This is a genomic window from Streptomyces sp. NPDC059850, from assembly GCF_042731515.1.
Taxonomy (GTDB): Bacteria; Actinomycetota; Actinomycetes; order Streptomycetales; family Streptomycetaceae; genus Streptomyces.
The window spans coordinates 1-57,671 of record NZ_JBHWJI010000041.1; the positions used below are offsets into that span (position 1 = coordinate 1).

The 57,671-nt window shown below is 73.4% G+C and carries 29 protein-coding genes (1 of these 29 running past the window's edge); 8 read left to right on the plus strand and 21 right to left on the minus strand.

The genetic code is table 11. The annotated features are described in order from the left end of the window. The 6 genes from ACFV9T_RS28900 to ACFV9T_RS28925 all read right to left on the minus strand — a co-directional run. A partial coding sequence (locus ACFV9T_RS28900; protein ID WP_385445346.1) for an amino acid adenylation domain-containing protein occupies nucleotides 1-11,548 on the minus strand: 11,548 nt, incomplete at its 3' end. Nucleotides 11,549-11,580: 32 nt separating this feature from the next. Next, entirely contained in the window at nucleotides 11,581-11,859 is a 279-nt protein-coding gene (locus ACFV9T_RS28905) for an acyl carrier protein (RefSeq protein WP_385445348.1), read from the minus strand. 25 nt (nucleotides 11,860-11,884) lie between these two features. Continuing rightward, entirely contained in the window at nucleotides 11,885-13,597 is a 1,713-nt protein-coding gene (locus ACFV9T_RS28910; RefSeq protein WP_385445350.1) for an acyl-CoA dehydrogenase, read from the minus strand. After that, nucleotides 13,594-15,303 (minus strand): acyl-CoA dehydrogenase family protein, encoded by a 1,710-nt coding sequence (locus tag ACFV9T_RS28915; protein ID WP_385445352.1) that lies wholly within the window; start codon nucleotides 15,301-15,303, stop codon nucleotides 13,594-13,596. Before ACFV9T_RS28915 ends, ACFV9T_RS28910 begins: the two co-directional genes overlap by 4 nt. Further along, nucleotides 15,300-17,075, minus strand: coding sequence for a fatty acyl-AMP ligase (locus ACFV9T_RS28920; protein ID WP_385445354.1), 1,776 nt, complete (start codon nucleotides 17,073-17,075; stop codon nucleotides 15,300-15,302). Before ACFV9T_RS28920 ends, ACFV9T_RS28915 begins: the two co-directional genes overlap by 4 nt. 204 nt (nucleotides 17,076-17,279) lie before the next feature. After that, a complete protein-coding gene (locus ACFV9T_RS28925) occupies nucleotides 17,280-18,047 on the minus strand; it encodes an ArsR/SmtB family transcription factor (protein ID WP_385445356.1) in 768 nt (255 codons plus the stop codon). 429 nt (nucleotides 18,048-18,476) lie between these two features. Here ACFV9T_RS28925 and ACFV9T_RS28930 point away from each other — a divergent pair, with 429 nt between their 5' ends. From ACFV9T_RS28930 to ACFV9T_RS28950, 5 genes are all read left to right on the plus strand, one after another. Further along, nucleotides 18,477-19,661 (plus strand): LeuA family protein, encoded by a 1,185-nt coding sequence (locus ACFV9T_RS28930; protein WP_385445358.1) that lies wholly within the window; start codon nucleotides 18,477-18,479, stop codon nucleotides 19,659-19,661. Further along, complete coding sequence (gene leuC, locus ACFV9T_RS28935; protein ID WP_385445360.1) at nucleotides 19,658-21,058, plus strand: 3-isopropylmalate dehydratase large subunit; 1,401 nt, start codon at nucleotides 19,658-19,660, stop codon at nucleotides 21,056-21,058. Before ACFV9T_RS28930 ends, leuC begins: the two co-directional genes overlap by 4 nt. A gap of 32 nt (nucleotides 21,059-21,090) precedes the next feature. Continuing rightward, nucleotides 21,091-21,690: a 3-isopropylmalate dehydratase small subunit gene (gene leuD, locus ACFV9T_RS28940; RefSeq protein WP_385445362.1), complete on the plus strand. Its 600-nt coding sequence runs from the start codon at nucleotides 21,091-21,093 to the stop codon at nucleotides 21,688-21,690. Then, the gene (locus ACFV9T_RS28945) at nucleotides 21,687-22,715 is read left to right on the plus strand and encodes an isocitrate/isopropylmalate dehydrogenase family protein (protein WP_385445364.1); all 1,029 of its coding nucleotides are present in this window, start codon (nucleotides 21,687-21,689) and stop codon (nucleotides 22,713-22,715) included. Before leuD ends, ACFV9T_RS28945 begins: the two co-directional genes overlap by 4 nt. Nucleotides 22,716-22,778: 63 nt before the next feature. Beyond that, nucleotides 22,779-23,807 (plus strand): MupA/Atu3671 family FMN-dependent luciferase-like monooxygenase, encoded by a 1,029-nt coding sequence (locus ACFV9T_RS28950; RefSeq protein WP_385445365.1) that lies wholly within the window; start codon nucleotides 22,779-22,781, stop codon nucleotides 23,805-23,807. Nucleotides 23,808-23,884: 77 nt separating this feature from the next. On the opposite strand, the gene ACFV9T_RS28955 is transcribed toward ACFV9T_RS28950, so the two are convergent. The 15 genes from ACFV9T_RS28955 to ACFV9T_RS29025 form a co-directional block, all read right to left on the minus strand. Next, on the minus strand, nucleotides 23,885-26,164 hold the full coding sequence (locus ACFV9T_RS28955; RefSeq protein ID WP_385445367.1) for a pyridoxal-phosphate dependent enzyme: 2,280 nt from the start codon (nucleotides 26,162-26,164) through the stop codon (nucleotides 23,885-23,887). 37 nt (nucleotides 26,165-26,201) lie between these two features. Then, on the minus strand, nucleotides 26,202-27,731 hold the full coding sequence (locus tag ACFV9T_RS28960) for an argininosuccinate lyase (protein WP_385445369.1): 1,530 nt from the start codon (nucleotides 27,729-27,731) through the stop codon (nucleotides 26,202-26,204). Then, a complete protein-coding gene (locus ACFV9T_RS28965) occupies nucleotides 27,728-29,101 on the minus strand; it encodes a phosphotransferase (RefSeq protein WP_385445371.1) in 1,374 nt (457 codons plus the stop codon). The genes ACFV9T_RS28960 and ACFV9T_RS28965 overlap by 4 nt, the downstream gene beginning before the upstream one ends. A gap of 59 nt (nucleotides 29,102-29,160) precedes the next feature. Then, nucleotides 29,161-30,597: an adenosylhomocysteinase gene (ahcY, locus tag ACFV9T_RS28970; protein ID WP_385445373.1), complete on the minus strand. Its 1,437-nt coding sequence runs from the start codon at nucleotides 30,595-30,597 to the stop codon at nucleotides 29,161-29,163. Between the two features lies 1 nt (nucleotide 30,598). Then, nucleotides 30,599-33,115, minus strand: coding sequence for a lantibiotic dehydratase (locus ACFV9T_RS28975; RefSeq protein ID WP_385445375.1), 2,517 nt, complete (start codon nucleotides 33,113-33,115; stop codon nucleotides 30,599-30,601). Between the two features lie 59 nt (nucleotides 33,116-33,174). Further along, on the minus strand, nucleotides 33,175-34,086 hold the full coding sequence (locus ACFV9T_RS28980) for a PHP domain-containing protein (RefSeq protein WP_385445376.1): 912 nt from the start codon (nucleotides 34,084-34,086) through the stop codon (nucleotides 33,175-33,177). Continuing rightward, nucleotides 34,083-35,093: a radical SAM protein gene (locus tag ACFV9T_RS28985; protein ID WP_385445377.1), complete on the minus strand. Its 1,011-nt coding sequence runs from the start codon at nucleotides 35,091-35,093 to the stop codon at nucleotides 34,083-34,085. The genes ACFV9T_RS28980 and ACFV9T_RS28985 overlap by 4 nt, the downstream gene beginning before the upstream one ends. Nucleotide 35,094: 1 nt before the next feature. Then, on the minus strand, nucleotides 35,095-36,690 hold the full coding sequence (locus tag ACFV9T_RS28990; protein WP_385445378.1) for an ATP-binding cassette domain-containing protein: 1,596 nt from the start codon (nucleotides 36,688-36,690) through the stop codon (nucleotides 35,095-35,097). Nucleotides 36,691-36,737: 47 nt separating this feature from the next. After that, nucleotides 36,738-38,516 carry an ABC transporter ATP-binding protein gene (locus ACFV9T_RS28995; RefSeq protein ID WP_385445379.1) on the minus strand — a complete coding sequence of 593 codons (1,779 nt, stop codon included), beginning with the start codon at nucleotides 38,514-38,516 and terminating at the stop codon, nucleotides 36,738-36,740. Further along, nucleotides 38,513-41,017 (minus strand): lantibiotic dehydratase, encoded by a 2,505-nt coding sequence (locus ACFV9T_RS29000; RefSeq protein WP_385445380.1) that lies wholly within the window; start codon nucleotides 41,015-41,017, stop codon nucleotides 38,513-38,515. Before ACFV9T_RS29000 ends, ACFV9T_RS28995 begins: the two co-directional genes overlap by 4 nt. A gap of 143 nt (nucleotides 41,018-41,160) precedes the next feature. Beyond that, entirely contained in the window at nucleotides 41,161-41,625 is a 465-nt protein-coding gene (locus ACFV9T_RS29005) for a ribose-5-phosphate isomerase (protein WP_385445381.1), read from the minus strand. Next, on the minus strand, nucleotides 41,622-43,367 hold the full coding sequence (locus ACFV9T_RS29010; RefSeq protein WP_385445382.1) for a dihydroxyacetone kinase family protein: 1,746 nt from the start codon (nucleotides 43,365-43,367) through the stop codon (nucleotides 41,622-41,624). The genes ACFV9T_RS29005 and ACFV9T_RS29010 overlap by 4 nt, the downstream gene beginning before the upstream one ends. After that, complete coding sequence (locus ACFV9T_RS29015) at nucleotides 43,364-44,824, minus strand: FGGY family carbohydrate kinase (protein ID WP_385445383.1); 1,461 nt, start codon at nucleotides 44,822-44,824, stop codon at nucleotides 43,364-43,366. The genes ACFV9T_RS29010 and ACFV9T_RS29015 overlap by 4 nt, the downstream gene beginning before the upstream one ends. Beyond that, entirely contained in the window at nucleotides 44,821-45,912 is a 1,092-nt protein-coding gene (locus tag ACFV9T_RS29020; protein ID WP_385445384.1) for a 2-hydroxyacid dehydrogenase, read from the minus strand. Before ACFV9T_RS29020 ends, ACFV9T_RS29015 begins: the two co-directional genes overlap by 4 nt. Nucleotides 45,913-45,917: 5 nt before the next feature. Continuing rightward, nucleotides 45,918-46,610, minus strand: coding sequence for an HAD family hydrolase (locus ACFV9T_RS29025; RefSeq protein ID WP_385445385.1), 693 nt, complete (start codon nucleotides 46,608-46,610; stop codon nucleotides 45,918-45,920). Nucleotides 46,611-46,718: 108 nt separating this feature from the next. Between ACFV9T_RS29025 and ACFV9T_RS29030 the strand changes: the two genes are divergently transcribed. From ACFV9T_RS29030 to ACFV9T_RS29040, 3 genes are all read left to right on the plus strand, one after another. Next, on the plus strand, nucleotides 46,719-47,519 hold the full coding sequence (locus ACFV9T_RS29030) for a DeoR/GlpR family DNA-binding transcription regulator (RefSeq protein ID WP_385445386.1): 801 nt from the start codon (nucleotides 46,719-46,721) through the stop codon (nucleotides 47,517-47,519). Nucleotides 47,520-47,632: 113 nt separating this feature from the next. Next, nucleotides 47,633-48,892: an MFS transporter gene (locus ACFV9T_RS29035; protein WP_385445387.1), complete on the plus strand. Its 1,260-nt coding sequence runs from the start codon at nucleotides 47,633-47,635 to the stop codon at nucleotides 48,890-48,892. Nucleotides 48,893-48,997: 105 nt separating this feature from the next. Next, on the plus strand, nucleotides 48,998-57,671 hold the 5' portion of the coding sequence (locus ACFV9T_RS29040; RefSeq protein ID WP_385445388.1) for an amino acid adenylation domain-containing protein. It continues 3,602 nt past the right edge of the window; only the first 8,674 of its 12,276 coding nucleotides appear in the window; it begins with the start codon at nucleotides 48,998-49,000; its stop codon lies off the right edge, out of view.

Below are 57,671 nucleotides of genomic sequence, written 5' to 3' on the forward strand. Positions count from 1 at the left end.
GCCAGGCGTCCGCGGCGGCCTGACGGTCCTGCCCGGCGAGCCACCGCAGATGGTCGCGGAACGGCCGCACCGCGGGCAGCAGGCCCGGGTCGCCCATCCGGTACAGCTGGAGCAGGTCGTGGAAGAGCACGGGCATCGACCAGCCGTCCAGCAGGATGTGATGAAGCGTCAGAATCAGCCGGTGCCGGTTCTCCCCCGTGCGCAGCAGCGCGAACCGCAGCAGCGGCGGCCGGTCCAGGTCGAAGCCCCGCGCGCGCAGCCCATCGGCGGTCTCCTCCAGGGCCGCCGCGCGGGCAGCGGGGCCGAGCGCGGTGAGATCCGTGTACGTCCAGGGCACGGGAACACTCCCCGGCAGGACCTGTACGGGCCGGTCGAACCCTTCGTGCCGGAACCCGGCCCGCAGGTTGGCGTGGCGGTCCAGCAGCGCCCCGGCGGCCGCCCGGAACCGGGTGACGTCCAGCGCTCCGTCCAGGTCCACCGCGCACTGCACGACGTAGTCCTCGTCGGTACGGGCCTCGTCGGCACGGTTTTGGTCGGCACGGTTTTCGTCGGCGGATGCGTGGTGCACGTGGTGGAACAGCAGCCCCTGCTGGAGCGGCGAGAGCGGCAGCACGTCCGCCAGGTCCGGGTACCGCGCCCGCAGCGTGGCGAGGTCACCCGTGGTGAGCCCCGGGGCGGCCACGTCCGGGGGCGCCAGCACCCCGTCGTGGGCGGCCAGTTCCCGCAGGGCGACGAACCACAGCTCCGCCAGGCGCCGGGCCGCGCCGGGCTCCAGCAGCTCCCCCGCCCAGGTCCAGGTGGCGGTCAGGACCGGGCCGTCCGCGCCGTCCAGCACGACGGCGTCCACGGCGAGGGGGTGCGACAGCGCGGTGGCCGGGTCCTGCTCGTCCAGGGCGGCGCCCTCGTCGGCGCTCGACGTCCAGAACCCGCCGGGGGCGGCACCGACGCGTCCGAGGTAGTTGAAGCCGATGTCGGGGCGGGCCAGTGCGGCGAGCCGGGGGCCGGCGGACGGGCTGAGGTGACGCAGCAGCCCGTGGCCGATGCCCTGGTCGGGCACCTCCCGCACGCGCTCCTTGACCGCGGTGAGGACGTCGTCCAGGTCGGTTCCGGCGGGCAGCAGCAGGGGGTGGAGCGAGGTGAACCAGCCGACGGTCCTGGAGAGGTCCGTACCGGGCAGGATGTCCTCGGCCCGGCCATGGCCCTCGATCTCGACCAGCACTCCGGGGCGCTCGCGGTCCCACCGGGAGACCGCGACGACCAGTCCGGCGAGCAGCAGTTCCCGCTGGTCGCAGCGGAGCCCGGCGGTCGCGTCCAGGAGCCTCGCGGTGTCCTCGGACGGCAGCTCCAGCACCAGCCGTCCGGCCGTCGCGAGGACATCGCGGGCGGGGTCGAGCGGCCGTCCGCCGACGGGTTCGAGGTCCGCGTCGGCCCGCTGCAGCCAGGGGCCGAGTTCCGCCTCGCGGGCCGGTTCCGCGGCCAGCCGGTGCAGGCCCGTCGCCCAGGCGCGCAGGGACGTCGGCACCGGTGCGAGCCGCACCGGGCGGCCCTCGCGCACGGCCTGCCAGGCCTCGGCGAGGTCGGGCAGCAGGATGCGCCAGGACACCGCGTCCACGGCGATGTGGTGGGCCACCAGCAGCAGTCGGCCGGGCTCGGCACCCCGGTCGAGCCACACGGCCTGGAACACCTCGCCCCGGTCGGGGGCGAGCCGGGCCCGGGCGGCGGCGGCTTCCCGGGCGAGGAGGTCGCGCAACGCGGTGTCCCGGACGCCGGAGGCGTCGACCCGGCGTACCTGGCGGCCCGCGTCGCGCGCGCCGGGCTCCGGCACCCGCAGCTGCCACCGAGGCGAGGTCGTCAGGGTCAGCCGCAGTGCGTCGTGGTGGTCGAGGAGCGCCGCGACGGCGGCGGTGAGCGCGTCGAGCCCCAGCGCGGGCGGTACGGGGACGGCGACCGACTGGTGGAAGGAGGCGGTCGGGCCGCCCAGTTCACGCCACCGGTGCACGACGGGCGTCAGCGGTACGTCGCCCGTGTCCGGGCCGGTGGCGGTGGCCGACGGCGCGGGCACGAGGGCGGCGAGAGCGGCCGGGGTCCGGTGTTCGAAGAGGTCCCGGGTGCTGAGGGCGAGTCCGGCCCGGCGGGCCGCGTTGACCAGCTGGATGGACAGGATGCTGTCGCCGCCGAGGTCGAAGAAGCCGTCGTCGGGTCCCACGGGACCGGTGGACAGCACCTGGCCGAACAGGTCGCACAGCAGCTGTTCCCGGGCGTCACGGGGTGCTCGCCCGGCCGTGTGGACCGTCTCGGGGCGCGGCAGCGCGCGCCGGTCGACCTTGTCGTTCACGTTCAGCGGCAGGGCGTCCAGCAGCATGCAGGCCGAGGGCAGCAGATAGGCGGGCAGCCGCTCGGCGAGCCAGGTCCGCAGTTCCTCGGGGTCGGTGCGCCGTCCTGGTTCGGGTACCACGTACGCCACCAGGCGCCGGTCTCCCGGGGTGTCCTCCCGCACCACGGCCACGCTCTGCGCCACGGCCGGGTGCGCGGCGAGCGCGGTCTCGACCTCTCCCAGTTCGATCCGGAAGCCGCGCAGTTTGACCAGGTCGTCGGTGCGGCCGAGGAATTCGATCGCACCGTGCCGGTTCCAGCGGACCCGGTCGCCCGTGCGGTACATCCGCTCGCCGGGCGCGTCCGGCGCGGGGAAGGGGCAGGCGACGAAGCGCTCGGCGGAGAGCGCGGCCCGGCGGTGGTATCCGCGGGCCAGGCCTCCGGCGATGTACAGCTCGCCCGGGACACCGGGCGGCACCGGGCGCAGCCGTTCGTCGAGGACGTACAGCCGCTTGCCGTCGAAGGGACGGCCGATCGGCACGGGGCCGCTGCCCCGCAGCTGCCCGCAGTCCCAGATCGCGGCGCCGACGGTGGCTTCGGTGGGTCCGTAGCCGTTGAGGATCCGGCGCCCCGGCAGCCAGCGGTGCACCAGGCCGGGCGGCAGTACGTCGCCGTTGAGGGTGAGGGTCACGCCCTCGCGCAGGCTGTCCGCCGGGAGGTTCGCGACGACGGCGGGCTGCACGGCGACATGGGTGACCGCGGCGTCGCGCACGAAGTCGGCGAGGTCCTGGCCCAGGGGGGTGTCCTGGGGTGCGAGCACCAGGGTCGCGCCGGAGAGCAGTGCGCAAAAGGAGTCCCACAGCGAGGTGTCGAAGCTGGTGGACACCAGCTGGAGGACCCTGCTGCCCGCGCCGAGGCCCAGCACCGACCGCTGGAGTGCGGACAGGGCCGCGATCCCGGTGTGCGGGGTGACGACTCCCTTGGGTACTCCGGTCGATCCCGAGGTGTAGATGACGTAAGCGGCGTGCGCGTGGCGCAGCGGCACGGTCCGGTCGGCGTCGGTGAGGTCGCCCGCCGGGAGTTCCCGGAGGGTTTCGGCCAGGGCGTGGCTGTCGACGGGCAGGCAGTCGGCTCCGGCCGCGCGCAGCGGCGGGGCCAGTTCGGCCAGGGTCAGGACCGGGTGCGGTCGGGCGTCGCCGAGCATGAAGCGGATGCGCTCGGCGGGGTAGGCGGGGTCGATGGGCAGGAACGCGGCCCCGGTCTTGGCCACGGCGAGCCAGGACACGACCCACTCGACCGAGCGTGGCAGGGAGACGCCGACGAAGCGGTCGGGGCCCGCGCCGAGGGCGACGAGGTGGCGCGCCAACTGGTTGGCCCGCTCGTTGAGTTCGCGGTAGGTGAGCGTCTCGTCTCCGAGGCCCCGCACCACGGCGGTGGCGTCGGGGGCCCGCGCCACCTGGTCCTCGAAGAGCGCGGGCAGGGTCCGGGGGGCGGGGCCGGGGGCGCCGGTTCCCCACCGCGACAGGATCGTGGCCCGCTCCGGCTCGCCGAGCACCTCGAACGTGTCCACGGGGGCGTCGGGTTCGGCGACGGCCGCGTCGATGACGCGGACCAGGCGTTCGGCGACGGACCGCGCGGTGGCCTCGTCGAACAGGTCGGCACGGTACTCCAGTTCACCGCGCAGCCCGCCACCGCGGCCGGTGTTCTCGGTGAGGGTGAAGCCGAGGTCGAACTTGGCCAGCCCGGTCGGCACCTCGTGCGCGGTGACCGCCAGGCCGTCGAATCCGGCCAGCGAGTCCACGACGGCCTGGGTCGGTGCGTCGTCGAAGGCCAGCATCACCTGGAACAGCGGGTGCCGGGAGAGCGACCGGGCCGGGCGCACCACCTCCACCAGCCGTTCGAACGGCAGGTCCTGGTGCGCGAGCGCCCTCAGGTTGGTCTCCCGGCCCGCGCTCAGCAGGTCACGGAAGGTGGGTCCGCCGGAGAGGTCGGTGCGCAGGACCACGGTGTTGACGAACGCGCCGACCGCGCCGTGGAACGCCTCGTCGGTGCGGCCGGCGACCGGGGCGCCGACCGGGATGTCGGTGCCGCCGCCGAGGCGGGACAGGAGCACCGACACCGCGGCGTGCAGCACGACGAACGGGGTGGTGCCGACCGACGCGGCCAGTGCGGCCAGCCGTCGGCGGGACTCCTCGGGGACGTCGAAGAACACCTTGCCGCCTCGGTCGGACACCGCGGGGCTGCGGGGCCGGTCGAGCGGCAGGGCGATCTCCTCGGGCAGATCGGCCAGGGCGTCCCGCCAGTACGCGAGCTGCCGCGAGGCGACGCTGTCCGGGTCCTCCTCGGAGCCGAGCAGCGCGGCCTGGGAGAGCGTGAAGTCCGCGTACTGCGCGGCGGGTGCGGTCCAGACCGGGGCGGTGGAGCGCCTGCGGGCGGCGAAGGCGTGCGCCAGGTCGGCCAGCAGCGGGGCGATGGACCAGCCGTCACCCGCGATGTGGTGGGCGACCAGCAGCAGCACGTGTTCTTCCGGTGCCAGGCGGAACAGGGCGGCGCGGAAGGGGGGTTCGCCGGAGAGGGTGAAGGGGCGCAAAGCCTCCTGGCGCAGCCGTCCGGCCAGTTCGCCGGTGCTCACCTCGACGGGTGTGAGCGGAAGCGGCCCGGGGGTGTGCGGGCGCACCACCTGGTAGGGCCCGTCGCCGTCCTGGGCGAACTCGGTGCGCAGGATCTCGTGCCGGTCGACGACGTCGGCCAGCGCGGCGCCGAGCAGGCCGGTGTCCAGCTGGCCCGCGAGGCGCAGCGCCATGGGCATGTTGTAGGTGGTGCGGGAGGCTTCGAGCTGGTGCAGGAACCACAGTCGGCGCTGGGCGTGCGACATCGGGACGCGCCCGGGGCGCCGGGCCGGTGCGCGCGGCGCCGTCGCGGCCGTTTCCGCGCCGGCGAGCCGGGCGGCCAGTGCGGCCGGGGTGGGGGCGTCGAACACATCCCGGACGCTGATCCGCACACCGAGGGCGGTACGGACCAGGCCTGCCAGCCGGGTGGCCATCAGGGAGTGGCCGCCCAGCTCGAAGAAGCTCTCGTCGGGCCCCACGGAGTCCGCTGTGAACAGTTCCGCGAACAGGGTGCACAGCACCTCTTCCCGGTGGCCGCGCGGTGCCCGCCCGGCGGGGGGCGGCGTCGCCGCGGGGGTGGGGAGTGCCGCCAGGTCGAGTTTGCCGTTGGGTGACAGCGGCAGTTCGGGCACGAGCTGGAAGGCCTGCGGGACGGCGTAGCGCGGCAGCGACCGCAGGGCGTGGGCGCGCAGTTCCTCGGGGCCGGGTGCGGCGTCCTCGCGTACCACGACGTAGGCGACCAACCGGTCCTCCCGGACCGTCACGCCCGCTCGGGCCACCCCCGGGTGCTCGCCCAGCACGGCCTCGACCTCGCCGGGCTCGACCCGGAAGCCCCGAATGTTGATCTGGTTGTCCGCGCGGCCCAGATACTCCACCAGCCCGTCGGGGCGGCGCCGCACCAGGTCACCGGTGCGGTACGCCCGTGCGCCCGGCGCGCCGAACGGGCAGGCCACGAACCGTTCGGCGGTCAGGTCGGGGCGGCCCAGATAGCCGCGGGCGAGCCCTTCCCCGGCCAGGTACAGCTCCCCGGGCACCCCTGTGGGCACCGGCCGCAGCGCGCTGTCCAGGATGTGCGCCCCGGTGGCGCGCACCGGCGCGCCGATGACGGGCCCCGCGGCGTCGGCGAGGTTGGCGGCCAGGGCGTCGACGGTGAACTCGGTGGGTCCGTAGAGGTTGTGTGCCTCCAGTCCCGGAATCGATCTCAGCCGGGTCCACAGCCGCTCCCCCGCGGCCTCGCCGCCCAGCAGCAGGATCGAGGGGGCGGCCGGGCCGTCGAGCAGACCCTCGTCGAGCAGGACTTCCGCGTAGGAGGGGGTGACGTCCAGGACATCGGCCCCGGTGGTCCGCAGGTAGCTCACCACCGCCGCGGCGTCGCGCCGGGTGGTGTCGCCGAGCAGGTGGAGTTCGTGCCCGGCGAGCATCCAGATCAGCGCTTCCCACGAGGTGTCGAAGGACAGCGGCGCGGTCAGTACGAAGCGCAGCGGACGTCCGTGGGGCCGCTGGATGTGCGGGCCCGCCAGCGCCTCGTGGTGCTGGGCGACGAGGTTGCGTACGCCCCGGTGTTCGATCACCACACCCTTGGGGCGGCCGGTGGAGCCCGAGGTGAAGAGCACGTACGCGGCGTCGGCGGGGGTGAGGGGGCGGAGGCGTTCGGCGTCGGTGACCGGGCCGTCCGGCAGGCGCTCCACGGCGGCGCGGGTGTCCGGGTCGTCGAGGTCCAGGGCGGTCACGTCGCCGGTGTCATGGGCGGTGCCCGCCGTGAGCACGAGCACGGGGGCGGTGTCCGCCAGCAGGCGCCCGACGCGGGCGGGCGGCAGGTCGGCCTCCATGGGCAGGTAGGCCGCACCGGACGTGAGCACCGCGAGCAGTGCCACGACCAGGTCCGCGCGGCGGGGCAGCAGCAGGCCGACGACGGTTCCGGGCCCGGCGCCCCGGGCGATCAGGTGGCGGGCGAGGCGGTTGACCCGGGCGTCCAGCGCGGCGAAGGTCAGCGGGGCCTCGCCTTCGCCCACCAGCGCGATGGCGTCCGGTGTGGCCGCGGCCTGGCGTTCCAGCAGCTCGCCCACGGTGAGATCGAGCGGCGGATGCGCGGTGTTGTCGCCCGCGGTGAGGGCCTGGTGGTGTTCCCGGGGGGTGAGGATGCCGAGCCGCCCGAGCGCGGGCGAGGGGGTTTCGGCGAGCGCGGCGAGCACCCCGGCCACCCGCTCCAGCAGGGCCTCGGCCCCGGCCGGTCCCTCGGGGTCCGCGCGGCGCTGGAGCTGGAGGACGAGTTCGTCGCCCAGCAGCACGGTCAGGGTGAGGGGGTAGTGGGTGGCGTCGCGGAATCCGGTGCCGGTGATACGTACCGCGGCCGCGTCGGCGGCGGCGGCCAGCTCGCCGTGTCCACTGGGTTGGTTCTCCACCACCAGCAGGGTGTCGAACAGCTGCTCCGCACCGACGGCATGCTGGATCTCCGCGAGGCCGAGGTGCTGGTGCTCCAGGAGCGCGCTCTGCTCGGCCTGCGCCCTGACCATGAGGTCGAGCAGGGTCTCCCGTGGGGTCCAGGCCACGCGCACCGGCACGGTGTTGGCGAAGAGGCCCACCATGCCCGCGTGGCCGTCGAGTTCGGCGGGGCGGCCGGACACGGTGCTGCCGAAGACGACGTCGTCGCGGCCGGTGAGCTGGCCGAGCACCAGCGCCCAGGCGCCCTGCACCACGGACGCGACGGTCAGTCCGGCGGCGCGGGCACACCGTTCGAGGCGCTCGGTGGCCCGTGGTGTCAGCCGCGTCTCCGCGGTCTCCGACGGGTACCGCACGCCGTCGGCGCCGGGTGCGACGAGGGTGGGTTCGGCGGGGCCTGCGAGGGCCTGCCGCCAGGCGTCGGCGGCGGCGGCGCGGTCCCTGGCGCCCAGCAGCCGCAGGTGCTCGCTGAAGGGTACGGGCGGGGCGGGCGCCCGCGCCGCGTCGCCGTCCGCGGCGTACAGCCGCAGCAGTTCGCTCAGCAGGATGGGCAGGGACCACCCGTCGAGCAGCAGATGGTGGTACGTGAGCACCAGTCGGTGGCGGGTGCCGTCCAGGCTGATCAGACGCAGCCGCAGCAGCGGGGGCGCGGCCGGGTCGAACGGTTCCGCGCGGTCCGCGTCGGCGGCGCGGCGCGCGGCCTCCTCGCGCTCCGCCGCGGTGAGCGCGGAGAGGTCGCTGTGCCGCCAGGGGACGGGGACGCGGGAGGCGCAGAACGCCACGGGCGCGCTCAGTCCCTCGTACAGGAACGCGGCGCGCAGGTTGGCGTGGCGGTCCAGGAGCCCGGCGAGCGCGCCGCGCATACGGTCCGCGTCGACCGCGCCGTCCAGGTCCAGCGAACTCTGCACCACGTACACGTCGGAGCCGTCGAGGAGGCCGAGAAACAGCAGGCCCTCCTGGAGCGGGGTCACGGGCAGGATCTCGCCCTCCCCGCGCTCCGCGAGGACCGCCGCGGTCTCGTCCGGGGACAGCGGGCCGCGCAGCTCGGCGGCGGGCTTCTTGGTGTCCGCGTCACCGGACGCGGCGACGACGGCGAGCGCGGCGGGCGTCCGGTGCTCGAACACCTCGCGCGCGCTGAACACGATCCCCGCCCTGCGGGCCCGCCCGACGAGGCGCAGGGCCTTGATGCTGTCTCCGCCCAGGTCGGTGAAGCCGTCCTCGGCGGAGACCGGGCCCACGCCGAGGACGTCGGCGAACAGCTCGCACAGCGCCGTCTCCGCGCGGCCGGAGGGCGCGCGCCCCGATCGGGTGGTGAACTCGGGAGCGGGCAGCGCACGCCGGTCGGTCTTGCCGCTGGGGGTGCGCGGCAGGGTGTCCAGTACCACGACCGCGGCGGGCACCGCGTAGTCGGGCAGCACGGTGGCGGTGTGCCGCTTGACCTGCTCGGGGTCGGGCCGGCCGGCCGCCGGGGTGACGTACCCGACCAGTCGGCCGTCGCCGTCCGCGCCGTGCACGACGGCGGCCGCCTCGGCGACGCCCGGCGCGCCGCGCAGGGCGGCCTCCACCTCGGCCAGTTCGACCCGGTTGCCGCGCAGTTTGACCTGTGCGTCGGCGCGGCCCACGTAGCCGAGGTGCCCGTCGGGGCGCAGGCGTACCCGGTCGCCGGTGCGGTACATACGGGTGCCGTCCGCTGCGGCGACGAACCGCTCGGAGGTCAGATCGGGGCGGCCGAGGTAGCCGCGGGCCAGGCCCGCACCGGCCAGGTACAGCTCTCCCACCTGCCCGGGGCGCACCGGTGCGAGCCGGTCGTCGAGGACCAGGGCCGTGGTGTTGTGGACGGGTGTGCCGAGGCTGACGTCGCCGTCCGCGCAGACGGCGGCCAGGCTGTCGCCGGTGGCCTCCGACGAGCCATAGAGGTTCAGCAGCCGGGACCCGGGGAGGACGTCGGCCACCCGGGCGGCCAGCTCGGCGGGCAGCGCCTCACCGCTGCTCACCCACACTCCGCAGGCGCGCAGACGATGCGCCTGGTCGCTGTCGAGCAGCGCGGACAGCAGGCTGGGGACGAGGCTCACCCGGCCGATGCCGTGCCGGTCGACCAGCTCGATGATGTCCTCGGCGGCCGACAGCGCGGTGTCGGCGGCGAGGACGAGCGGGGCACCGTGCAGCAGCGCGCCGAAGAGTTCGGTAGTGCCGTCGATGAAACTGAGCGAGGTCTTGCCCAGCACGGGACGGCCGGGCGGGAGGGGGTGGGCGGCGGCGAACCAGTGGACGCGGTTGAGCGCGCCGCCGTGCAGGCCCACGACGCCCTTGGGGTGCCCGGTGGATCCGGAGGTGTGGATGACGTACGCGGCCGACTCCGGGGTGACGGCGGGGCGTTCCGGCCCGGCCGGGTCGGTGGCGGACGAGGCCGCCAGCTCGCTCCGTACCCCGGGGTCGTCCAGCACGACCAGGTGGGCGGGGCCGGGCGGCAGCGCGTCGGCGAACCGGGCGGTGGTGATCACGAGGGACGGCTTCGCGTCGTTCAGGACGTACGCGGTGCGCTCGGCCGGATAGGCCGGGTCCAGGGGCAGGTAGGCGGCTCCGGCCTTGAGCACGGCGAGCACCGCCGTCACCTGCTCCGGGGAGCGCGGCAGGTAGAGGCCCACCAGCGACTCCGGGGCCGCCCCCCGCGCGCGCAGAAGGCGGGCCAGCTGGTTGGCGGCTGCGTTCAGTTCGCCTGCCGTGGTGGAGCCGGTGCCGTGGATGAGGGCGACCGCTCCGGGCGCTTCGGCGGCCCGTTCCTCGAACGCCCCGGCGAGACCGCCCGCACCGGGATCCCGGGGGACGGTCTCGCCGCGCAGCGGCTCGGTCCTGGTGCCGTCGGGCCCGGTGCCGAGGGAGCCCAGCGGGCGGCCGGGGGCGGCGGCGACGTGCTGGAGGCTGTGGATGAGTCCGTCGCGGAAACCGGTCAGGTCGTCTTCGGTCCACGCGTCCGGATCGGCGTGCAGGTCCAGCGCCAGGCCACCGTCACCGTCCGCCTCGCCGTGCAGGTTGACGGTCAGTCCGCGCACCGGACCGGTGGACAGCTGGTCGGTGACGGCCTCGGCCGCACCGAACCGGATGACCCGGGCGAAGGCCATCACATTGAGCATCAGACCGCCGAACCCGCCGCTCTCCCCCGATCTGCCGAGGTCGCGGTGGAGGTCCTCGCCGCGGTAGCGCTGATGGCGCAGGAGTGCTCCCACCGAGTGCCGCACCTGGCCCACCAGCGCGTCGAGGGTGGTCCAGCGGCCGACGGTCAGGCGCAGCGGCAGCTCGTTGGCGAGCATGCCGGGGGTGGTGAGCGCCGCGCGGCCCAGCCGGGCGGTCACCGGCAGGCCGAGCACGATCTCGTCCTCGCTCGTGGTGGCTCTCCGGTGCGCGGCGGCCAGGGCGATGGCCATCGCGGTCCACGGGACGCCCGCCGCCCGCGCGGCCTCGGTGAGGGGGCGGGTCTGCTCCTGGCTCAGGCGGCCGCGGATCCGTAGCGCGGGCCCGGCCTGCCCGGCCGCCCGCTCCTGGGGCGTGTCCAGGCCCGCCATCGTGGTGAGCCAGTACCGCCGGTCGCGCTCCCGGGTGGTGGAGGAGACGTACGCGAGGTCCTGTTCGACCAGTTCCGCGAGGCGGCCCACGGTCGGCGGCGGGACGGGCGCGCCCGTGGCCAGCGCCGTGTAGATCTCGGCGATCCTCGCGGTGTGGAGGCTCTGGCCGAAGCCGTCGAGCACGGCGTGGTGGTAGCTCAGGAAGAGCCGTGACCGGTCGGGCCCGAGGAGCAGCAGGGCGTGGGAGACGAGCGGTTCCGGTCCGAGCATCGCCGGTGCCGCGGCCATCCGGCCCGCCGCCCAGGCATCGGCGGCGGCGGCCGGATCGGGCCGTCCGCTGAAGTCGACGACGGTCAGCCCGCCTTCCTGGGCGGCCTCTTCGGGGGCCAGGATGTGCTGGAGCAGCCGGTCGTCATCGGCTGTGAACCGCACGCGCAGTGCTTCGGCTTCCTCCACCGCGCGGGCCACGGCCCGGCCGAGCACCTCGGCGTCGATGGATCCCGCGATGTGGAGTACGGCTCCGCAGTGGAAGCTGGTGGTGTCCGCGTCGAGTTCCTCGGCGACGCGGACGCCGCGCTGCGCGGCCGTGGCGGGCAGGGGGGTGGGGCCCGTGCGGCGAGTGTTCACAGTGGATGCTCCAGGTCGGCGTCGGCGGGGCTTCAGGACGTGGCGGCCTGGGCCTCGATGAGATGTGCGGCGAGTGCGTCGATGCTGGGGTGGTCCCAGACGACCGTGGGGTCGAGTTCGATCCCCAGGTGGTCCTCTATGGCGGCGGCGAGCGTCAGCCCGGAGATGGACTCCAGTCCGTACTCGCCGAACCGGGCCGACCGGTCGACGGTCTCCGGTTCGATGCCCAGGAGCACGGCGACCTCGGCGGCCAGCCACTCCCGCAGCGCGGCCTGGTCCGGCACGGTCTGCTGTTCGGTGGAACCCGGCATGGCGATCTCCTTGTGTGGGTCGGGGTCATGGCCTCGCCACCGGCGCTCCGTCGGGCAGGAGCCGTGCGGTGAGGTCGAAGGAACGGCCGGTGTGGAACCGGTCGGTCAGCTCGGCGTACAGCGCCTTCTCGGCGGCCGGGGGCAGCACGGCCGGCCTGCCGCGCAGGCGTCCCTGGAGGCGGGCCAGCAGGGCCTGCGGCCAGATGGGGTCGCCGGGCAGGGCGCCGCCGGAGTTGTGCCGCCAGACACCGAGCACGGCGGCGGCCGCGAGCACGTGTCCGGTGCGGGTCACCAGGCGCGAGGCCTCGGCGGGTGCCGTGACGGTCAGGTCCGCGGGCCCGAGACCGCGGCAGTCGCGGGCCAGTGCGGCGTGTTCGGCGAGGAACGCCTCGCCGAGGGCGGCGGCGGGGCCGCTGAGCCGGGAGACGGACTCGGCCAGCGAACCGCTCAGCGCGTCGCGCCCGCCGGCGGTGAGCTTCAGCCGGTCGAACACCAGCGGCCCGGGGTCGGCGGCGAGGTCGAAGAGGTTCGCTGGCGCGTCAGCGGCCGGGGCGGCCGACCAGGAGCGCCGGGCGAGGACGGGCAGCTGTGGCAGTACGGCCGACTCGCAGGCGCCTCGCGCGGCGTGTCCGAAGCCCACAAGACGCACGTCGCGCAGCAGCTTCTGGAAGATCGCCGCGGGTCCGGTGCGCAGGTAGAAGTGGGCGCCGAGCAGTTCGGACAGGTTGTTCATGGCGTCGAGCAGCACCGCCGAGCCGAAGTGCTTGTAGACCGAGGACAGCACGCTGGCCTCGCCGGGAAGCACGTGCACGGCCCTGATGGCGGCGGCCCCGAAGCACTCGACGAGCAGCAGGTCGGCGAAGACACCGGCGAGCGCGGACCGTACGAAGGGCAGCTCCGCCGCCGGGGCTCCGTAGAGCCTTCTCGTGGTCAGGTGGTTCAGCGCCACCCGCAGTCCGGTCTCCACCGGCCCGCACATCACGGCGGGCAGCACCGTCCTGGTGATCTGGAAGGAGCGCATCGCGGTTTCCAGACCGTCGCCGGGGCGTCCGAGGATGCTGTGCGGCGGCAGCGGGCAGTCCACGAACTCGATGCCGTGCAGCTGCACTCCCCGCATGCCCGAGCTGGGGAAGCGGGGCAGGTCGCGCAGCAGACCGCGGTCGAGGGCGCGCTTGTCCAGCAGGACCTGGGAGTGGCTGCGGCTGCCGGGCCGCTCGTCGGTGCGGGCGAAGACGACCAGCCCCTGGGCGCGGCGCACATTGGTGACGACTTCCTTGCGTCCGCGCAGTACGGGCACGCCTTCGGCGTCGATGACGGCGCACTCCGCGCCCGCCATGTCGTTACCGTGCGCCAGCTCGTGGTAGGCGGCCGCGATCCGGTGATTGCCGAGCAGCAGGTCGGCGGCCATGAGGCGCTGCTTCTCGTCGCCCGCGAGCCACACGTTGACCGAGGAGATGAACGAGCTCATGCCGTAGCCGAGCCCGAGGGAAGGGTCACGCCGGTAGAGGGCGCGCAGGGCGGCGACGACCTCGTCCAGCCGGGACAGCCGACCGCCGAGTTCCACCGGGACGAACTCCGCGTTGAACCCGTACGCGTCGAGGGCCCGCTCGCTCTCGGCGCACATCTCCCCGCGTTCGTCCGCCCGGAGCAGCGCGGCGAACCCCACCGGGTTGGTCCCGTCGAAGGGGTTCCCGAGGTGGCGTTCCAGCTCCTCGATGCGGGAGTGGCCGACGGTCATGAGGCCTCCAGGCCCGAGAGCAACGAGAATTCGCCCTCGACGAGACCGGCGGCGAGCAGGTCGTCGCAGAGCAGGTCGCGGGCGTCGGGACCGGCGGGCGCGTCGAGGCCGAGCCGGGTGAGGGCCGCGGTCAGGGCCGCGCGCACCCACAGGGCGTCGCGCCACCACCGCGCCCCGGGCGCGGGCTCGTTGTGCAGCCAGAGCACGAGGCAGGCCGCGCCCGCGAAGCAGAGTTCGTAGCGCTGCGCCAGGACGAACGCCTCGGCGGAGGCGGCCCCGGGGGGCTCGCGCCGCTGGGCGATCTCCTCGTGCAGCCGTGTCGCCTCCTCGGCCAGGAGGCGGGCGGCGGCGGCGATGTCCTCGTGGCCGCGGGCCGCGGCCTGTTCGGCCGTACGCGGCAGGGACTGGACGACGCCGCACCCGCCGCCGCTGATCAGCGACAGCCGGGCCGGGTCCAGCGGCGGCTGTCCGGCGCCGACCCGGGCGGCGGCCAGCAGTCCCGGCTCATCGCAGGCTCCGGTGGCGTAACCACGGGCCAGCAGCGGGAAGTTGGTGATCAGCGCATGCCGGTTGACCGCCGTACTGCCGTCGAAGACGGCCACGATCCGGTGGTCGCGGTCGAGCTTGGCGAACGCCCCGTGCTCCAGGACGGTGGTCAGGAAGCCGCGCACACCGAGCAGGTCGGCCAGGGCGTCCACCGCGCGCTGCACGGTCGTCGGTACGAACGCCTTGGTCACGGCGGAGATCAGGGCGAGTTCACCGGGCAGCGTCTGGGCGGCGCGCCCGGCCAGTACGGCGACCGCCTCGGCCAGCAGCACCGCGGCCGCCGCGTCGCCCAGGATCCGGCGGACCCGGGGCAGGTCGGCGAGGCGCTGCCCGTACAGGGGGCGGTCGGTGAGGAAGCGTACGGCCAGCGGCAGGGCGCGGTCCGCGGCACCGAGCGAGAGCGAGGTGGCGAAGATCCGGGTCAGCTGGAGGGACTTGAGGACGACCTCGAAGCCGGAGCCGTCCGGCCCGACGAGCGCCGAGCCGGGCACCTTCGCCCCGGTGAAGGCGATGCCGCTGATGTCCGCGCCGCGGACTCCGTGCGTGGCCTCCTTGGGGAGCGTGTGGTACGCGCCCGGGGGCAGGGTGTCCTTGTCCACCAGGACGAACCCGAAGCCGCGCGGCCCGCCTTCGGGCCGGGTGCGGGCCAGGACGCAGGCGAACCGGGCCCGGGTGGCATTGTTGATCAGCCATTTCCCGCCGTCGAGTTCGAAGCCGCCGGCCACCCGCCGCGCGGTGAGGCGTCCGGCGAGGAGATCGCTGCCGCTGCCCGCCTCGGTCAGCCCCCAGCACACCTCGGCACCGGAGGTGATCTCGTGGGCCAGCCGGTCGGCCTGTTCCGCGTCACCCGCGACCCAGACGGGCATGGCACCGAGGAATGTCTTGCCGTGGGCGATGGCGACGGTGAGGTCGCGGCGGGCGACGGTCCGCAGCGCCGCCATCGCGCCGTCCAGGCCGTGCAGCAGGCCGCCGTGGCGCACCGGGACGTAGTGGCCGCCCATGCCCGCGTCGGTGAGGAGCCGGTGGGCGGCCCCGGGAAACTCCTCCGCCTCGTCCAGCCGGGCGAGTTCGGCGGGGTCGAAGGCGCCGCCGGGACCTGCGGCCCGCGTCAGCAGATCGTCGAGCCGGGGCGCGTCGAGCGCGATCAGGGGGCGGGTCATGCCGTGCTCCCCCGCCCGGCGAGCCCGGCGAACCGGGGGTCCAGATCCGCGAAGAGCGGTTCGACGCCGCCGGAGAGGAACAGCTCCCGCATGGCCGCACGCTGGATCTTGCCGCTGGTGGTGCGCCGGACCCCGGCCCGGCGCATCAGCAGCACCCCGGCCGCGCGCACCCCGAACTCGCTGGAGACGGTGTCCCGCATGGTGCGGGCGAGCGCTTGTGCCCGGTCCGGGGAGGGGCGCCCGCGGACTTCCTGGACCACGATGAGCGCGTCGTCGCTCAGGCCGTCACCGTCTTGCGCGGGCACGGTGAAGACGGCGCCCGGCAGTCCGTCGAGTTCGGCGTGGCGGTCGCGCAGGACGTGTTCCACGTCCTGGGGGTGCAGATTGCGCCCGTTGATGATCATCAGGTCCTTGCGGCGCCCGGTGATGTACAGCTCGCCGTCCAGGAAGCCGCCGAGGTCACCCGTGCGCAGGAACGGTCCGTCACCGTCCTTGGTACGGGCGTGGAAGGTGTCGGCCGTGGCCTGCGGATTGCCCCAGTAGCCGCGGGCGACACTCGCGCCGCGCAGCCAGATCTCTCCGACCGACCCGGGGGGCAGCTCCGCGTGGGTGTCCGGGTCGACGATCCGCGCCTCCACGTCGCGCACGGCACCGTTGCTGGGCATCGGACGCCCCGGGGCGTCCCCCGTCACCCGCCGCAGCTGCCCGCGCTCCAGCAGCGCCGGGTCGAGTTCGGCGACGACCTGCTCGCGTCCGGGCGAGCCGGAGACGAAGACGGTGCTCTCGGCCAGGCCGTAACAGGCCCCGAACGCGTCGGCGGCGAGCCCCGCGGCGGCGAAGCGCGCGGTGAACCTGCGCATGGTCGACACCTGCACCGGCTCGGCGCCGCTGAGCGCGTAGCGCCAGCGGGACAGATCGAGGGCGGCCAGCTGCTCATCGGTGACCTTGACGGTGCACAGCTCGAACGCGAAGTTCGGCGCGGCGGAGAACGCCAGGTCATAGCTGTCGATCAGCTTCAGCCACTGGACGGGGCGCTTGACGAACGTCACCGCCGACATCAGCACCACCGTGCTGCCCATGGCCAGCGGCGCGAGTGTCTGCAGGATGAGTCCGAGGTCGTGGTAGAGCGGCGCCCAGCCGCCGGTCCTGACCGGCTCGTCGGCGCCGAGGGCTTCGATGAACGCCGCGATGTCGTGCATCAGGTTGCCGTGGGTCACCTCGACGCCTTTGGGGTCGCTCGTGGAGCCCGAGGTGTACTGGAGCATCGCCGTCGTCGACCAGTCGGCCGGTGCGAGCGGCACCGGGCCGCCCTCGCCGTCCTCGACGGAGTCGCTGGCCAGGACGGACAGTCCGGACAGCGCCCCGGCGTCGATCCATTCCCGGACCGCCGGGAGATTGGCGGTGTCCGTGAGCACGACGGAGACCCCGGCGTCGACGACGATGGAGCCGACGCGCTTGCGGTCCTGCTGGTAGCTGCCGGGCATCGGCGCCACGACGGCCGGCATGCCCGCGTACAGGCAAGCGGCGAAGGCCGCGACGCACTCCGTGCCCTGCGGGTACAGCAGCAGCACCCGGTCACCCTGCCGGGCCCGCGCCCGCAGGGCCGCCGCGATGGCGCCGGCCCTGCGGTCGAGCCGTGTGTAGCTGAGGGTGTCCGCGTCGGCCGTCTGCGGGTCGCGTACGAACACCACGGCGTCCTGGTCCGCGCGGTCGCGCGCGTGCCCACGCAGGACGGCGCCAAGCGAGGACGCCTGCCTGAGGTTCTCGGTCATCTCGTAGCCCACTGAATGCCTCTCGGGAAGGGAGGACGGGTGACACCGCGGCGCTCCGGGCAGCACGGTGCCGCCCGGATTCCGCAAACATCCGGGAATTTCACGGGGATTGGTGATGCGATTGCTTGAATTGGCGCCTGCGCCGCTGCCTTCGACCAGAAGGGGGCACCATCCGGCGGTAGCCGGGGGAGCTGTCGGCGGTGGTCAGGAAGCGCGGCAGCACTCGGAGAATTCGTCGCTCTCCCGGAGCAGGGTCAGCCCCAGGTCGGTGAGCGAGTGGACCACCGCGTTGAGCTTCCGGCGGCTGGTGATCAGCCCGGCCGCCCGCAGTACGGTCGTGTGCTGGCTCGCGGCGGCGGCCGAGATGCCGAGCCGTCGCCCGAGTTCGGTGGTGGTGCAGCTCTCGGTCAGCGCGAACAGGACGCTCGCGCGGGTACGGCCCATGAGGGCGCCCAGCGCCCGGTCCTGGTGCTCGGGCTCGTCCCACATCGCCGCCGCCGTCACCGCGTCCAGCGGCACCGGGTACACCAGGACGGGCGGGGTGTTCCCGGTGCCCGACCCCGTGTAGACCACGGGCCTGCTGTGCAGGAACAGCGAGGGCACGATCATCAGGCCCGCGCCCTCGGGCCGGACCTCCCCCTCCAGGTCGTTGTCCAGCTCCAGCACCGGGGAGTTCCACTCGATGCGTGCGTGCAGGGTGCCGAGCAGGGCCTCCACGCCGCCGCCGAGGAAGATGCGGCTGCGGTGCTCGGCGTCGGCCTTCAGATAGGCGTTGACGCGCTCCCAGTACGGGGCCAGCACACACTCGTAGAAGCTGTCCGTGACGGGCTCGGGCTCTCCCGCCCAGTCGCACAGCACGGCCGCGTCGCCGGCCTGCGCGAGAAGCGTGAGGTGGTCGGGCACCCGGGGCCGCGGGGGAAGCCGGAATGTCGCCGCCTGGCTCACCAGGTCGCGCCAGCGCCCGAAAATCATCCCCCCGCTCCTGCGTCTCAGAAGATCAGCCGCCAATGTCGTCTCCACCGCTGGGTCACCGGCGGGTGCGATGGTGATGCGCGTCAGATCCTGGACCGTGAAATGAATCCGCTGCACGGAACTCCCCCAAGCTCATGGTCGAAAGCTACTGGAGTGTCGTCCGGCAACTCGCGGGTGGCAACGAGTTTTAGAGCAAGGCGAATGATGGCTGTCACACCCTTCCGATTTTGTCACGCACAGTAACCGAAAGACCGCGTACAGTTTCTTTACATTTTATTCATCTGGGACATTCACGCGAGCATGAAAGCGCTACCCGGCCCGCCACCAGGGGAATTACTGTTCCGACGGTGCAAAAATCGGAGGAGGCTGCGCGGCAGCGAGACTCGTCCGCCTGAAAACGGCACTCAACACCGCCCAGGGGGCGACCAGGTGACCATTGACAGCACATACCCCCGGCGCCGCATCTCTGTATTCGATGCCACATTGCGCGACGGAGAACAGGCACCCGGAAATTCCATGTCGCCGGAGCAGAAATTACCGCTGGCGCTGGCGGCACAGGCGTACGGCGTGGACATCGTGGAAGCCGGTTTCCCCGGCTCCTCCCCCGCGGACGCCGAGGCGACCCGGCTGATCGCCGAATCGCTGACGACCGCCCGCTTCGCGACCTTCAACCGCGCGTCCATGTCCGACGTCCGGGCCTCCATGGCCGCGGGCGGCGCCCGCCCCAACCACCAGGTGCAGATCTGCGGCACCGGCAGCGACTTGCACCTGGAGCACAAACGGGGCATCACCCGCGCCGAGTCCGTCCAGGAGGTGCGCGACGCGATCCGGCTCGCCGCCGAACTCGGGGCGACCGACATCTCCTTCGGCGTCGAGGACGCCAGCCGGGGCAGCAAGGACCATATCGAGGCGCTGGTCACCACAGCCGTGGAGGAGGGCGCCACCACGGTGATTCTCGCCGACACGACCGGGTGCGCGATGCCCCAGGAGTACGGCGATCTGTGCGCGTCCGTACGATCGTGGATACCGGACGACATCGTCCTCTCCACTCATTGCCACGACGACATGGGCCTCTCCCTCGCCAATGCGCTGGCCGGAATCCAGGCGGGCGCCAACGAAGTGCAGGCCACGCTCGGCGGAATCGGCGAACGGGCCGGAAACACCCCGCTCGAAGAGCTGGCCGCCGTTCTGACGCACAAAGGTGATCATTTCGGCGCCACCATCGACGTGCGGCTGAGCGGCCTCTATCCGGCCTATCTCCTGCTCGCGGAGACCATCGCGCTCGCGCCGAACCGCAACAAGGCGGTCTTCGGGATCAACGCGTTCGCCACGGAGGCCGGAATACATCAGGACGGAATCCTCAAGAACCCGATCAACTACGAATACCTGAACCCGCACCTCTTCGGACGCGAACGCTCCCTGCTGGTCGGGCGGCATTCCGGGAGATCCATTCTCCGGTACCTGCTCGACCGAATGGACATCACCCCCGGCGACGAGCTGGTGGACGCGCTGTACGAGGAGTTCGTGGCCTCGCGGCCGGCGGGCGAATGCGACGAGCTGAACGATCTCGCCGAGCGGCTCGCGGTCCGTTTCGCCGAGGCGGCGACGGCATGACCGCGCCCGCGACGCTGGTCGACAAATTGTGGGACGCACACGTCGTCCAGCGGGAGGAGGACGGGGCCGACCTCCTCTACATCGATCTGCACCTCATCCACGAGGCCACCTCGGCCCAGGCGTTCGACGGGCTGGCCCAGGCGGGCCGCCGCGTCCGCAGGCCCGATCTGACCCTGGCGGTCGAGGACCACAACGTTCCCACCGACTCCCTGACCATCAGTGACCCGGTGGCCTCCCTCCAGGTGGAGACCCTGCGGCGCAACTGCGCCGAACAGGGCATCCGGCTGTTCCGCCACGGCGACGACCGGCAGGGCATCGTGCACGTGGTGGGCCCCGAACTCGGGGTCGTGCTGCCCGGAATGACGGTCACCTGCGGCGACAGCCACACCTCGACCCACGGCGCGTTCGGCGCGCTCGCCTTCGGAGTCGGCACCAGCGACGTCGAGCATGTGCTGGCCACCCAGGTGCTCGCGCTGCAGCGGCCACGGACCATGGCGGCCGAGTTCACCGGCCTGCCGCGCCAGGACGTCACCGCCAAGGACCTCGCGCTGGCGCTCCTCGCCAAGCTGGGGGCCAACGGCGCGCACGGACACGTCCTGGAGTACCGGGGCGAGGCGGTACGCGCGCTCTCCGTCGAGGGCCGCATGACGCTGTGCAACATGAGCGTCGAGGCCGGGGCACGGGCCGGTGTGGTCGCACCGGACGAGACGACGCTCGCGTATCTGCGCGGCCGTCCCGAAAGCCCGCGGGGCGCGCTCTGGGAGGAAGCCACCGCCGCCTGGCGGGAGTTGCGCACCGACGAGGACGCGACCTTCGACCGCACGGTGGTCATCGACGCCTCGTCCCTGACCCCGCACGTCACCTGGGGCACCAACCCGGGCCAGGCGGTGGGGATCGGCGACCGGGTGCCCGACCCCGAGGCGCTCACCGACGCGGTCGAACGCGCCGTCGCCCGCAAGGCGCTGGAGTACATGGACCTGACACCGGGGACGGCGATGCGGGACATCCGGGTCGACTCGGTGTTCCTCGGCTCATGCACCAACGGCAGGCTGGAGGACCTCAGGGCGGCGGCCGACGTGCTGCGGGGCCGGGTGATCGCGTCCGGCGTCGAGATGCTCGTGGTCCCCGGCTCGATGGAGGTCCGGCGGGCGGCCGAGGAGGAGGGGCTGGACAAGATCTTCACCGAAGCGGGCGCGCAGTGGCGGTTCTCCGGCTGCTCGATGTGTCTCGGGATGAACCCGGACCGGCTGACCGCCGCACAGCGCTGCGCCTCCACGTCCAACCGCAACTACGAAGGACGCCAGGGCACGGGGGCCCGCACCCACCTCGTCTCCCCCGCGATGGCGGCCGCGACGGCACTCGCCGGACGGCTCGCCGCCCCCGCCGACCTCGACTGAACGCCGCGCACCGGCAGGAGGAACGAGCAACCATGGACGCGCTCACCGAGCACACCGGCACCTGTGTGCCGCTGCGCCGCAGCGACGTGGACACCGACCAGATCATCCCGGCCCGGCTCTGCCGCAAACTCACCAAGACGGGTTTCGCGGACGCCTTGTTCAACCGATGGCGCAAGGACCCGGAGTTCGTGCTCAACCAGCCGGAGCGCACGGGAGCCGACATCCTGCTCGCGGGGCCGAACTTCGGCACCGGCTCCTCCCGCGAACATGCGGTGTGGGCGCTGCGGGACTACGGTTTCCGGGCGGTGATCGCCCCCAGCTTCGGCGACATCTTCCTGCGCAACGCGCTGCGCAACGGCCTGCTCGCCGTGGCGCTCCCGCCGGACGTCGTGGAAGGGCTGCTGGAGCGTGCCGACGCGTCGCCCGCCTTCGCGCTCACCGTCGACCTGCGCGCCCAGCGGGTCGTCGACGGCGAGCGACACTGGCCGTTCGATGTCGCGCCCCGCGCCCGCTGGCTGCTGCTCAACGGACTCGACGACATCGAGGTGACCCTGAGGTCCCATGAGGTGATCGCGGGGTACGAGCGGACCAGACCTCTGTGGATGCCCAGGCCTTCCGGAGGAGCGCTGTGAGGCGCATCGCCGTCCTGCCGGGGGACGGGATCGGGCCCGAGGTCGTCGCGGAGGCGCTGCGCGTCCTCGAGGCGGTGGCGCCCGAGCTGGAGACCGACGTACTCAGCCACGTCAGCGCGGACACGTTCCTGGCCACCGGCACGGCCCTGTCCGACAAGGACTTCGCCCGGGTCGCCGACAGCGACGGCGCGCTCCTCGGCGCGGTGGGCGACCCACGGGTCACCGATCCCGGCTACGCCCGGGACGTCCTGCTGCGTCTGCGGTTCGAGCTGGACCTGTACGTCAACCACCGTCCGGCCACACTGCTGCACGACCGGCTCAGCCCGCTGCGCGACGCGGCGCGCAGAGCCATCGACTGCACCGTGGTGCGCGAGAACACCGAGGGCCTGTACGCGGGCATCGGCGGCGCCCTGCGCGGCGGAACCGAGCACGAGACGGCCGTCGACACCGAGGTGAGCACCCACCGCGGGGTGAGCCGGGCGATGGATTTCGCGTTCGCGCATGCCACCCGATCGGTCACCCTGGTCGACAAGGCCAACGCCGTTCCGAACAACGGAGCGCTGTGGCAGCGCTGTTTCCGCGAGGCCTCGGCCCGTCGGCCGGAACTGCCCACCCGGCATCTGTACATCGACGCCGCGGTGATGCACCTGGTGGAGGACCCGACCGCGTTCGACATGATCGTCGCCAACAACTCCCACGGCGATGTGCTGAGCGACCTCACCGCCCAGTTGGCGGGCGGCATGGGCACCGCGGCCTCGGCCAACCTCAATCCGGAGACCGGTTTCGTCCTGTGCGAGCCGGTCCACGGGTCCGCCCCGGACCTCGCGGGCACCGGTACCGCCAATCCGCTGGCCGCCATCCTCAGCGCCGCGCTGCTGCTGGACCGCGCGTCGCGCGGCACCGAGGCGGCGGCGGTCCGGGACGCCGTCGGGCGGACCATCGCCAAGCGGCTGTGCACCCCGGACCTCGGCGGCTCGCTCAGCACCTCCGAGGCGGGCTCCGCGGTACTCGACGAACTGTCCTGAGCCGCGGCCGGAGGCCCCGGACCGCAGTCCCGACCCGACCACCCCACAGACAAGAGGAATCCGGTGGATTTCGGCCTGTTCTACTTCGCCAACAACTCGGCCGGCACGGACGGCTACCGGCTGCTGCTCGAAGGGGCTCGCTTCGCCGACGCCCACGGGTTCACCTCCGTATGGACGCCGGAGCGGCACTTCCACCCCTTCGGCGGGGCCTACCCCAACCCGGCCGTCACCGGCGCGGCCGTGGCGGCGGTCACCGAACGGGTGCAGATCCGTTCGGGCAGCGTGGTGGCGCCGCTGCACCACCCCCTGCGGATCGCCGAGGAGTGGTCCGTGGTCGACAACCTCTCGGGCGGCCGGGTGGGGCTTTCCTTCGCGTCCGGTTGGCACGCCGCGGACTTCGCGCTGGCGCCGCACAACTACCACGACCGCAAGGCGGTGCTGGCTCGGACGATCACCGACGTACGGGAACTGTGGCGCGGTGGCACCATCTCGGTGCCCGACGGGGACGGCGAGACCCGCGAACTGCCCACCTATCCGGCGCCGGTACGGCGGGAGCTGCCGGTGTGGCTGACCGCCGCGGGCAACCCCGAGACGTTCCGCGAGGCGGGCGAGATGGGGACCGGGCTGCTCACGCATCTGCTGGGGCAGTCGGTCGAGGAACTGGCGTCGAAGATCGCGCTCTACCGCGAGGCGCTGCCGGAGGCCGACCGCCCCGGCCATGTGGTGCTGATGCTTCACACCTTCCTCGGCACCGACCGGGAGGCCGTACGCGAGATCGTGCGCGAGCCCTTCTCCGCCTACCTGCGCAACTCGCTCGGACTGCTCCTGAAGGCCGCGGGCGACATCATGCCCGACCTGGCGCCGGAGGACCTGACCCCCGAGGACATGGACTTCCTGGTCTCCCTCGGCTTCGACAAGTACTTCGAGACCGGTGGCCTCTTCGGGACCGTGGAGGAGAACGCGGACCTCCTGCAGAGCGTCAAGGCGGCCGGAGTCGACGAGGTGGCCTGCCTGATCGACTTCATCGACGACGCCGACACCGTGCTGGGCGGACTGGAGCACCTGGCCCGGCTGCGCCGCGCCTGGGCCTGAACGCCCCGCCGCCCCACCCCTATTGAAAACGGTAACGACGCGGGGACCGGCGGTCAGACGGCCGGTCCCCGCGTCGTTCAGCCGACGGTGTCCCCGGACGGTTCGTCCGCCACCTCGATCCGGAGGGCGGCGACGGCGCTCTCCAGGGCCCCGGCCACCTCGGCCGGGCTCGACGCCCTCACGATCACGTGGCCCAGCCGGTCGTAGGCGTTGCGGGCGGGGCGCACCCCGGCCCCGGCCCGGCCCGTGACCTTCACCTGCTCCACCCCGGCGACGCCGGTGGCGGCCGCGAGCCCGCCGACGTCCGTCAGCGTGCCCTGCCGGTCCGCCATCAGGAACCGGATCCCCGCGTACGCCGAGAGGTTCGGGGTCAGCAGGGGCGCCAGGCCGACCGCCGCCCGCAGCTGCTGCTCCAGCAGGTCGACACCGGTGGCCAGCCGTATCAGTTCGGGGATCATCCCACCGGCCAGCCGTGGGTTGATCTCGATGATCACCGGTCCGTCCGCCGTCAGCCTGACCTCGGTGTGCGTGGGGCCCAGTGCGATTCCGCAGGCCGTCAGCGCCCGCCGCACGGTGTCGGTGACCGCGGCGCGGGTGTCGTCGGGCAACTCGGCGGGAAAGGTGTGGCCGGTCTCCACGAAGTACGGTGCGCCGCCGACCCGTTTGGCGGTGATGCCGACGCATTCCGCCTCGCCGTCGAGGCTGAACATCTCCACGCTGTACTCGGGCCCGTCCGCGAACGCCTCGACGAGCACCGTCCGGGCGGTGGGCATGCCGCGGACGTTGGTGTGGATGCCCAGAATCAGTTCCACCTGGGCCGCCGCCTGTTCCCGAGTGTGGCAGAGCAGCACGTTGTTGGAGCCCGAGTCGTCGGTGGGCTTGACCACGCAGGGCAGGCCCACCTCGGCCACGGCACCGGCCACCTCGCCGGGATCGGTCACGACCGCGTACGCGGGCTGGGCCACCTTCGCCTCGGTGAGCGCGGCGCGCAGCGCGGCCTTGTCGCGGCAGGTGGACACGGACTCGACGGGGCTTCCGGGCAGGCCCAGCCACTCCGCGAGGTCGGCGACCGCCGGTACGTAGAAGTCACTGGTGGTGGTGACACCGGCGATCTCCTCGCGCGTGAAGCGCCGCTGGATGGCCGAGCGGAGCGCGTTCGCGGAGTTGGTGTCGCACAGCAGGACCTCGCAGCCGGTCTCCTCGACGCCCGCGTAGCGGCCGGGGTCTCCGGTGAGCAGCACGGGCCGCAGATCGAGTCCGGCCGCGGAGCGCATGGCGATCATGCCCGTCCCGGTGGTGTTGGACTCGATGAACAGCAGGTGGCGGGGCGTGTCGACGTCCCCCTTGGTGACCGCGCGCGACCACGAGCGGACCGGTGTCCCGTAGTCGACCGCCTCCGGCGAGCGAGACAGTTCCAGCTCGTCGAGCCGCTGCGCGGCCCAGTAGTCCGGATCGTGCACGGTGTCCGCGTAGCGATCGCCGCGGTCGGGGAAAATGCCCACGACGGTGGCGCCCGGCTGGGCCCGTGCCGCGACATCGCCCAGCACCCGGTAGACCGACCCCGAGGTGTTCCCCGCGAAGATCTGCTGCTCGCGGGCGAGGGCGGCGGAGGCCTCGAACGCCTCACGGTCGTTGAGCCAGTGGACCTCGTCGATGACGCGCCGGTCGAGGTTCTTGGGCTGCAGGCTGTTGCCGAGACCGCTCTGCAGCCGCTTCGGCTCGTCCGGCTGCTCGAAGAGAGCGCTGCCCACGCAGTCCACCCCGACGACCCACAGGCCCGGCTGGGTGCGGCGCAGCGCGCGGGCCGATCCGCACAGCGAGCCCCCGGAGCCGACGGCGCCGACCAGCATGTCGACGCGGCCCAGGTCCGAACGGAGTTCGGCGGCGAGTTCGCGGTAGGCACCCGGGTTGTCCGGGTTGCTGTACTGCTGCGGCCAGAAGGCTCCGGGTAGATCCCGCATGAGCTGATCGAGCCGTTCCAGCCGCGCGCCCTGCCAGCCCTGGGACGTCATCTCGGGCACCACGTGCAGTTCGCAGCCCAGGGAGCGGAGCTTGGCCTTGGTGACCGTGTCGATCCTCGGGTCCGTGACGATGTGCACATCGTGCCCGAGCGCGCGGCCCACGAGTGCGATGCCGAGCGCCATCGTGCCGGAGGAGCTTTCGACGATCGGGGCTCCCGGCCGCAGCACTCCCTGCTCCCGGGCCCTGAGGACGATGTGCCGGGCCACCCGGTCCTTCATCGCGAACGGATTGGCCAGCTCCAGCTTCGCGTAGACCGTGACGTCCTGCGGCGCGTCCATCCGCAGCCGAACCAGCGGCGTCCGCCCGATCGCGTCCTGCATGCTGCCGTATATCACGGCGTCCCCTCCGATGTGTTGGGTCGTCTGGTGAGGTTCACGGCCGGATCCCCAGCAGGCCATCCGTCTCCGCCAGACCACCGGTGATCAGGTCGGCGCGGTCGGCCCACTCGGCGCCCAGCCGTTCGTACTCGTCCTCCTGACCCCGCAGGACGGCCGCGGTGGAGTCCGGATGGGCGGACCCGGCGGACGCCAGCCGCCGCAGACCAGCGTCGACGTCTCGTACGGCCGAGAGCACCGTCGCGGGGTCGGCGAGGGTGAACCCGCGCTCCCGCGCCACCCGCCGCAGCAGTTCGGCGTCGGGCTTGTCCGGTGGCAGCCCGGCCTCCATCGCCGCGACGATGTAGGCACCGGCCACCACCTGCGCGCGCCGCCACGGCACGCCCTCGTCGAGGGTCAGCGCGTTGGCGAGGCTGAAGCCGCCCAGGTACTCCCGCTCGCAGGCGGCCCGCATCCGGTCCGCGCGGAAGCTCAGCCTGCCGATGACCTCGCGGAACAGCCTGAGCACGCTGCGCAGGGTGGCGTAGGCGGTCGACAGGTTCGCCCCGGCTTCCTTGCCCACCTCGACGAGGTTGGTGTACGGGGTGTTGCGCTGTCCCAGCACCGCGTCCAGGTGGTACGTCGCCAGGTGCGCGGTGCGCCCCCGGATGCGTTCGAGCACCGGGAAGTTCTTCTTCTGCGGCATCGCCGAGGAGATGCCGCACAGCTCGTCCGGCAGGTCGATGAAGCCGAACTCGCTGCTCCCCCAGGTCAGCAAGTCGGTGACGAAGCGGCTCAGCGCGACGGAGAGGATCCCCATCTCCGCGGTCACCTCGGCCACCCAGCCGCGCGAGGCCACCGCGGTCAGCGCTACCGGCTGGGGCCGCTGGAAGCCCAGCAGCCGCGCCATCCGGTCCCGGTCCCAGCCGAGTTCCTGTCCGGCCATGGCCCCGGAGCCGAGGGGAGAGGCGTTCAGACCGTCGTAGGTCGACAGCAGGCGGCGCAGTGTGTGCAGGATCTGCTCGGAGACGGCGGACAGGTAGTAGCCCGGCGTGATGATCTGCGCCGCCTGGAAGTGGGTGTGACCGGGCATCGGCAGCTCACGCGTGTCACCGGCCAGCCGGTGCACGGCCTTGCCGAAGTCCAGCAGCGCGGCACCGGCCCCGGCCAGCTCGTGGCGTCCGAACATCAGCTGCGCGGTGGCCTGGAGGTCGTTGCGGCTCCGGTCGACGTGCCAGGACGGAACGGGCCGCGGCAGCCGCTGTTCCACGTACCGTTCCAGGGCGAACGTGATGTCCGACATGTTGGACGCCGGATCGGCCACGAGCGCCTCGGCGTCGGCGGTGTGCAGGGCCCGGCCCAGGGCCCGGGCGTCCGCGTCGCTGATCAGGTCCAGCCGCGCGTACTCGGCGGCCAGGACCTTCTCGATCACGATGTACCAGGGCAGCAGGTGTGTCACCTCGTAACGGAAGTGCGGGCCGAGCACTTCCTCGTGCCACAGGGCGCTGGGGCTGCCCGCTATCCGCCCGCTGAGCGGGGCGGGGGTCCGGCCGCTCTCCGCCGCACCGGAACCGGCGTTCTCCGTCACGCTTGTCTCACCTTCTCTGCGAGTGCCTCGGCCCGCTCGACGAGCAGTGCCATACGTTTCTGGTCGGGGTCGGCACCGCTGCCGAAGACGACGCAGAGCATCGTCACGCCGTCCAGGCGCAGCAGGGCGTCGACGACGGGAGACAGCCGCGGCTCCGGGGCGATTCGGCGGTATCCCGCCAGGAACGCGTCGATGTCCAGGTCGTTCTCGGGCAGGGTGTTGTTCTCCCGGAGCCGTGCCAGTTCCAGGGCGGGGTGCCCGATCATGGCGCAGCCCCAGTCGAACAGCCCGGTCGGCTCTCCCCGGGAGGCGGCCATGTTGCAGGGGCGCAGATCCAGATGGAGCAGCCTGGGGCGGGCGGCCAGCGGAGCCAGCAGGGGGATCAGCCGGTCGAGACCGGGGATCGGCGGGAGACCGGGCACGAGCCCGGCCAGCCATGCCCACCGGGTGGCGACTCTGCGGGCCACTCCTACGTCGATCGGCCATCCGTCGTGGTCCATCGGGCGGATTCTGGGCGGTGCGGGATGCTGGTGCAGTCGTGCCATCAGTTCGCCCAGCCGGTCGGGCGCGGGGGCTGTTCCCGCTCCGGGGACGAAGCGGGAGGCCAGCACCGGCGCCAGGTCCGTCTCCACCAGCGCGAGCGGCTGGGGGACCGGCATTCCCCGGGCGTGCAGATGCGCCGCGATGACGCGCTCCTGCTCCAGCGCGTCGCGGGTGAAGAACGGATCGCGTCCGCCGTAGCGGATCACTTCCTTCCGGGGCACCCGCAGTGCCACATCGCCGTGTTCCCGGCCGTGCGCCCGGAAGACCGCGAACTCGAACCCCTCCCCGGCCGGAACCGGTGTGCCGAGCCCCAGCAGCCGCGCCGCCCGGGCGGCGATCTCCTCGACCGGCAGGGGGTCCTCGCCTCCCGGTCCGGCATCCGGGCCGGGCTGGCCAAAGGCGGGCCTGATCCTGCCCAGCCGGTCCGCCCTGAGGACCGCCCGGTCGTCGGCGTATGCCTGGACCAGCCAGGGGATCGCCTGCTCCGGCGCCCCCGGCAGACTGCCGTCCGCCCCCAGGACGTCGCGGGTGCCCAGCGGGTCGAGGCTCGCGGCCGGGCCGGCCGCGACCACGGGGACCCCGGGGTGCGCCCGGCGCGCCGAGGCGACCAGGCGCGCCGCGGTCGTCTGCTCCGCCGCGCGCGGCGGCTGCCCGGTGAATACGACGAGGAGGTCGGGCCGCCGCGTTCCCGGCGCCGTATCGCCGGGTCCGGCCACGGACACGTCGTGTCCCGCGCCCTCCAGTGCGGCGGCCGCCCGCGGCACGCCGGTCTCCTCGGTTCCCCCGGTCACGGGTGGTCGCGCGAGGTCGAACAATCGGATGTACAAGGTCTGATCCTGTGGGTCGGGTGGTTCAGGGACGCCCGCGGCCCGGGCAGCGGCGGTGCTCAGTAGCGGTAGTCCTGCCGCTTGTAGGGGCCGTCGACCGGAACACCGGCGTACCGTGCCTGGTTCGGGGTCAGCCGGGCCAGGCGGACCCCGAGGGCGTCCAGGTGGAGCCGGGCGACCTCCTCGTCCACGTGGCGCGGGAGGGTGTGCACACCGTCGGGGTATCTGCCCCGGTTGTCGGCGAGTTCGAGCAGGGCGAGCGCCTGGTTCGTGAACGACGCCGACATGACGAAGGCGGGATGGCCGGTGGCGTTGCCGAAGTTGAGGTCCCGGCCCTGCGAGAGCACCAGCAGGGACCGGCCGTCCGGCCAGATCCACTCGTCGACCTGCGGCTTGAGTTCCCGCTTGCGGATGCCGGGCACGGCCGCGAGCGCGGCCACGTCGACCTCGACGTCGCTGTGCCCCATGTTGCCGAGGATCGCCTGGTGCTTCATCCGTTCCATGTGCTCGGGGCGGATCACCTCGCAGTTGGCCGCCGCGGTGATGAAGATGTCGCCGCGCGGGGCGGCCTCTTCCAAGGTGGTCACCTCGTAGCCGTCGAGCGCCGCCTGGAGTGCGCAGATGGGGTCGATCTCGACGACGATCACCCGGGCGCCCAGCCCCTTCAGGGCGGAGGCGCAGCCCTTGCCGACGTCGCCGTAGCCGACGACGACGCCGACCTTGCCGCTGATCATCCGGTCGGTCGCCCGGTTCAGGCCGTCGATCAGGGAGTGGCGGCAGCCGTAGACGTTGTCCAGCTTTGACTTGGTCACCGCGTCGTTCACGTTGATGCCCGGGAACATCAGCTCTCCCGAGTCGGCGAGTCTGCGCAGCGCCCTGACACCGGTGGTCGTCTCCTCCGCCACGCCCCGTATGCCCGCGATGACGCCGGTCCACCGCCCGGCGTCCTCGGCCATCGAGTCGGCGATGAACCGCAGCAGCGCGGCGCGTTCGGCGTTGTGCCCGGTCGCCGGGTCGGGTGCCGTGCCGGACTTCTCCCACTTCACCGACTCGTGCAGCAGCAGGGTGGCGTCGCCGCCGTCGTCCTGGATGAGGTCGGGGCCGCCGCCGTCCGGCCACCGCAGTGCGCGGGAGTGGCACCACCAGTACTCGTCGAGGGTCAGCCCCATCCACGCGAAGACCGGGATGCCGCGCGGCGCGTCGGGGGTGCCGTCCGGCCCGGTCACGATCGCGGCGGCCGCGTGGTCCATGGTGGACAGCACGTTGCACGTCGCCCAGCGGACATCGGCACCGAGTTCGATCAGTGTCTCGATGAGCACGGCCGTCTCGACTGTCATGCCGAGCGACCCGGCGACCCGCACCCCGGCCAGCGGTCTGGCGGCTCGGTACCGGTTCCGGAGCGCCATCAGGCCGGGCATCTCGTGCTCGGCGAGCCTGATCGCCGTCCGGCCCTGCTCGGCCAGGTTGATGTCGGCGATGCGATAGTCGAAGGACACGTCATTTCTCCGGTGTCGAATCGGCGCGGACAGTGTGTACGGCACAGCGAAGCTCGGTGGTGAACCTTCCGCCGTCCCGCCGCAGCCACAGCTGGTCCGGGCCGGGCAGCATCTCGCTGAAGGTCGCCAGTCCGCTCGCGCCGTGTGCCAGGCGGAACATCTGCCGTACGAGGAGAGGTGAGGTGAAGTCCACGTACAGCGGCTTGGGTTCGCTGTCGAACTTCACGAAGGTGTGGCGTGGCAGGCCGTGCCGGAGGCGCAGCTCGGCGGCGGCGTAGAACTCGGCCGCGTTGCCCTTGCGCTGCGCACCGTCGGGCCCGGTCCCGGTGAGTTCGGCGACCGGGACCCGCCACAGTTCGCGCTGGAGCACGATCCGGCCGGTGCGGATGCGGGGCACATGGGTGTGCCGGTCCGCCTCGAGCACCAGGCCGCCGAGCCGGCGCGGGAAGGCGAACGGGGCGAGCGGGTCGAGCCGGATGGTGGGGCCTCCCGATGGCGGTGCGAGCAGCCGCAGCCGGCCCGCCACACCGTCGGCGTGCAGGCTCAGCCGCCCGCCTTCGGCCCGCAGGCGGAGCGCGGAGGGCTGGATCACCTGTCCCCGGTCGCGGCTGGAGCGGCCGTAGATCTCCAGGTCGAGCATGTCGAGGGGGCTGCGGGAGGCCGTCTTGTCGGGGTGGCTGCGGGCCAGGTCGCAGAGCACCTCGTCCTCGTCCACGAGCTGCCGGTACGCCGCCGTGGCGTCGGCCGTGAACCGCGGGTACTCCTCGGCGATCAGCGGCGCGAAGCTGGAGTGGCTGAGCAGTTCGCGCGTACCGTGGCAGTCGCCGACGACGGCCAGGAACTCACCGCGAGCGAGCGCCTCGGTGTCCGCCGAGGCGAGCATGACATCGGGGTTGACCAGCGCGGGCGGCCCGTCGGGGCAGCGCCTGAGGAAGTCCGCGAGCCGCTTCGGATCCACGGTGACCTCGGACGCGCCGAGGTCCGCCTCGCCGATGAGCAGGTCGGTCAGCTCGGAGTCCAGCCCGTTCATCTCGTCGTCGATCTTGTCGACGTCCGTGAGCAGCTGGTCCCGGTCGGCGAAGTAGGCGGCGTAGAACCGGTCCAGGGGGATGTCGGTACCGGTCCCGAACCGCCGGGTCACCCACCGGGTGAGCAACTCGCCCTCCCGGACGATGCGGAGCCGGGGGACGGCGAAGGCCAGGGCGTACACCGGTGCCAGCTCGTCCTCGATCAGTGCCGCGATGTCCGCGCCGAGCCGGAGGCTCCCGACCTGGCCGTGGCACTCCTCGTAGAAGACGCTGCGGTCGGCGTAGTGCATTCCGGTGCCGCGGTTGGCCTCGGCACCGGTGATCCCGACGAAGGACTCTTTCAGGGCGGTGATCGCCGTCGGCCGGTCGGCGAGACCGGCCTCGGGGATCGCGGCCAGATCGCGGGCCAGCCGTTCCATGTCCGGGACATCGCCCACCTGGCCGCGAAGGGCCGCCAGCGGGTCGGTGACCCCGACCGGGACCTCGAAGCGGGCCACCACGAGCCCCTTGTCGACCAGTCCGGCCAGCGTGTCGGTGACGCTCTCGCCGAGGTCCGCGCGCAGCCGCTCCAGCGTGGTGGTGCCGTCGCAGCGGCGGAACACCTCCAGCTCGTCGGGGGCGAGTCGGCGCGGTGCGGCGGCGCGGAACTCCCAGTCCACCGAGAAGCCGTCCTCGGTGGTGAACTCGTACAGCCTCACCTCCCCGTCGCGCTCGAACGCCCAGGGGCGGCGGCGCGGCCGGATACGGGACGCCAGCGCGGGGTCGGCCCCGAGCGCTCCGGCCACCTTCTCGGCGGCCCAGTGGGCCAGGAACACGCGCCGCCGCAGGGTGTCCCGCTCCCAGGAGACGCCCCGCGCCGTGCGGTCGACCAGCCCCACGCTGAGCGGCCCGAAGTGGGAGGCTGTCTCGTTCTTGGTGGTCACCCGCTGGAGGTAACGGATGAGCAGGTCGGTCATCTTCCGTCCGCGCGGGCCGCCGACGCCCTCCGCGCCGTCCAGCCAGGCGGCGAACAGCGGGTAGTTGGCCTCGTTGGACAGCAGGAGCGCGTCCCTGAGCAGCGGGTTGTCCCGGAAGGCGGCGCGCAGTCCGCCCTTGGCCCGGTGCATCCGCGCGTCGTGCCCTTCCTCCCACGCCTGCCAGGCAGCGGCCAGGCCGACCGCGGTCTCCTGGTACGCGCGCAGGACGGGCACGGCCGGCGCGGGCAGCCGTGTCCCCAACAGCCGTAAGGTCTCCTCGGACAGCGGGCGCAGGGTGCCGACCGCGGAGGCCGACGCCCCGTTGTCGCCCAGCCGGGCGTCTTTGATCGAGGATTTGAGCTGGGGCGCGAGACTTCTCAGGCGGCTGCCCGCTTCGGCCATGCGGGCGGCCTCGGCGACCGCCTCGGGTTCGGCGTACGGCTCCAGCAGTTCGAATCCGAATCCCGATTGCCGCAGCGCGACCACCGGGAGCAGCCGCCAGTTCCCGGTCGTGCGGTTGTCTTCTGGTGTCACTGGCTTCCGCTCCCGTCGCTTGTGGTTCGTGCAGGTGCTCCGCCCGTGGCGGGCCGGGGTCAGTCCCGTGCGGCGTGGAGCCGCTCGACCATGGACATGGGGTCGGGTGCCGCCTCGGGCACCAGCCCCGGCGCCGGTGACCAGGGCTTGAGGCGGCCCCCGTGGCAGTCGGAGCCCTGGCTCGCCACCAGGCCCAGTGACGCGCAGGCCGCGAGGACCCTGCGGGTGTCCGCGGGGTCGTGCCAGGTCGTCCATGCCTCCACCCCGCCGACACCCAGGTCGCGCAGCCGGGCCAGAGCCGTCTCGGGTTCGTCCCGGAGCCGCGCGGGGTGGGCGAGTACGGCGACGCCGCCCGCCTCACGGATCCACCGGGCCACGTCGCCGAGCGGGGGCCTGGTGGGGTGCGGTACGTGCAGCGGCTGTCCCGCCCGGCACCACTCGGCGATGAGCCGGCTGTGCCGGCCGCCCCGTTCGTAGCCGCCGAAGCGGGGATCCCCGGCCGCCGCGGTGAGGAACAGGTCGAGGTAGTCCCCGAGGAAGGCGACACGGTCCGCGCCGAACCGCTGCGTCACGTCGGCCCAGGAGATGCCCACGCCGAGGTCGGCGGCGCGGCCGAACCAGGTGCGCCACCACTCCACCTCGGCGCCCCGCACACCATCGATCCGCGCCGCGAACACCGGGTCGGCGGGGTCGACGAAGTAGGCCAGGCAGTGCGCTTCCTGACCGCCCCACTCGACGGTGATCTCGGTGCCCGCCACGACGGTCAGCCCGGCGGGTTCCGCGACGGCGCGGAACTCGGCCACGCCCGCCACGCTGTCGTGGTCGGTGAGGGCCGCGACCGCGAGGCCCGCCTCGACGCAGGCGCGCGCGAGGTCGGCCGGGGTGTCGTCGCCGTCGGACACGGTGCTGTGCAGGTGCAGGTCCACCGGGGTCCGCGCGGTGGCCACCGGCCGGTCGAGGACGATGGTCACCGGGGGCCGGTCCCGGCGGGCAGGTCGAGGGTGTTGAAGCACACGCAGCGCCGGCACGTCTCGTCGGTCGCCACGTCCAGCTCCTCGCGCCACCGCACGGCGGCCGGGGAGTTGAGCAGGGCTTCCAGACTCCCGGCCTCGTGCAGGTTTCCGTACTCCTTCTGGAAGAAGCAGGGCCGTACCGTGCCGTCCACCTCGATCACAGCGGACCCCCAGGGGAGGTTGCAGGACACGGGCGGGTACTCGGCCTCACGGTGGAAGGCCGCGTAGTACTGCCGGACGTAGGCGCGGATATAGTCGGGGCTTTCCTGGATCATCCCGCTGGTGAAGGCGTCCGCGCACTCCTCGAACATGCGGTCCAGTTCCGCGTCCAGCCCGGGCAGTGCCTCCGGGGCGATCACCAGGTCTTCCTGCCGGTCGGCGTCCCAGCCACCGGCCCGGTTGAACGCCTCGCTGGTCACATCGGCCGGGATGAAGCTGAAGCGGTAGACACCGAGTTCCTGGGCGGTGCGCACCGTCTCGGCCAGGTGCCGGTAATTGTAGCGGTGGACCGTGCAGCGCGCGGCGACCCGGATCTCCGGCTTGAGCGCGCGGACCGCCTCCAGCCCGCGCACCAGGTGGTCGTAGGCGCGCGGGACCCTGCGGACCTCATCGTGGATGGCGGGCGGCCCGTCGAGGCTGACCAGGACGACCTCGTAGTTGTCCACCACCTGCTGGGCGTGCTTCTTGAGCAGGATGCCGGTGGACAGCAGCACCAGCGGAATGCCCCGCTCGCGCAGCGGCTTGGCCACCGCCGCGAGATCGCGGTGCATCAGCGGCTCACCGCCGGTGAGGATGACCTCCTTGACGCCGAGGTCCTCCCACTCCTTCGCCCAGCGCTCGATGTCCTCCGCGGCGAGTTCGCGGCGGGACTTGTCCTGCCAGATGTCACACGACACACAGCGGTGGTTGCATCCGGCGTGCGGCCAGATGAACAGCTCGCGGATCTGTGACAGTGCGTGCGGCACGCTATTCCCCCTGGGTCTCGTTGATGTGCACGGTCAGTTCGGCATCGCTGAGGTGCAGCACACGGCTCGCGGCGCCCCGCAGATCGGCCCGGTCGGAGACGACGACGACCGTGCGCCGCCGTGCCACTTCCATCAGTCCGGTGGCCAGATAGCGCGCCATGCCCGCGTCCAGCGCGCTGAACGGGTCGTCCAGAAGCAGGACGTCCGCGCGGGACAGCAGGGCCCGCGCCAACGCCATCCGCTGCCGCTGCCCGCCCGACAGGGCGGTGCCGCGGGTGCCCAGCGGGGTGTCCCAGCTGCCGGGCATGACCTCGGCGAACTCGGTCACACCGGCCTGCTTCGCGGCGGCCTTGATCTCGTCGTGTTCCGCATCCAGCCGCCCGAGGCCGATGTTCTCCGCGAGGCTCATGGAGAACAGCGCGTCGTGATCGGCGACCAGCACCACGCGGGTGGTGAGGTCGGTCCGCCGCCACCGGGTGGCGTCCGCCCCGCCGACGCGTACCTCGCCGGAAGCGGGCCGCTCCACCCCCGCCAGCAACCGGAGCAGAGTCGACTTGCCCGACCCGGTGGGCCCGGTGACAACGACGAGGGAACGGGGCGGGACTTCCAGGTTGATCAGGGGCGGCAGCTGACGGCCGGGCTCCGGGGCCGCGTCCACGACCTCGATGCGCGGTACGTCGGCGGAGGGGCGGAAGGTGCCGCCGTCCTCCGCCCCCGTCGCGGGAAAGGCCCGGCGGATCCGGGCGACCGCCGCGAGTCCGCCCGCCAGGGCGGGGAAGGCGGCACCGCTGGAGAACGTCGGCGCGCCGAGCAGCAGAAGCAGGCTGTGGTAGCCGACCATGTCGCCCGCGGTGAGCCGTCCGTCCCGGGCCAGCAGCAGGGCGTGGGCGAATCCGATGGCCTGTACCAGGCCGAGCAGCAGGAAGAGCGGCGTACGGCGTTCTTCCCGGCCCTGGCCGACCACGGCATCGCGGTGGGCGACCGCGGCGGATTCCAGCTGCCGCCAGACGGCGGCGGCGCCACCGGCGTCCCGGACCGCCTCGATGTTCTCCAGTGCCTCGCCGACCCGCTCGGTCATTCCGGCGGACCGGTCCCGGGCCGTGCGCGCCGCGCCCTTGATGCCGCGCAGGAGGCGTGCGGAGACCCAGACGAAGCCGATGGCGTACAGCAGTGGCGCCAGCACCAGTTGCGGCGACCAGATGGCCGCGCAGCCGAGCACCACCACGACGAACGCGGAGACCGAGATGCCGAGGTCCACCCCCGGGGTGATCATGTACCGCACGGCGCGCACATCGCTGATCAAGGTGGCGAGCCGGCCGTCGGCGTTGCCGGGGCGGGCCTCCCTCAGCACCTTGGTGACCAGCTCGTGCCGCAGGTCCCGTTCGAGGCGGGTGCCCACCCGGATGCTCGTGGTCTGGCGGAGGTAGAGCAGGGCGGCCCGGACGATCTGACTGCCCAGCAGCACGCCCGCGACCACCATCAGCTGCCGGGTGCCGACGCCGCTTTCGACCGCCTCGTCGAGCGCGTCCCCGGTGATCCACGCGGCCAGGACGGCCATCAGTGCGGCGAGGACACCTCCGACGACAACGAAGAGCAAGGCGCCATGGAAGGGCCGTAACCTGGGCCGGAGCCAGTCGAGTTGTCTCACGCCTGCCATGTGTCCCCACTGCCCGTCGGCGTTCGGCCGTCCGCCGACGCGTGTGCGAAGTCCTCGTGCAGGGCCGTGTACTCGCCACCGGCCGCGAGCAGTTCGGCGTGGCTGCCGGTCTCGGTGATCCGTCCCTCGCGCAGCACGGCGATCCGGTCGACGCTGCGGATGGTGTTCAGCCGGTGCGCGATCATCACGCAGGTGATGCCGCGGAGCAGCGTCCGCAGTGCGGCCTGGAGATGTGCGTCCGTGGCGGCGTCCACATTGGCGGTCGGCTCGTCGAGCAGCACCAGGTACGGCTTCTTCGCCAGCGCCCGCAGCAGACAGACGATCTGGCGCTCGCCGTTCGAGAGCAGTTCGCCCCGGGGCCCCACGGGCGTGTCCAGCCCCCGGGGGAGGCCGTCGAGCCAGTCGGTCAGGGAGGCGTCGGCGATCAGCCGCCGCAGCTCCGCATCGGTCCGGCCGGGGGCCGCCAGCCGCAGGTTGTCCCCGACCGTGCCCTCGAAGAGCTGCGGCTGCTGGGGCACGTACGCCACGCCCCGGCGCAGCTCCGCCTCCGGAACGGCGGCCAGGGGCCGGCCGTCCAGCAGGACCTCACCGGCCGAGGCGGGCTGCATCCGCGCCAGCACCTTGAGCAGGGTGGACTTGCCGGATCCCGAGGGGCCGACAAGCCCCAGATGGCATCCGGCCGGCAGCTCGAGGGACACGCCGCGCAGCGCCTCGTTGCCCGAGGGGTACGTCAGCCGCAGCCCGTCCGCCCGTAACGCGCCCCGGGGGTCGGGAGGGTCGGCGCTCGGAGCGGTCGCCGGAACGGTCTCGTCGATCAGCTCGAACACCCGCTCCGCGGCGGCCAGCGCCGTCTGCGCCTGGCCGTCGAGCGCGCCCGTGGACCCGAGGAGCCAGGAGACCCGGTCCGTGGCCAGGACGAACAGGTACCAGGCGGTGACCGTGAGCACGGCCTGTTCCACCATCACCCCGCCCACGAACACCAGGACGGTCATGATGAGTCCGCTGATGACGGAGAGCGCGGGCTGCAGCAGGGCCGCGAAGATGTCCGCCTTCCGATTGGCGTGGAAGAGACGGGAGTTGTGGGTGGCGGACGCCTCGATGAGCGGCCGTTCGCAGCCGAACGCCCGGACCGTGGCGAGGCCCGCCGTGGCCTCGGACACCGACGCGCTCAGCTCGGCGGTCGCGGCCGCGGCGTGGCCTGCCCGGCGTCGGGTGACCCGGCCGAACCGGCGCGTGGTCACCGCGATCAGCAGGCTTCCGAACAGGGTCGCCAGGGTCAGCCGCCATTCGAGGACGAACATCAGCGGGACCAGCAGCACTACGACGACCAGTTGCTGCACCAGCTCCAGCAGGTTGAACGTGGCTTCGCCGAACGACTCGAGGTCGTTGGTGATCCGGCTGGTGACCGCCGCGCGGTCGTTCCGGTCGTAGTACTCCAGGTCCTGGCCGAGCGCGGAACGCAGCGCGTCCAGCCGCATGGCGAGCACCGCGTCGGCCACCAGGCATTTGGTGAGAAACGCCCGGAGCCGGTTGAGCCCCCAGACCACCGCACCGGTCGCCACAACCCCGGCCGCCAGCAGGGCCCCGCCCGTGGCCGACCGCAGTCCGAGTCCCGGTCCCTGTGCGATGAGAATCGGCCCCGTCGCGCTGACCGCGGCCATGGCCAGGGCGACGACGGACAACTGGCGCACTCTGCGCCCGTCCCGCCTCACGTAGGCCAGCGCCCGGCGCGTCACTCCGACTGCGGGCTCCTGTGCTCCGCTCACTCCCCCTCCCGCCCGGAGAACACGGCGTAGCGGAACTCCGCGGTGTGACCGCGGCCTTCGAGGTCCAGCCACAGTTGGTCCGGGCCGGGCAGCATCTCCCCCAGCTCCACGGGTCCGGTGGCGGCCCGGGCCGTGCGGCAGAACTGCTTCACCAGCAGCGGCGCGTCCAGGTCGAGGTACAGGGGCTTCGGTTCGCCCGGCGCCTTGGCGAACAGGTGCCGGGGCAGTCCCAGGCGCTCCCTCAGCTCCTGTACGGCGTGGAAGTCGGCGGCGTCGGCCACTCCCGTGCCGGGGAACGGCCGCTTCCCGCGGAACGCCGTGGACGGCACCCGCCAGCTCGCCCGGCGCAGGATCACGCGACCGCAGCGGATCCGGGGCATCCGGTCACGGTTGCGGGAGCGCAGGCTGACCCCGCCGTAGTGGCGGGGGAAGCCCAGCGGTGCCAGGGGATCCTGACGGATGCTCTGCCCACCCGCGGGGACCGACAGCGGGCGCAACCGCTGCTCCATGCCCCGCGCCCGCAGTTCGACGCGTCCCCCGCACAGCAGGACGTATAGCCGGTCGGGGGTGAGCACCTGGTCCCGGGGCTTGGCCGATCTGCCGGTGATCTCCACGTCGGGGATGGGAAACAACAGCTGGGCACCGGTCTTGTTGGGGTGGGAGCGGACGAGGTCGCAAAGGATCTCCTCCGGTCGCAGCATCCGCTGGTACGCCTCGTGCGCCAGCCACGCCAGGTCCGGTTCACGCTCGGCGAGCAGTGGCGCGTAGCTCGCGTGGCACAGCAACTCCCGTACCGCGTGGCATTCTCCGAGGACGGCGGTGACCCGGCCCGCTGCCACCTCCGCCGCGCTGCCCGCCGCCAGCAGGACGTCCGGGTTGCACACGACCGCCGGATCGTCCGGCCGGACCGCCGCCAGTTCGCCGAGCCGGTCCGCGGACACCTCGATCTCGGCCGCGTCGGGGGGCGCGTCGGCCAGCAGGGCGTCGGTGATCGTGTCGTCGAGCGCGGCGAGTTCACCGTCGACGGACGCGCACGCGGCCAGCAGGGTGTCGCGGTCCTCGAAGTACCCCTCGTAGAACCGCGCCAGCGGTACGGCACGCTCCGCACCGAACCGGCGCGCGACCCAGTCCGCGAGGATCGTGCGCTCGCGGCGCACCCTCAGGCGGGGCCCGGCCAGAATCAGGTCGTAGACCGGTGCCATCTCCTCGGTGAGCAGCCGTTCGACATCGGGCCCGAGGGTCAGGCCCTCGACCCGGCTGTGACACTCCTCGTAGAAGATGGCGCGGTCCGCGTAGTGCCGTCCCTCCCCCCGGTTGGGCTCGGCCCCGGTGAGGGCGGTGAACTCCTCCTTGACCGCCGTGAGTGCCGCCGCCCGTCCTGGGTGCGGCGCCGCCTCGAAGTCCGCCAGGCTCCGGGCCAGGCCACCGACTGTCCGGTGGGCTTCCGCCGCGTCCGCGGAGGTGTCGGCCGCGGGCAGTGCGCCGCTCAGCGCCCGCAGCGGATCGGCGACTCCCACCGGGATCTCGAACCGGTCCACCACCCAGTCGCGTGCGGCCAGGTCGGCGAGCGTGGCGTCGAATCCGCCGTCCCGATCGCCGAATGGCCACTCCCGCCGCAGCTCCGCCACGCTCCGCTCCCCGTCGCACCGCTCCAGCAGCCAGAGGTGGCGAGGAGGGACGGGCTCGTCGGCGGTCCGCTCGAACCGCCAGTCGGCGAGGAAGCCGGTGGTCGTCGTGGGCGCGTACACCGTGATCCGCCGCTCCCCCGGGAAGGCGAGCGGACGGCGGCGGGGCCGCACCGACGGGCGCAGTCCCTGACGCCGGCTCAGGCTGTCGGCCAGCGCCTCGGCGGCCCAGTACGAAAGGACGGTCCTGCGCCGCTGCGCCCCGGCGTCCCGCCAGCCCACCCCTGTCGCGCCGGAGGACAGACGCCCGGCCGCGATGGGGCCGAAGTGCGCGGTCGTCTCGTTCTTGCTGGCCACGCGCTGCAAGTAGCGGACCAGCAGATCGGCCATCTTGCGGTCGCGCTTGCCGAAGGTCTCCACGGCCCGGTCCAGCCAGGCGGCGAAGTGGTCGTAGTGTGCGTCGTTGGAGAGCAGGAGGACTTCGCGCAGGGACGGGTTCTCGCGGAACGCCGTCGCCACGTAGGTGCGGCCGTCCGTGAGCCGCCGCTGGTACTCGGCCTCGTACCGCTCCCAGGCGGCCACCAGCGCCGTCCGCGCCCGCCGGTACTCCTCGGCGTACGGCACGTCCTCCGGCAGCGGGGCGAGCATGCCGATGCGGGACCCCACGGCGGCCGCTTCCGGCGTGCCGCGCAGCTTGCGGCCGAGCCGTTCTCCGGCGGCCACGGCCTGCCCGGCCGCCGCGCGGAGGGCGGCGGACCGGTCGCGGGCCCCCGGCTCAGCCAGTGGCTCCAGAACGTCCAGCGGAAATCCCGCGTGCCGCAGGGCCACGACCGGCAGGAGGGACCAATCCGTACTCGCACCCATACCGACAGCCATTGCCTCTCGTTGGTCCCGACCCGGTGGACAGGGCCCATGATCTGTCCGGGTCCGGTCGGGGTGTCAACGAGATTCAGGTTCCCCTTGAAATGCGGGTCGGCACCGGAAGAAGCGGTACCGGAGGCGGTCGGCCGGGCGCGGCGTCAGCTCTCGTAGGCGCGGATGGCGGCGACCTTCTCCGCCGAGGGGGAGGTCTCGTCGAAGCGCTGCGCGAGCCAGTCGTCGGTGAGCGCGCGGGCGAGTTCCAGGCCGATGACGCGCTGGCCGAAGCAGAGGACCTGCGCGTTGTTGCTGAGGACGGAGCGGCGTACGGAGTAGGTGTCGTGGGCGGTGACCGCGCGGATGCCGGGGACCTTGTTGGCGCTGATGGCCACGCCGAGGCCGGTGCCGCACACCAGGAGGGCGCGGTCGGCGGCGCCGTCGGCGACGCGGCGGGCCGCCTCGACCGCCACGTGCGGGTAGGCGGTGTGCTCGTCGCTGCCCACGCCGACGTCGATGACCTCGGCGACCCGGGGGTCGGCCAGCAGATCCTGCTTGAGGGCTTCCTTGTAGCCGTAACCGGCGTCGTCGCAGCCGACGACGATCCGGAACGGAGTCGCGGTGGTCATACGGCATCGCTTCCTGTCGTCGCGGGGAGGGTGGCGACCGCGGTCAGCACCGCGGCGAGCGAGGTGGCTCCGGGGTCGGGGGTGCCCACGCTGCGCTCGGCGAGGGGGCGGGCGCGGCCGAGGCGGGGGCGCAGGGTGGCGGTGTGTTCCGCGGCCGTACGGGCTTCCGCCGTGGCGGCCGCGTACGCCTCGGCCACCGGGGCTCCGGCGCGCAGCTGTCCGGCGAAGGCGGTGGCGAACGGGGCGAGGGCGTCGACCAGGGTTTTGTCGCCCACCTCGGCCCCGCCCAGCGAGGTGACGGCGGCCAGCGCCTCGGTGGCGGCGGACGCCAGCTCCTCGCGCCCGGGCGCCCGGTCCGCCGGGAGTACGCCGCCGAGCGCGCGCAGCGCCGCGCCCCACAGCGCGCCCGAGGTGCCTCCGGCTTCCGCCGCCCAGGCGTCTCCGGCGGCGGCGAACACGGCCGCCGGGGCGAGCTGTTCGGTGTGCGCCTTCTCGGCGGCCGCGAGGGCCGCGTCGACGCCCTTGCACATGCCACGGCCGTGGTCGCCGTCGCCCGCCACCGCGTCCAGCCGTCCCAGCGCGTCCGCGTCCCGGTGCAGTACATCGCGGGCGGCGCGCAGCGCGTGGACGGCCAGTGCCGCGACCTCGACCGCCGCGCCGGACGCGGTGGCGGCGGGGCGTACGTCGGCGGTGGTGGCGGTGGCGGGACGTACGGCGGTGTCGTCGGCCGGGAGTTCGGGCAGGGCGCCACGGCGGAAGGCCGGGGTGTCGGCGGGGGCCCGCCACAGCCGTTCCAGCTCGTCGTCCAGCCAGGTCAGGGTGAGGGAGCAGCCCGCCATGTCCAGGCTGGTGACGAGTTCGCCGACCTCGGGTCGTACGGGGGTGAGCCCGGCCTCGTCCAGCAGCCGGGACACGGCGCCCCACAGCACGTACAGCTCCTCGTACTTGGTGGCGCCGAGGCCGTTGAGGACGACGGCGACCCGGCCGCCGTCGCCCGCGCCGCCGGGCCGGTCCGCCAGCAGCCCCGCCACCAGGACGCGGGCCAGCTCCTCCGCCGTGCCGAGGGTGTCCTCGCTCACGCCCGCTTCGCCGTGGATGCCGAGGCCGAGGCCGAGACGGCCCTCGGGGACGGTGAACAGGGGTGCTTCGCCGCCCGGGAGGGTGCAGCCGTCGAAGGCCACGCCGAGGGTGCGGGTACGGGCGTTGGTGTGCTCGGCGACCCGGACGACCTCCTCCAGCGGGGCGCCCTCCTCGGCCGCCGCCGACGCGGTCTTGAAGACGACGAAGCCGCCCGCGATGCCACGCCGCCGCGCCATCTGGTCGGCGGGCGCGGAGGCGATGTCGTCGGTGACGGCGAAGCAGCGGGCGGGGATGCCGTCGCCGGTGAGCTGCCGTGCGGCGAGGCCGAAGTTCATGACGTCACCGGCGTAGTTGCCGAAGAGGAAGAGGACGCCACCGCCCGCCTCAGCGGCCTCGGCGACCGAGCGGGCGCGGGCGGCCGACGGGGAGGTGAACACGTCGCCGATGACCGAGCCATCGGCGAATCCGGGGCCGACGACACCGCAGAACGCGGGGTAGTGGCCGGAGCCGCCACCGGTGAGCACCGCCACCTTCCCCTCGGGCGTGGCGCGGGCGCGCACCACGCCGCCGGGCACGGCCCGTACGTGTTCGGGGTGGGCGGCGGCGAACCCGGTGATCATGTCGTCGGTGAACCGGGCGGGGTCGTTGAAGAGCCTGGTCATCGTGTGCTCCAGCCGTCGCGTGCGGCATCGAGGGCGAGGCGGTAGTCGGCGTAGCCCTCGGCGTAGTGGTCGATCAGCCCGCGCTCGGCGGGCACGGTGCGGCGCGGGGCGCGCCAGGCGCGGGCGTCGACGGGTGTGCCGAGGGAGTGCCAGGCGGTCTGGGCCGCGCCCCGGATGCCCACGGCGTCGTCGCAGACGTCCAGATCCCGGCCGAGGACACCGGCGAAGACACGCGCCCACTCCCCCGAGCGGGCGCCGCCGCCGCACGCGGTGATGGCGCCGCGGACGCCGAGGGTTTCCATGCAGTGCCGGGCCGAGTACGCCACGGCCTCGCACAGCGCCCGTACCAGGTCGGCGCGCCCGGCCAGCGGGGAGAGGCCGTCGAAGCGGCCACGGGCCCGCGCGTCGACGAAGGGGGCGCGCTCGCCGCTGGCGGACAGGAACGGCAGGGCGGTGACGCCCGAGGCGCCGGGCGGGGACTGGACGAGCAGCGCGTCCAGCGCCTCGATCTTCACATCGAGCAGTTTCAGCAGCCAGTCCAGGCCCGCGGTGCCGATCATGGCGGGCATGACGCGCAGGAACCGGTCTTCGTATGGGGTGGCCAGGACCATTCCGGCGGGTTCGTCGGCGGCGGCCGGGCGCGGCGCGCTGTCGAGGGTCTGGGCGGCGAGGGTGGTGCCGATGATGAGGTGGCCCTCGCCGGGTTCGGCGACGCCCGAGCCGAAGGCGCAGGCCGGTATGTCGAACGGACCGGCGGAGACCGGCAGTCCGGCGGGCAGGCCCAGCCGCCGGGCCGCGTCGGGCAGCAGCCGGTGCAGGGTGCCGGGCGGCGCCGGGTCCGGCAGCAGCCGCCGGTGGTCGGACAGTCCGCACAGGTCGAGCGCGGCGTCGTCGTACGTACGGGTGGCGACGTCGAGGAACGGCTGCGAGGCGTCGGAGGCGTCGACGGTCACGGCGCCGGTCAGCCGCTGTACGACGGCGTCCACGCAGTATCCGGCGACGTGCGCCGCTTCGAGCCGCTCCGGCTCGTGTTCGGCGAGGTGGGCCAGCAGGGGCGCGGCGGAACCGGGGAACAGGCCGACTCCGGTGCGGCGGTGCAGGGCGGTCAGGGTGCCGTCGGCGGTCCACCGGTCGAGCCGGTCGGCGGCCCGGCCGTCCATCCAGGACAGGGCGCGGCCGACCGGGGCGCCGTCGGCGTCGCGCAGCCACAGGCCGTCGCCCTGCCCGGTGAGGGCCAGCGCCTCGACCGGTTCGCCGTCCATCTGCCCGGCGTCGGCCAGCGCCGCCCGTATGACGGTCTCCACGGTGCCCACGACATCGTCCAGATCCTGTTCGACGCGCTGTCCTGGCAGGGTGTAGACCGTGCTGCGGGCCTCGTGGGCGGGGGTGGCGCGGCCGTCGCGGGAGATCAGCTGGGCCTTGGTGACCGACGTACCGATGTCGACTCCGACGATCACGATCGGCCTCCGGTCAGCACCTCCGGGTTGGCGATGTGCCGCGGCTGTTCGCCGCGCAGGAACCGGGCGGCCTCCGCGGCGGTGATCAGGGCGGCCCGGTCGGCGGTCTGCCGGGTGGCGCCCGCCAGATGCGGCGTGGTGATGACGTTGGGGGCGTGGTGCAGGGGCCAGTCGGCCGGGGGCGGTTCGATGTCGTAGACGTCGAGGGCGAGCGCGCCGAGCCGCCCGGACTCCAGCAGCCCGGGCAGCGGGGTGTAGTCGAGCAGATCGCCACGGGCCGAGTTGACGAGGACGGCGCCCTCGGGGAGCAGTGCGAGGTTCTTGGCGTTGAGCAGATGCCGTGTCTCGGGGGTGACCCGGGCGTGCAGGCTGACGACGGAGCTGCGCCGCAACAGGTCGTCCAGGGAGGTGAGTTCGACGCTTTCCGCCTGCGCCTTGGCCGGGTCCGCGTACGGGTCGGAGACGAGGACGCGGGCGCCGAAGGCGCGCAGCACGCGGGCGACGATCGCGCCGATGGCCCCGTACCCGACGAGGCCGACGGTGGCTCCGTCGAGTTCGAGACCGGCGTTCTCGTAGGCGTAGTAGTCGCCGCGCCACATGCCCTCCTTGAGGGCGGCGTCGGCGAAGGTGATGCGGCGCAGGGCGGCGAGCATCAGGCCGATGGCGAATTCGGCGGCCGCTGCGGCGTTGCGCCCGGGGGTGAAGGTGACCGGGATTCCGGCGGCGGTGGCGGCGGACACGTCCACGTTGACGGGGCCGCCGCGCGCCACGCCGATGAACTTCAGCTGCGGCGCCTCGCGGATGACACGGGCGGTGAAGGGGGCCATCTGGGTGAGCGCGACGCTCGCGTCCCCGAGCGCCTCCAGCACCTGTTCCTCGGTGCCGCTGGCCTCCTTGACGCCACCGTTTCCGTGGGCGTCGGCGCCGACCGGGCCGAAAGGCTCGTTCGGCCAGCGGGTGCGCAGCGTACGGAAGGTGAGCCCGGTGTCGGGCAGGGCGTCGCCCAGGGCGTTGCTCAGGGCGGCGGAGAAGAGGTCGGGGGCGATGAAGTCGTCGCCTGCCACCAGGACCGTGGTCGTATCGGTCACTTCGGTCACTCTCCTCGGGTGTCGAGCTTGCTGAGCAGGAAGTCGCGTACGGCTCCATGGTCCGGGGAGCGGAAGGCGGCGGCCGCGAGGGCGTCCTCGGCCGGTGGGTACTGCGGGTTGGGGATGGCCACGACGGTCATCCCGGCGGCCGCCGCCGCGCGCAGTCCGTTGCTGGAGTCCTCGACCGCGAGGCAGCGCTCCGGCGCCACGCCCAGCGCGCTCGCGGCGGCGAGATAGACGTCCGGGCTCGGCTTGCCGCGCGGCACTTCGGCGCTGGAGACGGTCGCCTTGAAGTGGTGGTCGACCGCGTGGTGGACGAGGACGGCGTCGATGACCCGGCGCGGCGCGGAGGAGGCGAGCGCGATGGGGCCGCGCTCGGCGGTCGCGGTGATCATCTCGCGGGCGCCGGGCAGCAGCTCGATGCGCCCGTCCGTCAGCGCCTGGACCATGCCGTCGACGACGGTCCGTTCGGTGTCGGCCGCGGATCCGCCCCCGGATCCACCCTCGGAGCCGCCCGCCTCGCAGAACCGGGTGAGGTAGGCCGCCCACTCGGGGGCGCTCATCCCCTGGACGTCACGCGTCTGGTCCGGGCCCCAGGAACGGCCGTGGGCGGCGGCGTACGCGGTCCACAGCTCCTCCCACAGATGCTCGCTCTCCACCAGGACGCCGTCCATGTCGAAGACCACTGCGTCGGCCATGCGTACCCCTGATCCCCTGGCTGATGATGTCGGTCCAGCGAAATTAACAGTCTCGGTGTGAGTTGTCACCGGTTCCATGTGAGAAATTGGCACGGCAGGATGGAGTACATGACTCTCCCGTCTTCGCGCGGTGCGCGGCAGCAGCGACACCAACTGATCGTCGACCACGTTCTGGCCCGGGGGGACGCCACCGTGGCCGAGCTGGCCGAGCTGACCGGCGTCAGCCTGATGACGGTCCACCGGGACATCGCCGAGCTGGCGGACCGTGGCATTCTGCGCAAGTATCACGGCGGCGTCTCCGCGCAGCCCTCGATGGTCTTCGAGTCCAGTTCGGACTTCCGGCTGCACGCGCACACCGAGGAGAAGCAGGCCCTGGCCCGCGCCGCGCTGTCGTTCGTGGCGCCGGGCATGTCGGTGATGCTGGACGACTCGACCTCGGCGCTGGCCCTGGCCCAGCTGCTGCCCGAGGTGGGGCCGCTGACCGTGGTGACCAACTACCGCCTGATCACGGAGGAGCTGCGGGGTGCCGAGGGCATCCGGCTGATCTGCGTGGGCGGCGAGTACTCGCGTACCCACGACTCATGGATCGGACTGCCCGCGATCGACATGATCAGCGGCATCTCCGTCGATCTGACCGTGCTGTCCACCTCCGGGATGACCGCTGGCATGACGTTCCATCAGGAGCAGGAGATCGTCAGCATCAAGCGGGCGGCCCGGCAGGCGGGTGCGACGAGCGTCCTGCTCATGGACCACAGCAAGGTGGGCCGCCGGGCGCTGCACCGGCTGGAGAGCGTGGACTCGTTCGACCACGTGCTGCTGACCGGGCCGGTGGACGAGGAGCTGCTGCGGGAGATGCGGGAGCTGACCGACGTACGGGTGGTCGAGGCGGGGGCCGAGGCGGGTGGCTGAGGCGGGATAATTAACATCGGATCGCGTGAGTCTTACCAAGACTCTTGATATTTCTCTCGGCGCGCTTGAGTATCTGCGGTCATACTCCGTCACACCTCAGAGTGGAGGTAGCGATGCCGAAAGCCTTGGTCCTGGGCTATGTGGGCGTGCTCTTGTTCATGATCGGCGATGGTGTCGAATCCGGCTTCATCGCCCCGTACATGGCCGACCATGGCGCCGGGACGGACGTACGGGCCGGGTACGTCATCACGGTGTACGGCATCGCCGTCATGCTGGCGTCCTGGTTCTCCGGCGCGCTCTGCCAGGTGTGGGGGCCGCGCCGGGTGATGTGGACGGGGCTGGTGATCTGGGCCGTCTTCGACGCCGCGTATTTGCTCTTCGCGCTGGGCACCGAGAACTACCCGCTGATGCTGCTCTTCTACGGCATCCGGGGCTTCGGCTACCCGCTCTTCGCGTTCGGCTTCCTCGTCTGGATCACCAACACGGCGCCGACGGCCCGGCTGGGCACGGCGGTCGGATGGTTCTACTTCGCCTTCACGGGCGGCCTGCCCACGCTCGGCTCGCTGTGGTCGAGCCTGACCATCCCCTGGTTCGGCCGCCTGGGCACGCTGTGGTCGGCCCTCGCGCTCATCCTCCTCGGCGGCGCGGTCGCCCTGGTCGGCGCGCGCCGCAGGCCCGGCGGTGACCGGATGGCGCCGCCGGAGGTCACCACCGGGCAGAGCCTGCTGAACTCCGTCTCCATCATCTGGACCCATCCGCGCGTCCTGGTGGGCTGCCTGGTCCGGGTCATCAACACCGCACCCGAGTTCGGCATGCTGGTGTACCTGCCGCGGATCTTCTCCGACGACGTCGGCTTCGGCGAGGACAAGTGGCTCCAGCTGCTGGCGATCATCTACGGCACGAACATCTTCTTCAATCTCATCTTCGGTGTCCTCTCCGACCGCATCGGCTGGCGCACGACCATCGCGGGCTTCGGCGCCCTGGGCTGCGCGATCAGCGTCACGACGCTGTACTTCGTACCGGTGTGGCTCGGCCCGGACTACTTCTGGGTCGCGGTGCTCGCGGGCATGTTCTACGGGGCGACCCTCGCGGGGTTCGTGCCCATCTCGGCGCTCATCCCGTCGATGGCCCCGGAGAACAAGGGCGGTTCGATGGCCCTGCTCAACCTGGGCGCGGGCGGCGCGGCCTTCGTCGGCCCGGCGCTCGCCAGCCTGTTCTTCCCGCTCGTCGGCGCGGGCGGCGTCACGCTGGTCTTCCTCGCGCTGTACTTGGTCGCGTTCGTGCTGACGCTGCTGCTGAAGCTGCCGGAGGAGCGGGACGGCGGGGCGGCGGCCCCGGACAAGCCCCGAGCGGGCGCGACGACGACCTCGTAATCCGCTCTGTCGTCAACCGCTTTACGGAACCGGGCTCTCCTCTTCGCCCCTCCCTCAGGATGGAAGCTCCCACAGGGTGGAAGCGAGCGAACGAGGAGAGCCTTGATGCCCGGACCGAATGGCGAGACCACACTGCTGGGGGTCTTGCTGGACGCCGCCGAGGTGGCTCCCGACCAGGTGCTGGTGCATGTGCGGGGAGACGGCTCCGAGCGGACCGTCACCTACGCGCGGTTGCGGGACGACGCGCTGCGCGTGGCGGGCGGTTACGTGGCGGCGGGGGTGGCCCCCGGCACCTGTGTCCCCCTGCTCGCGGACCGCGGTGACGACTTCCAGGCGATGTTCTGGGGCGCGCTGGCGGCGGGGCTCGTCCCGGTGCCGCTCGCGGCCGACGCGCGGCGGGTGGTGCCGGTGTGGGAACTGCTGGGCCGCCCGCCGGTGGCCGTGGACGAGACCACCTCGTCGCTGCTGGCCGAACTCCCCTCTGCGGTACGCCCCTTGAGGCTTGCGACGCTACGGCAGGGCAGCCCGCCCGCCCGGCTGCCGGTGGCCGCCCCCGATGACGTGGCCTTCCTGCAGTTCTCGTCGGGCAGCACCGGGGCGCCCAAGGGCGTTCGGCTGACCCATGCGTGTGTCCTGGCCAACCTGGGGCAGATCCGCGCCGCCGCGGCCCTCACCCCGGACGACGTGGTGGCCAGCTGGATGCCGTACTTCCACGACATGGGGCTCATCGGCACCCACCTGGCCCCGCTCGCCGCGCGCGCCAAGCAGGTGCGGCTGGAGCCGCTGACGTTCGCCAAACGCCCCGCCCGGTGGCTGGAGACGGCGGCCCGGCACCGGGCCACGGTCCTGTCCGCGGCCAACTTCGCCCTCGCGCTGGCCACGCGGCGGATTCCCGACGAGGTGTTCGCCCGACTCGACCTGTCCGCCGTGCGGCTGCTCCTGGTGGGCGCCGAGCCGATCGCCCCTGCGGTGTGGCGGCGGTTCGCCACCAAGGCCGGGGCGTCCGGCCTCGCCGCCCGCGCCCCGCAACCCGTCTACGGCCTGGCCGAGGCCACCTTGGCGGTCACCTTCCCGCCCCTGGACGAGGTGGCGGCGCCCCGCGTCCTGGACCGCACCGCCCTCAGCGGCGGCCACGCGGTCGACACCGCCCCGGGCCCGGACGCGGTGGAACTGATGGACGTGGGCCTGCCGGTGCCGGGCAGCGAGGTGCGCATCGCGGACGATGCGGGCCACCCCCTGGAGGACCGCCGCGTCGGCCACGTCCACGTACGCGGCCCCCAGGTGGCGCCCGGCTACCACGAGGCCCCCGAGGCGACCGCCGCCACGTTCACCGACGGCTGGCTGCGCACCGGCGACCTGGGCTTCCTGGACAACGGCCGCCTGTGCGTAACCGGCCGCGACAAGGACGTCATCTTCGTCAACGGCCGCACCTACCACGCCCCGGACCTGGAACAAGTGGCCGCGGCCACTCCCGGCCTGCCCAGCCCACTGACCGCCGTCGTCGGCTCGACCGACCCGGCCAGCGGCACGGAGCGGGTGGTCGTCTTCGTCCAGTGGCCGAGCCCACCCCGCGAGGCGACGACCGTGCTCGAGCAGGTGGCATCCCGCGTCCGGCAGGCCCTGTCCCACGACGACGTACGGGTGCTACCCCTGCCACCGGCGGCGTTCCCCCGCACGACAAGCGGCAAGCTACGCCGCCGCGCGATGCGCGACCGCTTCGAGGCCGGGCGGTACGCGACGGTCGAGGCGCGGTGGGCCGTGAACCCGACCGCCCCGGCGGGCACGGTTGCCACGCCGGTGGCGGCTGGACCAGGCGCGGGCGCCGCACCGGAGGACACCCCGGCCGAGGCCGCCCCGGCGAAGGGCGCCCCGCTGAAAGTAACCCCGACCGCCGACATCCCGGCAGATTCCGTCCCGACGGAACATGACCCGGCCGAGAGCCACCAGGCCACCGCCGTAGCGACGGTGGGCAGGGGCACCGAGGGCGACCCGGCGGAAGGCCACACCGCCCGCGCCGTCCCGGCGGACGGCAGCCGGGACGTTGCCGGGGTTGTCACGGCGGTCTGGGCGCGGGTGTTGGGGCGGCCCGCCCATGGCATCGGGGTGCACGACCGGTTCCTCGCCATCGGTGGTTCGTCGCTGAAGGCGATGGAGGTGCTCGCCGCGCTGGAGGACACCTTCGGTGTCTCCGTACCGCCGAGCGTGCTGCGCGATCGTGACACCGTCGCGGCGATTACTGAATACCTGGTGGCGGCCCAGGGCGATGAGCGGCCGGACGGCGCGAACAACCGCCCCGCCACAGACGAGGCGGCGGCGGTCGCCATCGTCTCCATGGCCTGCCGCTTCCCCGGGGCCGACTCCCCGGACGCCTTCTGGGACCGGCTCGTGGCCGGGCACGACGCCGTCGGTCCCGTGCCGGGCGACCGGTGGGCCACCCGGCCGGAAAGCACCGCCCGGTGGGGCGCGTTCCTGGCCGATCCGGCCGGTTTCGACGCCGCGTACTTCGGCATCGACGAGCAGGAGGCCACCGCGACCGACCCGCAGGACCGGATCTTTCTGGAGCTGGCCCACGAGGCCCTGGAGCGCGCCGGTTACGCGGGCTCCCGGCGGGCGGGCCGACGTGTCGGCGTGTTCGCCGCGACCGGGGAGAGTGGCTACCGCGAGGTGCTGTCGCGGGCCGCCGGGCCGGACGGCGGGTTGCCGCCCGCCGCGTTGACCGGCAACCTGCCCAACCTCGTCGCCGCCCGCGTGGCGCAGAGCCTGGACCTGACCGGCCCGGCCCTCGCCGTCGACACCGCCTGCTCCTCGGCGCTGGTCGCGCTGCACCTGGCGCGCCGCAGCCTGGAGTCCGGCGAGTGCGATCTCGCCGTCGTCGGCGGGGTCAACCTGGCGCTGTCCCCGACCGGCCACCGGCTGCTGGAGCAGGCGGGGGTGCTGTCGCCGACCGGGCGGTGCCGCGCCTTCAGCGCCGCGGCCGACGGGTTCGTACCCGGGGAGGGCGGCGCGGCGATCGTGCTGGCCCGGCTGGACGACGCGCAGCGCGCGGACGACCCGGTGCTGGCCGTGCTGCGCGGCACCAGCGTGAACAACGACGGGCGCTCGCTGAGCCTGCTGGCCCCCAACGCGCTCACCCAGCGGGAAATCATCGTCCAGGCGCACCGGGACGCGGGTGTCGACCCCGACCGCGTGTCGTACGTCGAGGCGCACGGCACCGGTACCGCCCTCGGCGACCCCGTCGAACTGCGCTCCCTGCGCCAGGCGTTCGGGCCGCGCGCCGATGGGCGGCCCCGCTGGCTGGGCTCGGTGAAGACCAACGTCGGCCATCTGCTCAACGCTGCCGCCATGCCGAGCCTGGTCAAGGTGATCCTGGCCCTGCGCCACCGGGAGTTGCCCGCCTCCCTGCACCACGACCCGTCCGGTGAAGCGGACGATTTCGCGGTGGTCGGCGAGCATCGCGCGTGGACAGCACCCGGCCCACTGGTGGCGGGTGTCAACGCCTTCGGCTTCGGTGGCACCAACGCACACGCGATCCTCGAGGAGGCGCCACCGCGCCCGGCCGATGCCACCGAGGACGACGGCCCGCAGCTGCTGACACTCTCGGCGCGCGGCGCCGACGCCCTGGAGGCCGCGACCCGGGACCTCGTGGCCCATCTGCGCGCCCACCCGGAGCTGGCCGAGGGCGACGTGTGCGCCACCGTCAACACCGCCCGCGACCACGGCCGCCACCGCCTGGCGGTGGTGTCCCGGGGCGGTGACCTGGCCGAACGTCTCGCCGCCCACCCCGCTCCTGCAGTGGCCACCGCCCGGCCCCGGCTGGTGTTCCTGCTGCCCGGCCAGGGCACCGTACGGCCGGGGGCGGGCCGCGAGCTGTACCGCCGCGCGCCCGCGTTCCGCCACACGATGGACGAGGCGTCCGCGCTGATCGGCCCAGTGTACGGGCGCACGCTGGCCCAGTGGTGTCTGGACCCCGATGCCGCACCGGCCGACGTGGCCCGTACGGAGGTCGCACAGCCGCTGCTCGTCGCGTACGGCGTCGCGCTCGCCCGGCAGTTGCGCGCGTGGGGCGTGAACCCGGACGCGGTGTCCGGGCACAGCGTCGGCGAGATCGCCGCCGCGTGCGTGGCCGGGGCGCTCACCCTGGCCGAGGCGGTTCGGTTCGCCGCCGAACGGGGCCGCCTGATGCGCGACTTGGCCGCCCCGGGCGCGATGGCCGCCGTACGCGCTGGGGAGGAGGCCGTCGCGGCGGTGGTGGCCGAATCGGCCGGTGCGCTGTGCGTGGCCGCCGTCAACGCCCCTGATCAGACGGTGCTTTCCGGCACCCCGGACGCGATCGACCGGGGGGTGGCGCGACTGGCCGCCGATGGGCTGTCGGCCCGCGTCCTGCCGGTCTCCCACGGCTTCCACTCCCCCGCGATGCTCCCGGTGGCCGACTCACTCGCCACCGTGGCCGCCGCCCTGGCGGCGCGTCCGCCGTCGGTGCCCCTGCTGAGCACGCTCACCACCGAGTGGCAGCCGCCCCTGGACCCGGCGCACTGGCGCGAACACGCCCTGCGGCCCGTGCGTTTCGGCGCCGCCGTGGAGCGTTTGCTGGACGACGGGTACGACACGTTCCTCGAGCTGGGGCCCGGCACCACCCTGCCGGGTCCGGTGCGCTCCGTCGCGGCGGGACGCGGCGGCACGGGCCCGGCGCCCGAGGTGTTGACGACGGCGGGCACCGACGCCTGGCCCGCTCTGCTGACGGCCCTGGGGCGGTTGTGGACACGCGGAGTGGACCTGGACCACGCAGCCTTGGGCGCGGGGCGGGCGCGCGTCGCCGTGCCGACGTATCCGTTCCAGCGCCGCCGGTACTGGCCGGAACCGGTGGCGGCGCCACTTCTGCACCGCCTCACCTGGCGCGACGCGCCCCTGACCACGGCGGCGGACGCCCCGCACGCCGTACGGCTGGCCGGGCCGGACTCGGAACTGGCCCGCGCCCTGGCCGACCGCCTGGAGCGGCGCGGTATCCCGGTCCTGCGGGGCGACGCTTCCCTCGCTGAGCCGTCGCCGCCGGTCACCGTACTGTTCGCCGGACCGGCCACCGACTGTGCCACCGTGGCGGACCTCGACGCCACGACGCACACCGTGCTGTCCACCGTGCCCGCGCTGCGGGACCTGTTCACCCCGATGAGCCGCGACGGCGGGCATCTGGTGACGGTCACCGAGGATGTGCACACCACCGGTGCCGATGGCGAACGCCTCCGCCCTGCCCAGGCGCTGCTGACCGGCCTGACGCTCGCGTTGCCCGAGGAGTACCCCGGTCTCACCGCGTCCAGCGTGGACGTGTCCTCGTACGACTCCCTGGACGTCCGGCTCGACGAGCTGGAACGGGAGGTGCTCGGGCGGCACGCGCCGGGGGACGGTGGCGCGGTGGCATGGCGGGCGGGCCGCCGCCTGGTCCGTACGGCCGATGCGGTGGCGGCCGGTCCGCCGCCCTCGCCGCCGCTGCCGCCCGACGGCACGTACCTGATCACGGGCGGTGCTGGCGGCATCGGCGCCGCGTTCGCGCGCGACCTGGCCGGACGTGGCCGACCGACCCTGGTGCTGGTGGGCCGGTCGGCCCGTGCGGCGGACGGCCTGACGGCCGAACTCGGCGCGCTCGGAGCCACCGTGGAGTACCGCGTGGCGGACGTATCGGCTGAAGCCGATGTCGAGGCTTTGGTGGGCGGTCTGCCACCGCTGGACGGGGTGTTCCACGCCGCCGGTGTGGTGCGCCCCGGCACGCTGCGGACCAAGTCTCCGGAGGAGATGGCCGAGGTCATGGCCGCCAAGGTGCGCGGCAGCCTGCTGCTGTCGCGCACCTTGTGGCGGCACGGCCACCGCCCGGCGGCGTGCGTGGCGTTCTCGTCGGTCGCCGCCGTGTTGCCGGGGCTGGCGGGCGCACTGGGCGACTACGCCGCCGCCAACGCCTTCCTGGACGCGTTCGCCGCCGCCGAACGGGCCGCCGGGCGGCCGTGGCAGTCGCTGAACTTCGCGGCGTTCGCCGACACCGGCCTGGCCGCCCGGCCCACCATCGCACCCCGAGGCCCCGCACCGCTGACCACCGAAGCGGGGCTGTCGGCACTGCACACGGCGTGCGGTATGGACACGGCCCAGCTGGTGGTGGCCGAGCTACCGGTGAAGTCGGCGACGCCCCCGAGGCCGCCCAACGCGCCAACCCCCGGCAGCCCTGCCCCCGCCCTCGCGGCTCCCGCCACGTCGACCACCGATGGCTCGGCCATCGCAGTGTCGGGCACCGCCCCGTCGGCCGTCGCGATGGCGGCCCTCACAACGTCCGACCCCGCCCCGTCCGGACCGGCCCCGGCGACCGCCGTCGCGTCCGGAACAGGCGCACCCAGGACCGACACGGCACCGTCGCCAACGACAGCCGCGGCAGAGCCCGCAAGGCCCGGAGTCGGCTCCGACCCGTCCGGCACCGACACCGCGCCCTCGCCAACGGCGGCCGTCACAGGGGCCGCTGGGGGGCTGGGAGCCTCACAGCGGCTGGCGGACACGGCCTCGACGCCCGACCCACCCCGCATTGCCGACATCACGCGCCGTCTCCTCGCCGAGGCCCTGCATCGCGTGCCCGGCGAGGTCGACGACGATGAACCGTTCCTCACCATGGGGTTGGACTCGCTCTCCGCCGTGGACCTCGTCCGGCGGCTGGAGGCCGAGCTGGGGCGGGTGCTGCCGCCTACGCTGTTCTTCGAGTACCGGACGGTCCGCGAACTGGCCGCGCACCTGGCGGAAGACCACGCGGGCGCGCAGCCGCACGCACACCCGCCACACCACCCCACCAACAACCACCGCACACACGCGTTCGCCGCCGGGGACCCGCATCCCCTCACCCCCGTACAGCTGGCCTTCCACACCGGCGGCAGGCTGCACCCCGAGGTCGCCGCGTACGCGTTCGTGCGCCAGACCATCGGCGGCGACCTGGACACCGCACTGCTCGGCCGGGCGCTCGCGTTCCTCGCCGACCGCCATCCGATGCTGCGCGTCAGGATCGAGCCCGGTCCCGGCGGTACGGCGCCCACGCAGCGCGTGGCGCCGCCCGAGCCGGACACCGTCCCCTCCTGGTACGAGGTACGAGACGCCGACGACGGCCCGCTGGCCGACCTGGAGGAGGCGCTGTGCAACCGGCCCTTCGACCTGGCCGCCGAGGCGCCCGTACGTGCCGTACTGGTGCGCGAGCGCGCCGACCTAGCGCACCTGTTGCTCGTCCTGCATCACGCCGCCGCGGACGGCTTCAGCGTCAACGTCCTCGGCGAGGAACTGTGGTCGGTCTACACGGCGTTCGCACACGGCCGCACACCCCAACTACCACCACCCCGCACCGACTTCGCCGAATACGCCGCCGCCCTCGACGCGGAACGGTCCTCCCCGGAGGCCACCGAGGACCGCCGCTACTGGCACGACCTGCTCGCCGACCGCACACGCCCCCTGGACCTGCCCTGGGCAGCCGCCCCCGACACGGCCCCCGTCGCGCCACTCACCGCACACCAGGTCGCCACCGACCCCGGCCTCACCGCCGCGCTGCGCACCTGCGCCGCCGCCCACGGCGTCTCGCTGTTCCATCTGCTGCTGGCCGCGTACGCACGCTGCCTGGCCCGGTGGAGCGGGCAGCGCGATATCGCGGTCAACGTCGCCCGCGCCCGCCGTGAGCTGCGGCTCGCCGGGCTCGACCGGTTGGTCGGCCCGCTCGCCGACACGCTGCCGCTCCTGGCCACCGTCGGCCCGGACGAACCGGTGCCCGCCCTGGCGCAGCGGCTGCGCGACAGCTGGCTGGACGCCGAGCGGCACGCGCGCCTCACCGGCCTCGACATCGCCCGGCTGCTGCCCGCCACGGGGGCACGCCCGCGCGCAGCCTCCCCGGCGGGGTTCAGCTTCGCCCGCTTCCCGGCCACCACGGACCCCGACTGTCCGGTCACGGTACGCCCGACCGCCGCGCGCACCGCCTCCGCCGCCACGCGCCTGGGGCTGCTGTGCTGGGAGAGCGACGGAGCCCTCCACTTCTCCTGGAACTTCCCGGCCCGGCTGTTCACCCCGGCCACCGTGGAACGCCTGGCCCGCGAACACCTCGCGGACCTCACCGAACTCGCCACACCCGCCACATCCGCCACACTCACCCAGCGCGAAGGCATCGTCGAGCGCCTATGCGCCCGCTTCCACGCGGCGGCCGACCACATCGCGGTGGACACCGGCGAAGCCACCATGACCTACGCGGCACTCGACCAGGCGTCCGCCACGCTCGCCGCCCGCCTCCGCGCCCACGGCGTCACCCCCGGGGACCTGGTAGGTCTGCTCACCGAGCCGGGCGCCGACACCGTCGTCGGCGTGGTCGGCATCCTGCGGGCCGGGGCCGGATGGGTGCCGCTGGACGCCGCCCACCCCACCGCGCGCCTCGCCGACCAGCTGCACCGGTCGACGGCCCGGACCGTGGTGTGCCACACCGCCACCCGCGCCACGGCCGACGCGTTCGACAAAGCGACGGCGGTCGCCATCGACGATCCATCGCCCGCCCCCGCCATCACACAAGAGCCCGCACCCACCGACCCCGACGCGATCGCCTACACCATCTTCACCTCGGGCTCCACCGGCCGCCCCAAGGCCGTACCCATCACCCACCGGGCGATGGCGAACTACCTGGACTGGGCCGTGGCCACCTTCGGCTACCGGCCGGGCGACCGGCTCGCCCAGACCGCCTCCGTGTGCTTCGACGCGTCCGTACGCCAGCTGCTGGCACCGCTGCTCGTCGGAG

Bases quoted from the DNA above. Each gene is read 5' to 3' on its own strand.
- ACFV9T_RS28905 (WP_385445348.1), bottom strand. From the start codon at position 11,859: ATGCCGGGTTCCACCGAACAGCAGACCGTGCCGGACCAGGCCGCGCTG.
- ACFV9T_RS28910 (WP_385445350.1), bottom strand. From the start codon at position 13,597: ATGACCGTCGGCCACTCCCGCATCGAGGAGCTGGAACGCCACCTCGGG.
- ACFV9T_RS28915 (WP_385445352.1), bottom strand. From the start codon at position 15,303: ATGACCCGCCCCCTGATCGCGCTCGACGCGCCCCGGCTCGACGATCTG.
- ACFV9T_RS28920 (WP_385445354.1), bottom strand. From the start codon at position 17,075: ATGACCGAGAACCTCAGGCAGGCGTCCTCGCTTGGCGCCGTCCTGCGT.
- ACFV9T_RS28925 (WP_385445356.1), bottom strand. From the start codon at position 18,047: ATGATTTTCGGGCGCTGGCGCGACCTGGTGAGCCAGGCGGCGACATTC.
- leuC (WP_385445360.1), top strand. From the start codon at position 19,658: ATGACCGCGCCCGCGACGCTGGTCGACAAATTGTGGGACGCACACGTC.
- leuD (WP_385445362.1), top strand. From the start codon at position 21,091: ATGGACGCGCTCACCGAGCACACCGGCACCTGTGTGCCGCTGCGCCGC.
- ACFV9T_RS29000 (WP_385445380.1), bottom strand. From the start codon at position 41,017: ATGGCTGTCGGTATGGGTGCGAGTACGGATTGGTCCCTCCTGCCGGTC.
- ACFV9T_RS29005 (WP_385445381.1), bottom strand. From the start codon at position 41,625: ATGACCACCGCGACTCCGTTCCGGATCGTCGTCGGCTGCGACGACGCC.
- ACFV9T_RS29010 (WP_385445382.1), bottom strand. From the start codon at position 43,367: ATGACCAGGCTCTTCAACGACCCCGCCCGGTTCACCGACGACATGATC.
- ACFV9T_RS29025 (WP_385445385.1), bottom strand. From the start codon at position 46,610: ATGGCCGACGCAGTGGTCTTCGACATGGACGGCGTCCTGGTGGAGAGC.
- ACFV9T_RS29030 (WP_385445386.1), top strand. From the start codon at position 46,719: ATGACTCTCCCGTCTTCGCGCGGTGCGCGGCAGCAGCGACACCAACTG.
- ACFV9T_RS29035 (WP_385445387.1), top strand. From the start codon at position 47,633: ATGCCGAAAGCCTTGGTCCTGGGCTATGTGGGCGTGCTCTTGTTCATG.